We start from the raw sequence: 55,766 nt of genomic DNA on the forward strand, positions 1-55,766 counted from the left end.
CGATCCGCTCCACGTCCAGGGCCGGGGCACGCTTCACGGATTCGCGGATCACGTGCGCGGCGAGGTCATCCGGGCGGATCCCGGCGAGGCCGGAACCGAACTTCCCGAACGGCGTCCTCACAGCGTCATAGATAAATGCCTGATTCATGATTTCCTCTAAGTTCTGTGGAGCCCAACTACGCAGCAGCAGAGGTGGGTTGAGGGCGCAAACGATCCCTGCTGCTGCCTTGGGCTGGCTGGCCGCCCTCGGGGACTTGGCTGTGATTCGAGCGGGCCTACGCTGCCGGGATCCGGATCAGCTTCTTGTTGGCGAACTCATTGATTCCGTATTGCGCCAGTTCACGTCCGACGCCGGAACGCTTCACCCCGCCAAACGGAAGGTCAGCGGCGCTGCGGCTGATGCTGTTGATCCAGACCATTCCGGTCTCCAGCTGTTCGGCAAGCTGCCGGGCGGCCTCAACATCCGCGGTGTAGATGGAGCTTGAGAGGCCGAAAGGCGAATCGTTGGCCAGGTCAACAGCGGCTTCGGCAGAGTCCACCCGGTAAACCACGGCGGCCGGGCCGAAGATCTCTTCCGAGTAAGCCCGCATGTCCGGCGTCACACCGGTCAGGACGGTCGCGGGGTAGTAGGCGCCCGAGTCGTTGGGGGCGCCTCCACCCGTGACTGCGGTCGCGCCCTTGGAGACGGCGTCCTGGACCAGCTCGGCGATGTCATCGACGGAGGCCCGGGATGACAGCGGCCCGAAGGTCGTCTGCCCATCGGTCGGGTCGCCCGGGGCGATCTTGGACATGGCCTCGGTGTAGCGGCGCAGGAACTCGTCGTAGATGTCGCCGACGATGATGAAGCGCTTGGACGCAGTGCAGGCTTGGCCGCCGTTGTACATGCGGCCAGCCACGGCGCCGGCTACGGCTTTGTCCAGATCGGCATCGGGCAGCACGATGAACGGATCGGAGCCGCCGAGCTCCAGCACATACTTCTTCAGATGGCGTCCGGCAATTTCTGCCACGGCGGATCCGGCCTTCTCGGAGCCTGTCAGGGAAACACCCTGCACCCGGGGGTCGGCGATCATGGTGGCGATCTGGCCGCTGGTGGCAAACGCGTTGATGTAGACATCGGCCGGCAGCCCGGCGTCGCGGAAGACCGCCTCGATGGCCAGCGCCGACTGCGGGCAGTTGCGTGAGTGCTTGAGGATCACGGTGTTGCCCAGCACTATGTTGGGTGCGGCGAAGCGGGCGACCTGGTAGTAGGGGAAGTTCCAGGGCATGATCCCGACCAGCGGTCCGATGGGTTCGGTGCGGACCACGGCCGAGCCGGGTCCCCGGAACTCCAAGGGTTCATCGCGGAGGAAGCGCTCGGCGTTGTCCGCATAGTAGGCGTAGATCGAGGCCACGAGGGCAACCTCGCCGCGTGCTTCGGCGATCGGCTTGCCCATCTCCAGGGTCAGCAAGGCGGCGAGTTCTTCGGAACGTTCGCGGTGCAGCTCGGCCACGCGGGTCAGCACTGCGGCCCGTTCCGCCAGCGGAGTGGAGCGCCAGGTGCGGTATTCCGTGAAGGAGCGCTTGAGCGCATCCTGCACTTCCTCGTCGGTGAGTGTCGGGAACTCGGCAACGCGCTCTCCGGTTGCCGGGTTGATGGTCGCGTAGTTGCTCATGATCCGGAACTCTTTCTGCAGGTACGTCTTTGTCTTAGCAATCACGATCCCAGCTTCCGGCTATGCAGTCCAATACTTATTAGCCTCAAGATCAATGAGGATTTTGGATCAATGACGGCGTCGTGAGTGACTGCCCTCGGGCCTGATCTATCCAATTCCGACAATAACGGCCGGTCCATTAGGTATTGGACGCTGTGTAATAAACGATGCCATGGTGGGCTGGTGAAGACGATCAAAATCCACGACGCCGACGCGACCGTCCATGTCGAACTCAACAGGCCAGAAGTCCGCAACGCCATAGACCAGCTCATGGTGGACGAATTGCACACTGTATGCGCGGATTTGGAGCGCAATCCCAAAATACTCATCCTCTCCGGGGCGCAGCTTCCCTCCGGCGGCGTCTTCGCCTCCGGAGCCGACATCGCCCAACTCCGCGAACGCCGCCGTGATGATGCCCTGGCCGGCATCAATTCCGGCCTCTTCCAGCGAATCTCCAGGCTGCCGATGCCAGTGATCGCAGCCATTGACGGGTTTGCGCTCGGCGGCGGCGCTGAGCTGGCCTATGCGGCGGATTTCCGGATTGCGACGCCACGGGCAAAGATCGGCAACCCCGAAACCGGTCTGGGCATCCTCGCCGCCGCCGGCGCAGGCTGGCGCCTCGTGGAGCTCGTCGGCGAGCCTTTGGCCAAGGAAATCCTGCTCACCGGAAAAGTGCTCGACGGCGCTGAGGCAATGGCTGTTCGGCTGGTCACGGAGTTGCATCAACCAGACCAGCTGATCCCCGCGGCCTTCGCACTCGCGGCCCGGATCGCATCCCAGGATCCACTCGCGGTCCGCCTCACCAAGAGCGTCCTCCACGCCCCAAGGTCAGCACACCCGGCCATTGACGAACTCGCCCAAGGGATCCTCTTTGAATCAGAGGCAAAATTTGAGCGGATGCAGGCGTTTCTGGACCGAAAACAACGCAAAGGAACCAACTAATGACCCCTTCCACTCCCCCACTTGAAACCCAGGGCGTCCCCACGAGGGTAGGCGTTCTCGGCGGAGGCCGGATGGGCGCGGGCATCGCCCACGCTTTCCTTGTCTCCGGAGCTGCGGTGACAATAGTCGAACGGGACGAGGCCGCAGCCGCAGCGGCCCGCGACCGCGTGAGAGTGACGCTGGCCAAGGCCCTGGAGAAGGCCGCCGTTCTCGAGGATCTGGAGTCGCTCTTGGGCCGGTTTGCGGTCTCCACGGACGCCGTCGACTTCGGCGGGGCGGGCCTTGTTGTCGAAGCCGTGCCGGAGGACTTCAAGCTTAAGCAGGATGCCCTGCTCAACGTGGAGCGCCACCTGGGCACGGATGCCTGGATTGCCACCAACACGTCCTCGCTCTCCGTCACCGACCTGGCTGGCTCGCTCGGCCGGCCGGAACGGCTGTGCGGGTTGCACTTCTTCAATCCGGTCCCGGCCTCGACGCTGGTGGAAGTCGTTCTTGGCCCCCGGTCCGCCCCTGAACTCTCCGACGCCGCCACCGGCTGGGTCCGCGGGCTCGGTAAGACTCCCATCGTGGTCAATGACGCGCCCGGCTTCGCGAGTTCGCGCCTTGGCGTGGCAATTGCGCTGGAGGCCATGAGGATGCTGGAAGAGGGCGTGGCCAGCGCCCAGGACATCGACGCCGCCATGGAACTCGGCTACCGGCACGCATCCGGACCACTGCGCACCACGGACATCGTCGGGCTGGACGTGCGCCTCGGAATCGCCGAGTACCTGCATGAAACCCTCGGCGAACGCTTCGCCCCGCCCCGCATCCTCCGCGACATGGTGGAGCGCGGCGAGCTGGGACGGAAGTCCGGCAAAGGGTTCTACGACTACTCCTGAGCTGTCAGAACCGATAGCCCGATGGCGGCAAGCGTTCTCGCTGGCCGCCATCGTGTCCAGCTGAGCTTCGTTGAGCAAAGCTGGGTTCTTCAACGCCGTCGTGGCGGCGGCGTCGCGCCGATCCCTCCGACCCAAAGAACCGGAAGGCACACGACCAGCGGCTCACGCACATTGGAGCGGGCGGTCCTTCGCGGAAGAGCTGCCCAGAAGTGCCGGCCAGCCCGGGTCGTCCGTGTCCGCGGCGGGGAACCAGCGCTCGGCCGTGAATTGATGCCAGTCCGGGAACGGGTCCGGGGGCAGTTCAATGTCGGGCTCCGGGATGGGATCCTGGCCGGGATGGTAGTCCGGGAGCAGTTCCAGCTCGCAACGATGTCCTGGATACGCGGGCAAGCCTTGATCCGGGCCCGTGTCGGGGTCGGGTACCGGGCGTGTTTCCGTGGCCTGGATGTGGGGCAGCCAGTCTTCGGGCCAGTGGGGTGGGTCCCAGTCTTGGTGTTCGCTGGGATAGTAGCGTCCGGACGGTGAGGTCCAGCCGGGCGGGTGGTCTTTGCTGGCCCGGTCCGGTGTCCAGGCGGAGGCGTGTTTAAGCCGGTGGTGTTTCGGGCAGGGCTGGCCCAGGTTCGAGATGCCGGTGGTGCCGCCGTCGGCCCAGGCCAGGAGGTGGTCTGCCTCGTTGTCCAGGGAATGGTTGGCGCAGCCGGGGAACGGACACCGGCCGTCGCGGAGCCGGAGCCAGTGGCGCTGGGCCGTCGTGAGCCGGTAGCTGGTCCGGCCGATTTCGAGCGGGGCGCCGTCGCGGGGGTCGGTCAGGACCCGGTGGAAGGAGCTGGCGCCGTCGGCGATGAGGCGGCGGGCCATCGAGGGCGGGATCGGCCCGTGCCCGTCGAGGACGGCCGGTTCGTCGGTGGCGCCGAGCAGGGCCAGGACCGGGACGGTGACCAGAACCTGCGCACGCGGGACCGGAACACCCGCGCCGGTACCGGTGCCGCCGTCGTCCGATCCAGCACCCGTGCCGGTGCCGGTGGTGAGGAGCCAGGTGGCGGTGATGTCGGCGCGGAGCTGGGTCAGGGTCCGGGGCTCGTCCGGGCCCTGGAGGGCGCGGGCCGCCGCGGTGGCCCGGTCCCAGATCCCCGCGGCGGTGTCGGCCGGGAAATAGGCCGAGAGCCAGGCCATGCCGTCCCGGTCCGGGGTGTACTCGACCCGCCGGTCCGCGGCGCTCGTGGCGTGGCGTTCCTCGATGCCGGCCGGGTGGTGGCGTTCGCGCCAGGCGCGGGCCTTGGCCCGGAACCGGGACGGAACGAGCTCCCCGGCCGGACAGCCGCGGGCCGGGTTCGGTGCTTCGGGGTCCAGGAAGTGCGCTTCGAGCCCGGCCGCCCCGGCCGCATCCAGGCTGCTGGTTTCGTCCACGATGATCCGGGCGTGGGCCCAGGAGATCGTGCCGGACTCAAGGGCGGCCAGGGTCAGCGGCAGCGCCGTCGTCAGGGCGTGGGCTTCGGCGAGGAGGGCCGCTGCGGTGCGTTCGCTGACGGTCAGGACACAGGCAACCTCAGCCACCAGGGCCATCTCCTGAACGGCACGGTCCCGCGGGGACGGCGCCGGCGGCGCCAGGAACCTGGTTGCCTGCGCGTAGTCGGCGGCCAGCCGCACCCTCAACGCCGCGGTCCGGGCCTCCATCCGCGCGACCTCGGCCAGCCCGTCCAGACAGGCATCCGCCCGCCGCCGCAGCGGATCGCCGTCTCCCAACGGGTCGGCAGCAGGCGCACCGGCGTCGTCAGCCCCAACGCCGGCGCCGGCCAAGGCAGCCAGCGCGGCAACAGAGGCGGCGACGGCCTCCACGGCCGCCCCGCTCTCCGCACTCAACTCCGCACTCCACGCTGTCCCGCGATCCATACGCCAAGCAAATCACGAGCCACCGACAATATTGATGCGACCGAAACGGTGCCCGCACGAAGCCGGCACGTTTGTGAACCGCAGCGGTAGGTGGCGGTCTTTTCGCCGCGTTGTGTGGCGCCCCCGGTGCCCGTAGTCCAATCATGCACCGGGTGGTCTGGCGGGGGCAGCAGCAGAATTCGAGGAAAGGACGTCTTTGCGGACCGCCCAACGGCCGATCGCTGCCGCTGCGCCAACTGTGGCCCATGGGATCAGCAGCCAGGGCTGCCGGCCGAGACCCAGGACGCTTCCCAGCAGCCAGAACGCGAGGGTGGGCACCGCGAAAAGAGCTCTGATGTGGATCCATTGTTGCCGGACCGGGCGCAGTAGGTAGGCCAACACACAGGCCAGTGGCGCCGCGAATACCAGGGCAACTCGAAGCCATAAAGAACCACCATGCCCAAAAAGCCCCACACGTGGCCGGCATCGGTTCCGTCCAGCGCGGCGGCTACGCCATAGTGTGCTGCAACCAGGAGCAGCAGAAAGCCAACCCAGAGCGAGGTGGCGATCAGCCAGCCCTTGATGAACGCATACGCATCCAGGACCACTCGGCATGGACGCCCGCAAACCCCTGACTGTCACCCGCTACCCAGCCACCAAAGACTACGTCGCGAAACGAACAAGCCAAGGACGCACCAAGAAGGAGATCATCCGCAGCCTCAAGCGATACATCACCCGGCAGATCTACCGAACCCTCAACCACCGGTTAGTGCTGGCTAGCAGCACCTGAACCAGTGGGGGTAGTAACCGAAAACTCTCGGTCATTGAGGATGCGAGCCAAGGTGCTCCGCCCGAGCGCGCTCATCCCTGGAACCGTTTCCCGGTAGTACCAGACCAGGCCCATTGCCTGCTGGAACGCCCAGGCGGCTCCACGCCTCCACTCGAGGTCACTAGACGCCAGCTCCCGGCGTAAGAGTGCCCGCCTTTCGTTATCGAGCATGTGCCAGGCTGCGACAAGGTCAAGGGAAGGATCGGCAGGAGCAAAACCCCCACCATCCAAGACGCCAAGAAGTCGGTCGCCTCCGACGAGGAGATTGCCGGGAATCAAATCCCCGTGCGTCATCACCGCCGGGCCAGCAGAGGGCAGGCTCCGGAATTCTGACCAGAGCGCACGGAGCCGGTCTACCGGAAGCAGGCCATCGCTCTTAAGAAAACAGACTTCCATCCACTCGTCAGAGTTCTTTAAGTCGCCGCCACGACCGGATCCCGTAAAAGGGCGGCCTCTCGCATCGGCGGCTCGAAGCGAATGAACGAGGGTGGCGAGGTCACGGGTGAACACTTCCGAGTGCGCCAAGCCATCGGGTGTTGCAACGACGCCGGGTAACCACGTTTGCACAGACCACGGCAACGGATAGCCGTGACCAGGACGGCCCAAAGCCACTGGCTCCGGTGTGGGGACGGGACAGCATGTTGCCAATTCACGCATTGCGGCTGCCTCCCGGACGAGCTCAGCGCTTATGTCAGTTGGGTCAGCGGATCGGAGCGGGAAACGGGCCGTGAGATCGGCGCCGATTCTGAATATGGCGTTGACCGTGCCGTCCGTCATGACGCGGCTGATGCGCTCGTGACCCCAACCTGGGAATTGTTCGACTACCAGTCGGCAAGCGAGGTCCTCGTCAATGTGCAACTGGTCGTCGTGCATAGTCATGCAGCTGACGTTAGCCCACTTACTAGTGCGTGGTCAGGACGAGATGGGAGATGCTTTCTCCCACGTCAGGACCTGGAACACTGCTTGACGAATATAGAAGCGTCCAAGCCTACCAATGGGCAAATGCTTCGCCATGGGATCGCAGAACGGCGACTACCACTCCCCCAAGGTGTGGCAGCCGCCGTCGCTGTCGTTTGATTGTGGTTACTCCGCCGGGGCGAGTACCTTCAGGTCGAAGCCCTCGTAGCCCGATTCGCGAACTTCGGCGAGCTTGTTCCGGTAGTTGCCGAGGCCGCCGAGGTAGAACATGACCGTCCTCTTCTTGCCGGGGATATTGGCACCGAAGATCCAGGAATCGGCCTTCGGGAAGAGCGTCATGTCGGCGATCTCCTGGCAGGTCTCGGTCCAGGCTTCTTCGGCCTCGGCCGTCGGTTCCACGGAGGTCACCTGGCCGGCTTCTGCGTCCTTGACCAGTTGGGAGATCCACTCGACCTGGGTCTCAATGCTCGGCGGCAGGTTCGTGAAGGGACCGTTCGGTCCGAGGATCATGAACATGTTCGGGAATCCGGCGGTGGTGATGCCGAGGTAGCTTGTGGGGCCTTCCTTCCAGTGGTCCTGGATGGTTTCGCCGCCGCGGCCACGAATGTCCATCCGCGTGTAGTTACCGTCCACGGCGTCGAAGCCGGTGGCGAAGATCAACACATCGAGCTCGTGCTCAACGCCGTCGGACGTCCTGATGCCCTTTGGTGTCAGCTCGAGAATCGGCGTCTCCTTCACGGATACCAGCTCAACGTTGTCCCGGTTGAAGGTGGCGTAGTAGCCGCTGTCGCAGAGGGGGCGCTTGGCGTAAAGGTCGGTCGGGGTGAGCTTGCGGGCCGTCTCCGGGTCCTTGACGATCTCGGCGATCTTGCCCCGGACAAAGGATGCGGCAGCTTCGTTGGCGTCCCGGTCCGTGGCGATGTCGCCGAAAGTGTTGAACATGAAGCGGAATCCGCCGCCTTCTTCCCAGGCCTTCTGGAAGACCGCCTGACGGTCCGTTTCAGACACACTCATGGCCGGAACGGTGCTCTCCTCGAATCCGAAGGCGACGCCGGAGGCCCGGACCTGTTCCCAGATTTTGGGGTAGTCCTTCTTGACGGATGCGACGTACTCCGGCGTGACAGTGGTGTTGCCGACCGGGACGCTGTATTGCGGCGAGCGCTGGAAGACGGTGAGGTGCCCCACCTTGGGCGCGATGGCGGTGATGATCTGCAGGCCGGTGGAACCGGTGCCCATGACGCCGACGCGCTTGCCGGTAAGGTCCACGCCTTCGGGCCAGGCGCCGGAATGGTAGATCTTGCCCTCGAACGAGTCGATGCCCGGGATGTCGGGGATATTGGTGGCCGAGAGCAGACCGAGGCCGTTGACGATGTACTTCGCCGTGATGGTTTCCCCGGCGTCCGTTCCGATGACCCAGCGGTCGGCGGACTCGTCGTAGCGGGCCGAGGTGATCCCGGTGTTGAGCTGGATATCCTTGCGCAGCTCGTACCGGTCAACCACGTGTTCGAGGTAGCTGAGGATTTCGGGCTGCGTCACGTACTTGTGCGTCCAGTTCCATTCCTTCAGCAGTTCGTCGTCGAAGGAGTAGCGGTACACGAAGCTCTCGGTGTCCGACAACGCACCCGGGTAACGGTTCCAGTACCAGGTGCCGCCCACACCCCCGGCGCGGTCGAAGGCGCGGACGTTGAGGCCCAGTTCGTTGCGCAACTTGTGCAGCATGTAGATGCCGCCAAATCCAGCGCCCACGACGACGGCGTCGAATTCGGCGGTGGGGGTGGTGGAGGCAGTCTGCCCCTGTTCTTCAGCCATGATGAAATACTCCTTTGTGCTTCAGGTCTTTGTAGTGAAGTGGCCGGGGCTCAGTACTTGTACCAGCCGGCAATACGGGCGAGTTCGGCGTCGGCAACCTCGGAGTCGCCGGCCAGGAACGGGTACACGTGCTGCTGTCCTTCGCCGATGGAGAGCGTCACGTCGACGCCGGCGGCTTCCGCCAGTGCGTTCAGGCGGGTGGCATTGTCCAGGAGGGATTCGGACGAGCCCGCGGTGATGTACAGGCGCGGGAACCCGGCGAAATCGGCGTAGAGCGGGTTGGCCAGCGGGTTCTGCGGGCTGACGGACTCGCCCAGCACGCCGGCGATCATGCCCTCGAGCAGGGGCACGGAGATGAGTGCGTCCGATGCGTCGTTGGTGATCAGCGTTTCGCCCTTGTTCTCCATGTCCAGCCAGGGTGAGAAGGCGATGACCTGGCCGGGCAGCGGCTCTCCCTGTTCTTTGAGGGCCAGGGGAATGGCAACCGCAAGGTTGCCACCGGCGGAGTCGCCGATGGTGGTGATGTCCTGCGGGTGGATGCCGCTCTCGACGAGGGCCTTGAAGGCGGCCACGCCGTCTTCGACCTGGGCCGGGTGCGGGTGCTCGGGCGCCCTGCGGTAGTCAAGGACAAAGGTGACGACGCCGATTGCCTTGGCAACGTGGCCGGCAAGCTTGCGGTGGCTTGACGCGGAGCCGACGGCGAAGCCGCCGCCGTGGGTGTAGAGCAGCACCTTTGTGCGGTCGGCACCTTCCGGGAAGGCCCAGATGCCGGGGACACCGCCGACGACGTCTTCCTTGTAGGTGACTGCCTCAGGCTCCCGCGTGGGCTGGTGCCACTCGTCGAAGATGCTGCGGAACAGGCGCATCGTCAGGTTGGGCGTGGTGGCGATGATTCCCGACCAGTCCGCGTACAGGTCGCGGAGGGGGTCGGTCGCCTGAGATGTTTCAGTCACTGCTGCTTCGGTCGAGATAGTCATCTCATACTCCTTCGTATGGAGAGCGCCCCCGCGTTGCCCGGGAACGGATGGATCGGTTGTTGGCTGCGTTTGCCGCTACATATAGCGTGGGTCACATTTCTGCCGGCTCAGTGTTCCACTTTGGAACACTCACGCGGCTCCTGATTGTTGCGCTCAGGACATCAAAGGGGCCGCGATTTAGTATTGGATACCTATCAGAACTGGTGTCATTCTTGAATCAATACAGTCTGCGCAACGATGCGAGGTCACCATGCACGCTTTTGCCGTTTTCCAAGACAGCCCAGAGATCCAGGACATCGAACTGCCGGATCCGCTGCCGACAGGAACCGAGGTCCTCTTGAGGGTCATCCGTTCCGGTGTGTGCCACACGGACACCCATCTTCGTGAAGGTTCGTACGATCTGGGCAGCCGCGGCGCGTTGAAGCTGGTGGACCGGGGCGTCACTTACCCGCTGGTCATGGGGCACGAAGTCGTCGGTGTCGTCGAGAAGGTCGGCGACCGTGTGCACGGGACCAAACCCGGGGACATCCGGCTGGTCTATCCCTGGATCGGCTGCGGCACGTGCCGGGATTGCCTTGCCGGCCGCGACAATGTCTGCGCCAACGGACGCAACCTCGGAGTAGCGGAGCCCGGAGGCTACGCCGAGCAGATCCTGGTCCGTGACGAAAAGTACCTGGTGGATATCGAGGGCCTGGACCTCAGCTGGGCGGCGACACTGGCCTGCTCCGGGCTGACGGCATTCAGCGCCGTGAACAAGGTCCTTCCGCTCGGACCCGACGAACCCGTCGTGGTGATCGGCGCCGGCGGAGTGGGACTCACCGCCATCGCCACCCTGAGCGCGCTCGGGCACCAGGCCATTTGCGCCGTCGACATTTCCGAACGCAACCTGGAGCTCGCGCGGCAGGTTGGCGCAGCCACCACCGTCCAGTCCACAGACGAAGGCCTCAGCGCAAAAATCGTTGCAGCCAGCGGCGGGCCCGTGGCGGCCGTCATTGACTTCGTGAACAACAGCCAAACAGCGCCGGTAGCCTTCGATTCCCTGCGCAAGGGCGGCCGGTTGATCCAGGTCGGGCTCTTCGGCGGCGAACTGACGGTACCCACCGCGCTCATGGCCCTCAAGATGCTCACTATCCAAGGCAGCTTCGTGGGGACCCCGGACGAGCTGAACCAGCTCATCGCCTTGGCCAAGCGGGACGCCATTCCCCACATCCCCATCATCGACGCCGAGCTCTCCGCCGCCTCTGTTGGCGAGAGCCTGGACAAGCTGACGCACGGCGGCGTGCCCGGACGCGTCGTCCTGCGCGCGGCAGACGGAGCCCAGGGCTGACCAGCCATGCAAAACCCCAGGAAGGTGCCCGATGATGCGCTCCGCGCTGCCCGGGAACAGCTCATCCGCCGCGGCCTGCTGAATGGGACCCAACTGACGGAAATCGTCTCCCCGGATATCGAGCACAGCTGGCGCCGCTCTATCGGCGTGGAGGCGTCGGCAGGGCCCGAGGCATTCCTCTTCGTCAACGACTTCGATCCGGACGGAATCCTCATCCGGGCCGCCAAGAGCGTGATGGACCACTGGCTGGAAAGCCTCAACGGCATGGGCATATCCCTGTTCCTCAGTGACCAGTCCGGTCAGATCATCGCCCGCAGACTCGGGGACAGGACGCACGGCAATCGGTTCGATGAGGCAAATGCCGCCGAAGGATTCAGTTTCTCGGAGCGCTCCGTGGGAACGAACGGGCTGGGCACCCCCATCGAAGGACGCCAGGCCGTTTTTGTCCGCGGAGCCGAGCATTTCAACGAGGCACTGGCACCCCTGTCGTGTTCAGGGGCCCCGATTCTGCACCCGGTCACCCGCCGGGTGCTCGGATCCATTTCCTTCGCCTGCGACACCGCTTTGGACAACCCGCTCATGCTGGCCATGGCCCGCGAAGCCGGCGGCCAGATCGAACGCCGACTGCTCGATCTCGGCAGCGCGACGGGACTCGCCCTGGGGATGTCGCAACTGCGTTTGAGCTCCTCCAAGGCCCCGGTCATCATGCTCGACGCCCAGGCTGTCATGACCAACGTCTCCGGACTGGCCGTCATGAGCAGCGAACTGCACACCACCCTGTGGGAACAATTGCGCGGCCTCGTGTGGACCGGCGCCAAGCAAACCATCGAGATTCCCTCCCTGAACGTCGATGCCACGGTCCAGCGAATTGACGATTCCGGCGGGAGCTCGGCCTTCGCCCTGGAGCTTTCCCGCGTTCCGGAGGCCGCAAGCAGTCCGGGCAGGGCCGAGCCTGGGGTGGCCGACGGCGGCTCTTGGGGCGTCGGGGCGGCGTTTGGGCACATCATGCGGAATGCTTTCGATCGCGCAGGTCAGGGGCCCGGGGCGATTGCTGTTTGCGGGCAGGGCGGCTCCGGCAAGCTTCACCACACACTCGCCTGGCTCAATGGGCAGGACTCCGGCCCGAATCCGCTGATCCTCGACGCCTGCCTGCTGCCAGGGGAACAGGATGCCACCTGGTTCTCTGACTGCCGCGAGGCGATCGCGGCAGGCCGGAGCGTCGTCCTGCGGCATCTGGAGGATCTTCCCCGGAGCGAGCTTAACAGGCTGAAGGCGCTGGATGTGGCGGTGCGGCAACAGCCGGCCGGGCCGTCGGCAGGCGCCACACACGCAGGTACACCGCCGTACAGCGACACGGCCGGCCCCTCTCCAGCCCGGCTCGTCTTGACGATGAATCCGGACGCATGCCCGGACTTCGTATCCGAAGTGGTTTCCCAGATCGCTGCACGTGTGAATGTGCCGAGCCTCTCCGCCACCAAAGAACGCATCCCGGTACTGGCGGCACATTTTCTGGACGCAGCAGCTCCGGCCGACAGATCCACGCTCTCCGCAGCGGCGCTGCAAGGGCTCATGCGCTGGCATTGGCCAGGCAATGTCGCCGAGCTGCGCGCCACCCTCGAATCACTCGGGCGGGCACATCCCGGACGCGTGGTGCAGGCCAATGACCTCCCGGAACATCTCAGAAGCACGGGCAGGCGGAAACTCTCCAAACTGGAATCCCTCGAGCGCGATGCGATCGTGGCCGCACTCGAACAGAGCGACGGGAACCGTTCGGTCGCCGCGGAATCCTTGGGCATGGGCCGGACCACGCTCTACCGGAAGCTGCGCGCACTGGGGATCGAAACACCCGAGTCCATGGCGACCTGACCCAGTCATCCGGCGCCTGTCATCCGGCGCCGGGCAGGATCCTCTCAGCCAACTCCAGGACCGCCCGCAAGGCGGGGCTGGAGTTGTCCCGTCGCCAGGCCATGCGCAGCTCCACCGGAAGGGTCTCGTCCACCAGCTGCACAAAACGCACATGGGGATCCGTGACCGACTCGGCCACCGAGGACAGCGTGAGGGTACAGCCCACCTCCGCCGCCACCAGCGAGAGAGCCGTCCAGGAATCCGGGACAATCTGGACGACGTCGAGCTCGAACCCGGCGGCGTGCGTGAGCCGGCGGAGCCGGTCGTTCAGTACGGCCCCTGCATGCGGCGGCAGCGAAACAAATACGTCGCCCTGGAAGTCTGCCATCCGGGCCTCGGCGGCATCGGCCAGACGGTGGCTTGCCGGTACGGCCACGACGAGGTCCTCCGCCGCAAGCAGCCGCGTTTCGATGCCGGCGGCAATGTAGTCCCAGCGACCGAGGGCGATGTCCATGTCCCCGCTGAGGACACGGTCCATGGCAGGTTGCGCAAAATTCTGGCTGAAGAGTTCGATCTGGATACCCGGGTGGTCGCGCCGGACCTCCCGGGCGAGCCGGCCCACCAGGGTATGGGTGGAAGCGCCCGCGTAGGCCACCCGAACGCGCCCGACTTCGCCCTTGTCCGCGGCACGGACCGCGATGCTCGCCCGGCGCGTGGCATCGATGATCTCCGTCGCCGGCCCGATGAACGCCTCTCCGGCGCCTGTCAGCTTGACGCTGCGGGTGCTTCGGTCGAACAGCCGGGTTCCCAGCTCACGTTCCAGCTGCTGGATACTGCGGCTGACCGGAGGCTGCGCCATGTGAAGTTTTTCTGCCGCGCGGCCGAAGTGCAGCTCTTCTGCCACCGCCAGGAAGGCTCGGATCTGTTGGATCTCCATGCATGTGATTATTACACCTGACGCAACAAAAGGGCCATCAATAAGTATTGGACGGATAGCAATGTCCTCCGTCATGGTGGAGGGAGAGAACACTATTCGAGGAGCCCATCGATGGACAGCCAACACTCCGCCACCCCTGAGACGTCGGCATTCGGCCGCAGTCCGGATGGCCCGCTCAGCGGCATCGTCATCGCAGATTTCGGCAGGGTGCTGGCCGGACCATACTGCACCATGCTGCTGGCCGATCTCGGGGCGACCGTCATCAAGATTGAGAGCCCGGCCGGCGACGAGACCCGGGCATGGCGCCCGCCCACCCGCGGGGATGACTCGACGTATTTCCTCTCGATCAACCGCAACAAGACCTCGATCAAGCTCGATCTGCGCGATCCGGAAGACCGCCGGACGGCCCAGCGCATCGCGGAACGGGCCGACGTCGTCGTCGAAAACTTCAAACCGGGTGACCTGGTGCGCTACGGACTGGACTACGACACCGTCGCGGCCACGAACAAGGACGTTGTCTACGCCTCGATCACGGGTTTCGGGACCGCCGGCGGCGCCCAGCTGCCCGGCTATGACCTGCTGATCCAGGCCCTGTCCGGACTGATGGACATCACCGGAGCGCCGGACACCGGGCCGTTCCGTTCCGGGGTTGCTGTATTCGACGTCATCACCGGCCTTCATGCCTGCATCGGCATCCTCGCAGCCCTCCGGCACCGGGACCGCATCGGGGAAGGCCAGCTGGTGGAAATGAACCTGATGTCCTCCGCGCTCTCCGGCATGGTGAACCAGACGGCGGCCGTCGTGCTGGGCGGGACCGTTCCGGCCAGGCTGGGCAACGAGCACCCCAGCATCTACCCCTACGAGCCATTCGAGACCGGCGAGGGGCAGCTTGTCATTGCGATCGGCAACGACTCCCAGTACCGCACCCTCTGCGCCACCATCGGCCGGCCGGAGCTGGCCACGGATCCGCGCTTCGAGAAGGCGCCGCTGCGCAGCGCCAACCGCACGGAACTGCGGCCGCTCCTGCTGGAGCGCCTCTCGACCCGGACCGCCTCCGAATGGTTCGACATCCTCACCGAAGCCAAACTCCCGTGCGCGCCGATCCAGGACCTGAGGGCCGGGATCGACTTCGCGGAACGGATCGGCTTGGAACCCGTCGTGACCGTGGGGCACGGCGGGAACACGCAGCCCGGCGTGCGCAACCCCATCCGGCTCTCCAGGACCCCGGTGAGCTACGACCTCACACCGCCCGGCCTGGACAGCGGCGCTGAGCTCGTGCGCGCGTGGCTCGGCGAAGATACAGCAGTTTCGGCCGGCAGCCTTGCCGGTACTCCCACACGATCCCCCGAGGAGCACTGATGACCAGCACAACGGACATGTCCGTCAATTCCGACTTCTATGGATTGGACGACTACCTCAACGACGCCGACCGTGCCTTGATCGCCCGGGTGCGTTCCTTCGTCGAGCAGGACGTCACTCCCATCATCAACGAATACTGGGAGAAGGCGGACTTCCCCTATCAGCTGGTACCAAAGTTCGCTGAACTGGGCATCATCGGCACCGCGATCAAAGGCTACGGCTGCCCTGGCCTGACCCGGCTGCAGACCGGACTCGTCGCCATGGAACTCTCCCGCGGTGACGGCAGCATCAACACCTTCAACGCGGTCCACTCCGGACTGGCGATGGGCAGTATCAACCTCCTCGGCAGCGACGAGCAGAAGCAGCGCTGGCTGCCGCCGATGGCCAGACTGGAAAAGCTGGGCGCCTTCGCGTTGACCGAACCGGCGCACGGCTCAGACTCTGTGGCACTGGAGACTTCCGCGCGGCTGGACGGTGACAACTACGTCATCAACGGATCCAAGCGCTGGATCGGGCTGGGCCATGTGGCGGACCTCGTCATCATCTGGGCCCGGGACACCGCGGACCAAAAGGTGAAGGCGTTCGTACTGGAGAAGAACGACGACGGCACCTACCCCGCCGGGTACCACGCCGAGGCCATCACGGGAAAGATGGCAAAGCGGGCCATCCAGCAGGCACAGATCGAGATCGAGGGCCTGCGGATCCCCGCTGAAAACCTGCTGGCAAAATCGACGTCCTTCCGCGACGTCGGAGCGGTGCTCAACACAACCCGCAGCACCGTGGCCTGGGAGTCCCTTGGCCACGCCACCGCCGCCTACGAGATGGCGGTCAAGTACGCCCGGGAACGCGTCCAGTTCGGCCACCCAATTGCCAGCTACCAGCTGGTGCAGAACAAACTCGCCAACATGCTCGCGGACCTGACGGCCATGCAGCTGATCTGCTTCCGCACGGCGGCGCTTCAGGACGAGGGCCGGCTCAGCAACGAGCAGGCCTCCCTGGCCAAGATGTTCACCGGGGACAAGGCACGAACGCTCTGCCGGGATGCCCGGGACATGTTCGGCGGCAACGGCATCCTGCTGGAACACCATGTAGCCCGCCACCTCACCGACATGGAAGTCGTCCACACCTACGAAGGCACCGACTCCATCCAGTCCCTGATCCTGGGACGGGAAATCACAGGTCTCTCAGCCTTCTCCTGAGCGGTTCCGATTCCCAAAAGACACTGCATTCCTCAAGACAAAGCACGGCCATCCGCACTGGATGGCCGTGCTTTCGCATTGCGGACTCTCAGCGCCACTCACCCTGCTCCCTGCCTCGGTCATGGCCGCTCCCCCACCGGCGCAGCTTCCGTCGACTGTTCCACATCGAAACACCTGTGACGCAGCGCACACCCCTACGGTGGAAGCAGGCACACGGACGCAACGCCGCCAGACGTTGCGCACTAATCTCGTCCCATTTCTTGTCGCATCATCACCGTCGCTTGCGAAGACCGGAGACAGCGTTGCGCCGACCCACAGTCCTGCTTCAGACCCACAGTCCTGTTTCAAACCCACAGTCCTGTTTCAAAGGAGAAACAAATGACACACCCAATGACTTCGCGGCCCGCGATGACACCGCGGCGGGCGGCCACAGCTGCGCTGCTCGGCAGCGCCCTGGAGTACTACGACTTTTTCGTGTACGGCGCCGCGGCCGCCCTCGTTTTCAACGTGCTGTTCTTTCCCTCCGGCGATCCCACCGTTGCGCTGATCGCATCGTTCGCCACCTTCGCAGTGGGCTACGTGGCACGGCCCGTCGGTGCGGTGGTGATGGGACACTTCGGCGATCGAATCGGCCGCAAACGCGTCATGCTGGCCACGGTCGTCATGATGGGCATCGCCTCCTTCGCCATCGGCTGTCTTCCGACGTACGAGCAGGTGGGCCTGTTGGCCCCGGCACTGCTGGTGGTCCTGCGCGTCGTGCAAGGCTTCTCCGCGGGGGCCGAGTCGGCGGGAGCCTCGACATTGACCGTCGAGCACTCACCCGTCGGGCGCCGTGGATTCTTCACCAGTTTCGTTATGGTCGGCTACGCAGTCGGCTGCTCGCTGGCCACCATCGTGTTCCTGCCGGTGGCGCTCCTGCCCGCCGGGGAACTCTACAGCTGGGGCTGGAGGATTCCCTTTTGGCTCAGCGCCGTCGTCGTCGTCATTACTTACTACGTGCGGAGCCACCTGGACGAAACGCCGGTGTTCGCCGAGGCGAAGGAAGAAAGCGCAGTTCGCAGGCTGCCGCTGAACGACGTGTTCAAGTACCACTGGCGGAAGGTCATCCGCGTCGCCGGGGCATCACTGATGGCAGCGATGCAGACCCTGTTCGCCGTGTTCAGCCTTTCGTACGCAACCTCAGTCGGGGTGGACCGGAGCGCGATGCTCGCCATCATCTCCGGCGCAATTGCGCTGTCGATTGTCGGCATCCCGGCGGCCGGCTACCTCTCCGACGTCATCGGCCGCAAGAAGACGATGCTGATCGCCTCTGCCGGCTGTTCGCTCACGATCTTCGGATACCTTTGGGCGATCTCGACGACGGATATCGTGCTGATCGCGATTTTCGCGTTCCTCAACATGACGCTGTTCTTCAGCTGCTACAACGGCGTGTGGACATCGTTCTTCGCCGAGCAATTCCCGGCACCCGTCCGGTTCACCGGCATGGCCGTCAGCAACCAGCTCGGCAATCTCCTTGCCGGCTTCGCGCCGATGGTCGCGGCGATTCTCCTCAAGCCGGGCCCGTCGGGCTGGCTTCCGGTGGCAATCTTTGGCGCGGTTGCCGCCGGCATTGCCGCGGTCGCGGTGATCGGGCTGCGCGAGACGTCCAAGACTCCGACGGAACTGCTCGGTGGTCCACGGGCGGCGGACCAGGTGCGTCAACTGGACACCGTCACGACCGCCTGACTCCGCTCCCAGGTGAGCCAGCCTCGGCTGGCTCACCTGGGCTCACTCGTTTCCGGGATCGGCGCCCAGCAGGGCACGCGCCTGAAGGATCGCTTGTTCGACGTCGTCGTTGAGGTCTCCGGTGGGGAGTGAGCCGAGTTCACCGCGGAGCAGGCCGACGTCCTTGAGGAGCAGGTCATACTGGACGTCGACGAGGTTGTCGCTCATCCAGCTCTGCCCAGTGGAGACGCCGATGACCTCGAAGAGGTCCCCGGCGGGTACTCCGTGTTCGGCTGCGAGGTTGAGCATCCGTGCTGTGGCGGCCAGGTTGTAGGTAGCCAGGGCGTTGTTGAGGAGTTTCACCAAGGCCGGCTGGCCATAGGACTGCATCCGGAAGACGCGGCCGCAGATGTCAGCCAGCAGCGTGCCCTCGGCATCGGTGGGGGCGGGGCCGGCGAGGAAGATGGTCATCGAACCGTGGCGTGCACCCTGGGGGCCGCCTGAGACCGGGGCTTCGAACGCGCGCCAGGACTCCGGAGCCGACGCAAAGATCCTCCGGGCGTCCGCGGGTGCGAGCGTGGTGTGGACGAAGACGGTCAGTGGCCGTTCGGTATGGTCTTTGAGGGCCTCGAACACGGAGGTGACCTGGTCGGCCAACCGCACCGCGATGTGGACGCTGTCGACCGACGACCAGTCAACCGCGGCGAGGTCGTTGCCGGCAGGTGATTTGTTCTCGTCCGACCACTCGCGGATGCGGTCCTGGTTGAAGTCGTAGCCATAGACCGCTTGTCCCAGCTCGGCGAGGTGTGCGCCGATGTTTCCGCCGATGGGTCCGAGTCCTATTACCAAATGCATGAGCGTTCCTTGAGGGTGAGGGAGGAGATTGTGGAGGGCGAGGGGCGGAGGAGCACCTCAGTGCGTGGGTGAATCCGGGGTCAGACCGCGCTCTGCCATGACCTCCTTGACGAGGGTCAGTGCGTTGAGTACGCGCGGGAACCCGATGTAGGGGATGCAGTGGATCAGGGCACCGACGATCTTCTCTTTGGTCAGGCCCACGTTGAAACCTGTGTTGATGTGCAACTTCAACTGGGGCTCGGTGCCCAGGGCAACCAGCGTGGAGATGGTCACCATTGTCTGCTCCTGCTGGGTCAGGGCAGTCCGGGAGTAGATGTCCCCGAAGGCGAAGGAGACGATGTAGTCGGACAGGTCCTCGTCCAGGCTCTTGTAGGACTCGACGAGCTTGACGTGGTCGAACGTGTTGGCGTGTTCCGTGGAGACGAGTTCCATCATGCGGTCGAGTCCGCGCTGGTAACGATCTGTGGCCATGTCGGCGCTCCTAAAAGTGCGTAGGGTGGTTGTGGGTTTGTCGGGTGGGTTGCTTCAACCACCCGCGAAACGCTACGTTGCGTAGCGTTATTAACATTAGCGCTTCTGGCGCGGAACGGGAAGGGGCGTGGATGTGGCTAACCCCACAGTGACGGGCGAGGACGGGACAGCCGCGGCCCCTCAACCCGCGGACACGGGTCGGCGCGCGCGGACGGAGAAGTTGATTCTTGCCGCCACGAGGGAAATGCTCGCGGAGTCTGGGGTCAACGGCCTGACTGTCGAGGGCGTGGCGAACCGTTCCGGCGTGGCCAAGACGACCATCTACCGCCGGTATCGGTCGAAGACCGACCTCGCACTGGCCGTCCTGCTGGACTCGGTCGAGTACCTGGGGACGACGCCGGATGTCGGGGATACGTACGCCGAACTGGCGGCAGTGGTTGACCGCACCATCGAGCTCCTTAGCTCCACCCTGATAGGCCGCATCATGCAGGGCCTCGTATCGGAGGTCGCTGCGGACCCGGAACTTGCGCGTGCTTACCGGGAGCGGGTGGTGAACCGCCGGGTGGCAGATGTACGCCTCCTGGTGGAGCGGGGCATCTCCCGAGGAGACCTGAGCCCGGACGTCGACGCCGAGATGCTCACCGACCTCCTGCTGGGGCCGATCTACTACCGGTTCTTCCTGAGTGGCTCGCCGCTGGATGAAGGCTTTGGGGTCCGGCTGGTCAGCACGCTGTTTTCGCGCCGACCCGCCCACGGGGGCACGCCGTAGAAGCGATGACGGCGCGGGGGCCCGTGCCGACGTCGGTCCCCGGACTGTCATTCGAAAACGACGGTCAGCGTCCCTTACATGGGCGCGGGCATGTATAGCCCGGGCAGCAGCTCCGGGTGTGCCGGGACGAAGAGCGCGAAAACGATCAGCGAGACACCGGTTATCCGGCTGAAGGCGGGCCCGTATTTCCATGTCTTCTCCAGGAAGATAACTACCGTGAGCACGGCCATCCACGCCAGGTTCATCACGCCCACGGCAATCAGCACCACCATGAGCCCCCAACAGCAGCCGACGCAGTACACGCCGTGGTACATGCCGACGCGGACGTCCCGCAAGCGGCCCTTGTACCCGGACACGTGCAACAGGAAGGCTATGGGCGACCGGCAGTGCCTGAGGCAAAAGTCCTTCAGCGGGGTGAGCTGGTAGGCGCCGGCCGCCACCAGCACGGCACCTCCCACCCAGGGCGCGATATCCGGCGCGTCCTCAGCCAGCAGCGCAGACATCGCCGCGGCCGCGTAGGCCATGACGCCGAATCCGATCCATGTCAGAAGGTAGCCGCCTACCAGGGCCGTTGTCCGGATGGCCCTGACCCGGCTGCTGCGCACGGCGCGGATGGATCTGAGATACGTCGAAGTCAGGGGCGCCAGCGCCGGCAACATCATGGCTGCCATCATCAGCGTCCACACCGCCAGGAAACCCCAGAGCCTCAATCCCATCGTTCCCGGGCCCGTGGACATGTCGGAAAGACCTTGGAACGTCAGGTACCAGGCCAGCGCGGCGCACCCGATCAGCGCCAATTCTCCGGCATGGTGGCCAGCTGTCAGGCGGCTCCTGCCCGGCACCTAAGCGGACCAGGCGAAGGGGGCCGAGAATGAGTTCTTCCCGGCGTTATCCCAGGTCATCCCGAACACGTCGACGCGGGCGGTGCTGGATGTGCCGGCTGCCAGAGTGTCGGCCGGGAATCCGACCCCGCTAATTTTCACTCCCCGCCCTGTGGAATCAAATGGATTCATGAAGTCCTCGACCGCCATCTCGACTGCACTGCCAATACGCACCTGGTGGACACGCCCGTCGTCGGCGTAGGCCATTTCCAGGGACTCCATGCCCGCCATTTCACCGATCAAGGGAGCGAGGCCCTCCATCGGTCCGCCGAGCTGGCCGCCGAAGACGGCACCGAGCGCTTCGGCCTGCTCGGCGGAGGCGGCGGCGTCCATCAGGAGACCGACCTTCCAGCCCCCCTCACTCATCAGGGCCGGGGTATCGGCGAGGACGCAGACTGTCAGACCGCCGACGTCGACACCGTTGACTTCACCGGTTTCCACGTGGAAGGCCAAGGCCACGTTGCAGCGGTCATTGTCCGCCGGTGCCGTCTGTCCTGTCGCCGTACACGGGCAGACCATATCGCAATTGCAATTCTCAAAATATGTACCCTCGACATGCCACGGCATTTAGGGCTCCTTTCGAAGAGGCCCCCCAAAACAAATCCTCCTCGCGGCCCTGAACAGTGTCAACGCCATGCGGACACCCATGCGAAGGACACTCTCGGGCGGCCCCGCGCATCGAATAAAGGGGCGCGGGTCGTCCGGCCGGAATGGGCGCCAGGGCGACTTTTTACGTCTGCCCAGCGGTGCAACACCGCTGTTAGCTGGCCGGCGTCACGACGTCCTCCAGCATTGACCTGTCGAAGAATCGGACCTCACCCGTTGCCTGGAAAAACACCGGGACGACCGAGGTGCTCGGGTCCTTCGAGGTTTCGTAGATCTCAGGCGCGCCCCCGTGTTTGCGCGCGATGGTTCCAACCAGGTCAGTGCCGCGAACCCGGACGGTTCGATATTTGTAGCTCATGTGGACCCCTTCGTCTGCCGGCCCCTTCGTCTGCCAAGCCAAACCCTACTCCTGAAAAAGTGTCAGCCACGCCGTTGCACGCGTGCCAGAATCCTCATATGACCAAGGAACGAAGTGAACTGAAGAGCACCGGATACGAGATCTTCATCGGTATCCTTTCGATCCTGTCGATTGTCAATCTCGTGCTCTTGTATGTCGTGCAGGACCAATACCTCGACACGGTGCTCACCGTGATGAACGCCATTTTCAGTGTGATCTTCCTTGCGGACTTCCTCTACCGGATCGTCACCGCGCCATCGGCCGGCGCCTATTTCTTCAAACACTTCGGCTGGGCCGACCTGCTGGCCAGCGTGCCTGTCGCGCAATTCAAGATCCTGCGCATCTTCCGGCTGATCCGGGTGTACCGCCTGCTCCGCGATGTCGGCGTCCGCACGATCAGCCGCGCGCTGATCAAGGATCGGGCCGGCAGCTCCCTGTACATCCTGCTGCTCATGGGCATTCTCGTGCTCGAATTCGGCAGCCTCGCCATGCTCCGCGTCGAGCAGTACGCCCCAGGGGCCAACATTACGAACGCCTCCGACGCCATCTGGTACACCATCGTCACGATCTCGACAGTCGGATATGGTGACCAGTATCCGGTCACCGACCCGGGCCGTATGATCGGGGCAGGCATCATTGTCCTCGGTGTCGGCATCTTCGGCACATTCACCGGCTACCTGGCCAACTTCTTTCTGTCTCCCAAGAATCCCGCACCGCCGGTCGATGCCGCCGGGACGGGAACCGCGACGGTCGAAGGACTCCGCCAGCGCCTCGAAGAGTCCGAAGCCAAGCTCACCGAGATCAGAAAGCTGCTTGCCGGGCCAACCGGGTGAACGTTCGTCCCATAGCTGCCGCCATCTGACCCGGCGCCTCTATTGAAGAGCGCTCATGGCGACGGGGGCGTGAACTGGCTGGCGGTAAACTCAGCTCCCTGGGGGTCCCGGATCAGTGCCGTGCGCGTCCACTCGGTCTCGCTTTGGCTAAGGACTTGGGCGCCGAGTCGCTTCGCCTCAACCACCGTCTGGTCCCGGTCGGCAACGGTGAACGAGACGTGCCAGTGCGGCAGTTCGTCGGGGGCCGTGGTCGCGATCCAGGCGATCGCATCCTCGAAGCCAGGTGGAGGGGCCAGCGCTGACTGCCTTTCCCTGATGCCCGGATCGATTGTCGCCTCAAGGTGATCACCGTAACCGGGCCTGCGGATCATCATCGCGAAGCCGAGGTCGTCGACTTGCCAGCCAAACACGTCCTCATAAAACTTGCTGGCCGCGCCGGGGTTAGGCGTGTGGAGATCGCTGAAATTCCAGGACCCCGGCTGATTGGCCACCTGTGCCCCCAAGCGTCGCTTGGCTTGCCAGATGCGGATCCCGACGCCCCCTGGATCGGTCAACGCCGCACTGCGGCCGCCTTCTCCAGCGTCTGCGGCTGCCGACCGTACCGTAGCGCCGGCAGCAACCAGACGCTGCACTGCGGTATCCGCGTCCTCGACGGATACGTAGGTATACCATGTCGCGGCACCCCGGGTGTCCGCCATCCCGGCGACGTCCTGGCCATCGAGCTTGGCAATCAAGTATCGGCCCGGCGCGCCCGCCGGCACGGCGTCCTCGAACGTCCAGCCAAAGAGGCCGGCATAGAACCCGGCGGCCGCCTCGACGTCGGGCTGCTCGGTGTCGATCCAACACGGTACGCCCTCAGGGTAGGTTCGCTGGGTCATGTCTCGCTCCCGCAGTCCCTTTCGTAGTACCGCCTGGCGTGATCAGTCCTCGGCCGGGGCATCGGCTTCAGCCTCAAGCTCGGCTTCGAGCTCGGCTTCGGCCACTGCGATGACAAAGCCGAGCGCAATGGCGAGGTTTGCTGCCTGCCGCCACGATCCGGGGAGTGCCGACAATGGGCGCAACTGCGATGACGATGCCCTGGACATCATCTGCCGTGACGCCGGCGTCGACCACCGTACCGGCGTTGAGCAGGTAGGAGGCGGGTGGAGCGTCGACGGAGACGAGGGCCGCGATACGGGCCAGCATCAACTCGCGGGGAACAAGTGTGGAGCGTTCGAGCGACACGGCGGTGATGTCGGCGAGGGCGTCGACGACGGGGGTTTCTTCTTCGGCCATGATCATGTCTCCATCTGGATTCGGTGTTGGGTGCCGAGCCGACGGCACGGGCGAGGGGCCCGGCCCGTCTGCAAAGTAACCCTGTACGTCCCAGGGAGACATCACCCCCGCGGGATGAACCGATCGCCGGCCATCGGACTCCGTAACAGACGGGCCCCGACGGCGAAAGGATCACTTCTCGGTAGCCGCCAAGTAGTGAGGTCGCCTTTGACGCACAATTGATGACCCGCCCAAAAGGATTTGAGCCCGATGTATCCGTCGGCCCGAATGCCGAGCGATATACCCCGTTACGGTGTCGGCTGGAAGAAGGTCTGGATGAAACGTAGGAGTCGGTGAGTCCGTCATATGTGGGGCCGAAATCGGCCATGGGGCGTGGCTGACCCGCGGGCAGCGCATCAAGTAGATCGTTCGTTGCGGATGAGCCGGATGTCAAGAAGCGGCTGCCATGCTTGTCCCATGGATGACCAGGTTGGTGCCGCGCAGCCGCAACCCCGGCCGTCTGCCTATCGGACCGGGCGGATGGAAGCATTCAGCGACGGCGTGTTCGCCATCGCGATAACGCTCCTCATTTTGGAGATTTCGGTCCCTGCCGGCTCCCACGAGAACCTCGTCGGCGCGCTGGTCGACCTGTGGCCGTCGTACTTAGCATACTTGGTCAGCTTCTCGACGATTGGGGCGGTCTGGTTTGCCCACACGGTCATCACCGAATACCTCGACCATGCCGACTCGGTGTTCGTACGGCTGAACCTGTTACTGCTCCTGGTTGTCTCGTTCCTGCCGTTTCCGACGAAGTTGCTGGCCGAATTCATCCACGAAGCCGGGCCCGAGCGGATCGCGGCGACCGTCTACGGCATCAACCTGCTCCTATCGATGATCATGATTTCGGTGACCTGGCGATATGCTGTCCGCGCGCGTCTCGTGCGCCCGGATCTGGCTGATGAGGATGTGAAGACCCTCACCAAACGGCTAACGCCGACGCTGGGCGTGTACGTCGCCATGATCCTGATTGGGCTGGTCCAGCCAGTCATCGCCGTCTTCGGCTATCTGGCACTCGCCCTGTTTATCCTCCTGCCGTTCAGCGCCGTCCGGCGCCGTTCCCGTTCCGCTTGACCGGCGGGTAGGCAGAATCGGGGGCTTTGCATTCAAGATTCCTGTCGATGCGCTGCGGCCGCCACGGCGGGCTGAGCATCGGTTCATCCCATGGGGGTGATGTCGTCCTCCGCTTTCGAGGGTTACGTTGATGTCGAGTCGCAGCGACCGGCCCCGGTCGCGCCACTCGCCATACAATCACCGCAACCAGATGGAGACATGGCCATGGCCGAAGAAGAAACCCCGATCCTGGACGCCCTCGCCGACCTCACCGCCGTATCGGTTGAACGCTCGACGCTTGATCCCCGCGAGTTGATGCTGGCCCGGATCGCTGCCCTCGCCGCCGTCGACGCCCCGGCCGCGTCCTACTTTTTCAATGCCAGTACCGCGATGGATGTCGGCATCACCAGTGAGGACATCCAGGGCATCCTGATCGCTGTTGCCCCAATCGTCGGCACCCCCCGGATCGTGGCGGCAACCGGCAACCTAGCCAGCGCCCTGGGCTTCGCCCTCGAATTGACCGAGGCTATGGCCGAGGCAGAAGCGGAAGCCGAGGGCTAATCCCGTCCGGACCACGGCGCCGTGGCGCGCGGGCTCGTGGAGGGGAACCTGCACGGGCGGCATATCGCCTTCGGGCTACGCCGGAATGATCCTCGTCCCGGTCTGTGCAGACGACGTCGTGGGGTCCGGTGCTGACGTTCTCCTCTCCGGTCCACGCATTCCGGCTCAATGTGGCAGGGGACGCGTAGATTTGCCCCGGGTGGTTATGACCGGTTTGGATCGCACGGATAGGCAGTTATTTCTGGCCCCACCTCGTGACTCGCCGGCACCCTGGTGGATGGAGCCGAGAGTGGAGTTGGTCGCGCGGATCCGAAGCGAGGCCCGGGCATGTCGGTTCGTGGCCTTGCGGTCCTCCGCAGGGTTCACTGGGGTCGTGTCGGCCGATCAGGACGAAGCGGCTTCGATGAACTTCTCGTCACCCACCTTCACGGCCTTGACACCGGACGCTGTCTCCGGACGGTGTGGGGCAGGACCGACCCGTCAAAGGCAAGCGGCCTTTCGCACCCGGACCGGGGCGCTGGCCAAACCGGTAGCGAAGGTCCAACTCCTGCCCCGGCAGGCACACACGGGCAGTGCCAAAAGTCATTGGTTCGGCGAAGAACCCTGGCAGGCAGCCGGGCCGGGGAGGCCCAGCTAGGTTGGCTCGGTGAGCAGCTTTCTGATCTCGGTGAGCTTGGCTTCGGACTCTTCGAGGCGCAGGCGGAGTGCTTCGACCGTCGCGCTGGTGTTGGCCGCATCGACGGGCGGTGCGGGTTCCTTCTTCCGGGGAGCCAGGAAGAAGTTGGCCAGGTAGCCGGTGAAGGTGCCGAAGATGCCGACACCGACGACGATGATGCCCGTACCGAGAATACGGCCGGCACCGGTGACCGGATACTGGTCACCGTATCCCACTGTCGAGATCGTGACGATCGTGTACCAGATGGCGTCCGAGGCCGTCGTGATATTGGCCCCCGGCGCATACTGCTCGATGCGGAGCATCGTGAGGCTTCCGAATTCCAGTACGAAAATGCCCATGAGCAGCAGGATGTACAGGGAGCTGCCGGCCCGGTCTTTGCTCAGTGCGCGGCCGATTGTCCGGATGCCGACGTCGCGGAGCAGGCGGTACACCCGGATCAGCCGGAAGATGCGCAGGAACTTGAGTTGCGCGAAGGGCATGCTGGCCAGCAGGTCGGCCCAGCCGAAGTGCCTGAAGAAATAGGCGCCCGCCGATGGCGCGGTGAGGATCCGGTAGAGGAAGTCGGCGAGGAAGATCACGCTGAAAAGGGCGTTCATCACCTCGAGCACGGTGTCGAGCGACTGCTCCCGCGCGGCATACACGAGCACGAGATTGACGATCGACAGGAGCGAAAGTATTCCGATGAAGATCTCATATCCGATGCTCTTCAGTTCACTGCGTTCCCTGGTCATGTGAGGATTCTGGCACGAAAGCACTCAAGTACCCGACACTTTTTGCCCTTCTCTGACCGGACCGCAGTGCCGCTGTTCAACAGCCTGGCGCGCAAGTACCCGGCCTGGGGCCTCGCCGGGATCGAGGCAGGCGCATGGTCTAAATGTCGTTAGCCGCTCCCCCACGGCGACGACCGCTGCATGCACGCCGCCACGAAAATTCCCCTGCATTAAGTAGTCTTACTATGCAAGCTTCCAGCAGAGTCGAGGAGGTTAAAGTGGCCGGACATTTGGAGTTGGAGCACTCGCTGCAGAGTGGTGGCGGCGTTCTGATCGTGGACGCTGAGAAGTCTTTGACAGGTACTTCGGACGCCGGTCTGGAAAGATCCGTTATGGGCCGAGCCGTTGCCTGGTCAGGCACATGCGGCCGCCCTCAACCAAAGGTGGGGTAGCAATGGTGCCAGGTTCAAAATCCGAAAAGAAACGCGGGGTCCTTTTCGACGTCGACGGGACCTTGATTGACTCCAGCTATTTCCATGCCCTTGCCTGGTGGCAGGCGTTCCGGCGGGAGGGGCTGGACATCCAGATCTCGGCTATCCACCGCTGCGTCGGCATGGGCGGCGACAAGCTCATCGAACACTTGGTCCCCGGGTGCACCACGGACATGCAGGAAGACCTCAAATCCGCGCACGGCGCCGTGTTCTCCACGTTTTGGCCTTCCCTGCGCCCCTTCGACTCTGCCCGGGACCTCCTGGCCGCCTGCTCCGGCGCCGGGCTGGCCGTGGGTTTGGCATCATCAGCGCAGGAGCGCGACCTGGACGTCGCCCGGCGCCTCCTGGACGCCGGCACGTCCATCGATGCGTGGACCAGTTCCAACGACGCCGACGAGAGCAAGCCCGCTCCCGACATTCTGCTGGCGTGCCTGGACAAGCTTGAGCTCAGCCCGGCGGACGTCGTGTTTGTTGGCGACGCCGTCTGGGACGTGCTGGCCGCGGCGGCAATTGGAGTTCCCGCCATTGCCCTGACCTGTGGCGGAATCAGCGAAGCCGAGCTGCGGGAGGCCGGTGCCGCCGAGGTTTACGACAATCCGCGGCACCTGTTGGAGAACCTTGAAAGCAGCGCGATTGGAAAGCTGAGCGCCTGAAGCCTTCCGCCCAGGCGGCTTCCAAAGCCTGAACGGCCGCCCAAGCAGCACGGTCTGGAATTCTCAGTCCGTGCTGCCCGGCGGGTGTCCGGCCTGTCTTACTTGGACGCCGCGGCTGTCAGTTCGCCCCGGCGCCGACGCCTGCCTCGACGGCCGGGCCGGCTGTGGCGCCGGCAAGGCGCAGCCAGGTGTCCACCACGGTGTCGGGGTTCAAGGAAACCGAATCGATGCCTTCCTCGACCAGCCACTCGGCGAAGTCCGCGTGGTCGCTCGGACCCTGGCCGCAGATGCCGACATATTTGCCGCGCGCCTTGCAGGCCGCGATGGCCATGCTCAGGAGCTTCTTGACGGCCGGATCGCGTTCATCGAAGCCGCCGGAGACAATCGCGGAGTCCCGGTCCAGGCCCAGGGCCAGCTGGGTCATGTCGTTGGAGCCGATGGAGAACCCGTCGAAGTAGTCCAGGAACTCATCGGCGAGCAGCGCGTTGGATGGGATCTCGCACATCATGATCACCTCGAGGCCGTTCTCGCCGCGGGTGAGGCCGTTCTCCCCCAGCAGTTCGATAACGCCGCGGGCCTCGTCCAGGGTCCGTACGAACGGGATCATCAGCTTGACGTTGGTCAGGCCCATCTCGTTGCGGACAAAGGACAGGGCCTCACACTCGAGGTCGAAGCAGTCCCGGAAGGACGGCTCGAGGTACCGTGAGGCGCCGCGGAAGCCGATCATCGGGTTCTCTTCGTGCGGCTCGTAGGCGGGCCCGCCGATCAGGTTGGCGTACTCGTTGGACTTGAAGTCGGACATGCGCACAATCACGGGTTCCGGCGCGAACGCCGCCGCGATGGTGGACACGCCCTCGGCCAGGCGCTTGATGTAGTAGTCGCGCGGGCTCTCGTACGCGGCGATGCGCTCACGGATTTCCGTGGCGACGTCCGCCGGCTGCTCGTCGAGGTTCAGCAGTGCCTTGGGGTGGATGCCGATCTGGCGGTTGATGATGAATTCGAGCCGGGCCAGGCCCACTCCGTGGTTGGGCAGTTGCGCGAACGTGAAAGCCTGCTCCGGGGTGCCGACGTTCATCATGACCTTGACGGGGGCCTCGGGCAGCTGGGTAATCTCGGTTTCCTCGACGCTGAAGTCCAGGAGCCCTTCGTAGATCACGCCGGTTTCACCGTCGGCGCAGGACACGGTCACGTCGAGGCCGTCGGAGAGGGCATCGGTGGCGTCCCCGGTGCCGACGACGGCGGGAATCCCCAGTTCCCGGGCAATGATGGCCGCGTGGCACGTGCGCCCGCCGCGGTTGGTCACGATGGCGGAGGCACGCTTCATGATCGGTTCCCAGTCCGGGTCGGTCATGTCGGCGACGAGGACATCACCGGTTTTGAAGGCGGCCATCTGGTCGATCGCGGTGAGGATGCGGACGCTGCCCGCGCCGATGCGCTGGCCAATGGCGCGGCCCTCGACCAGCACCCGGCCGGTCCCGTTGAGCCGGAACCGGCTCAGGCTGCCGGAGGCCCGGCGGGACTGCACGGTCTCCGGGCGCGCCTGCAGGATGTACAGGCCGCCGTCGATCCCGTCCTTGCCCCATTCGATGTCCATGGGGCGGCCATAGTGGTTCTCGATGGCGACGGCGTGCCGGGCGAGCTGCTCGACGTCGTCGTCAGTGAGGCTGAAGCGGTTCCGCAGGGACGCCTCGACCGGCACGAAGTCGATGGTGCGGCCGATTTCGCGGCTGCTCGTGTAGGTCATCTGCAGGGCCTTCTCGCCCAGTCCGCGCTTGAGGATGGCCGGCCGGCCGGCCTGCAGCGCGGGCTTGTAAACGTAGAACTCGTCGGGGTTGACGGCGCCCTGGACGACAGCCTCGCCGAGGCCGTAGGAGGACGTGACGAACACGGCGTCCTGGAACCCGGACTCTGTGTCCATGGTGAACATGACGCCGGAGGCGCCGACGTCGGAGCGCACCATGCGCTGGATGCCGGCCGAGAGCGCCACCTCGGCGTGCTCGAACTTGTGGTGCACCCGGTAGGCGATCGCCCGGTCGTTGTAGAGGGATGCGAACACGTCCTTGATGGCGAGCAGGATGTTCTCGATGCCGCGGACGTTCAGGAAGGTTTCCTGCTGCCCGGCGAAGGAGGCATCGGGGAGGTCTTCCGCCGTGGCGCTGGAACGGACGGCCCAGGACAGGTCCTCCGAGCCGCCGTGCTTGTCCACCAGCTGCTGGTAGGAGTTCCGGATCTGCGCTTCGAAGTCAGGCAGGAAGGGCGTCTCGCGCATGAGGGCCCGGATCTCCTGCCCGGCGGCTGCCAGGGCGGTGACGTCATCGGTGTCCAGGCCGACCAGCCGGTCGGCGATCTTCTGGTCGAGGCCCGAATCCGCCAGGAAGTTGCGGTAGGCATCCGCGGTGGTGGCGAAGCCGTCGGGAACCTGGACGCCGGCGGAGGTCAGGTTCTGCACCATCTCACCGAGGGAGGCGTTCTTTCCGCCCACCCGGTCCAGGTCCTTGAGTCCGAGTTCTGAGAACCACAGGATGTCTGTCGTCATAGTTACTGCTCCTTTGCAGATGATGGCATGCAAGTGCGCCGCCCCGCTTGCGGCGATGGCCGGTTGATGGGCGCAAGTCCTGTCCACAGTGACAGGTCTCCAGCGCACTTTCCACATGACGTGCGCCACACCAAGTTTGTGAAACTTTTCCCTAATGCTTGAGGTTCATCCGCTGCAGGATGGTTGCCGCCATTTCCTCGACGGACACCGTGGCCGAATTCAGGTACGGAATCCTATGGGAGACGTACAGCTGCTCGGCGCTGCGCAGCTCGAAGCCGCACTGCCGCAGCGACGCGTAGGGTGAGCCCCGGCGCCGTTCGGTGCGGATCTGGCTCAGGCGCAGGGGGTTGGAGGAGAGCCCGAAACACTTCTCAACGAAAGGCCTCAGCGGCTTGGGGAGCCCTTCCCGTTCAAAGTCTTCGTCCACCAGCGGGAAGTTGGCGGCGAAAATGCCGTGCTGCAGGGCCAAGTACATGGTGGTGGGCGTTTTTCCGCAGCGGGACGGCGCCACCAGGATGACTTGGGCCTTTTCGAGCGCCCGCAGGCTTTGGCCGTCGTCGTGTTCCATGGCGTATTCGACGGCGGCCATCCGGGATTGATACCGCTCCGCATTGCCCAGGCCATGGGCCCTGCCGGGTTCGCCGCTGGCCGGCGAACCGAGGGCCTGCTCCAGCTGTCCGACATGTGTCCCGATGAGATCCACGATGATCCCCTGGCACGTACCCAGGACCTGGCGGATATCGCTGCTTACCGCGGTGGAAAACACGATCGGCTGCAGGCCCGTGGCGGCCAGTTTGTCGATAGTGCCGACCACCGTCCTGGCCTGTTCGACCGTGGTGATGAAGGGGACCGTGATGCGGTCAAAGTGGTTCGCGGGGAACTGCGTCAGCAAGGTGTTGCCGAGCGTTTCCGCGGTGATGCCGGTGCTGTCCGAAAGGAAGTAGACAGGCCGAAGATCGTCTTTGGTCATGAACGCATTCTCCCCCACGCCGGGACCGGTCCGGTATCGGGCAGCCGGCGGGTCCCTACCCCGCCTCCGGTCCCGGACGTAGACTGCTCGCTTACAACGCCACCAGCTAACCGGGAGATCGACATGAACTATGCAGGGACCGGGAACGAGAAGGCCGTCACGGCAAGTGACCTTAACCGGACACATGTCGGACTGACCCTGAGCTTCCAGCCGGACGAATTTACCGTGGTCTTCGGCCGGATTGGCGCCATTGCGCGCAAGGAGGGTGGTGTGAACATCGCGCTGGCAGGGGTGGACGGTGCGGGTGGCCTGGCGTCCCATTACAGCCTGCCTCCCGCCCAACAGGTCTACGTCCAGCCGGACATGCTCACCAATACGGAGACGACCATCAAGGATTTGTTCGGCAAGGTGCAGGAGAATCTGCGGAGCCACAAGGGAGATCAGCGGCCGGACACCGTGTAGGGCTCACTGATCCCTGACACGGTCACAGTGCTACGTGTTGAGGTCCCAGTGGACACGGATCGCTTCTGCAACCGGTCCAGCGGTGACATCAATCCGGAAAGCAACGGGCGCGGTCCCAGTCTCTTCGATGACAGCGTCATGGTAAACGCGGCCGCAAGAGGAGCACAGGGTGTAGAGATCCTCGTCCTCAGGCCAGGTAGCCAGCCCCGCGGGCACGGGAACGTTTCCGCCAATGTGAACGGGCATGCCCTGTGAGTTGGCCTGAATCAATCCCTCGCTGCTTACGGTATTGCCGCAAACGCAGGTGATGGTGGTGACGTCATGATCGATGACCTCGGCGAATTCGGTATCCATGATCAGCTCCCTCAGGTTCCGCAGAAGGTCCGGTACGGGCCAAAGCTTTCCGGGGCGGCAGCGGCGTAGCGCTCGAGGCCGGACCGCTCGTCGAAAGGTGAGGCGACTGCGTCCAGCAGCCGTGCCAGCGGATCCAGGTTTCCGATGGTAGCGGCCGCCAGGGCCTCCTCCACCAGGTGGTTCCGCGGGATGTAGACCGGGTTGACCCGGTCCATGGCGTCAGCATCCGGCGCCAAGGCGCGCCATCGCCCCACCCAGGCATCGAAAGCTGTCGTGTCCTGGACCTGGCCCCGCGCGGCTTCGGCACGGCCGCGGGCGGCATTGCCGAGGTGCCGGAAAAACGAGGTGAAGTCGGCCCGTGACACCTGCATTAAAGCCACAAGTTCGTCCACGAGAGGCGAGGCCAAGTCGTCGTCGAGCCCGTCACGGAACCCCAGCTTGGCCTTCATGCCTGCCGACCAGGCGTCACTGTACTGCCGGCGGAACTCGCAGAGTGCTCCCACCGCGAGCTCGACCGCCTGCTCCTCGTCGTCGTGGAGCAGGGGCAGAAGCGACTCCGCGAGCCGGGCAAGATTCCACTCCGCCACCACCGGCTGGTTGCGGTAGGCGTAGCGCCCGCTCTCGTCGATCGAACTGTAGACGGCGGCCGGGTCGAAGCCTTCCATGAAGGCACACGGCCCGTAGTCGATCGTTTCGCCCGAAATTGTCATGTTGTCGGTGTTCATGACCCCGTGAACGAATCCGACGAGCATCCACTGGGCCACCAGCGAAGCCTGGGCGGATATGACCCCTTGGAAGAGTGCGAGATATCGGTTCCCGGCTTCCGCGGCGTCGGGGTGGTGACGGGTCAAGGCGTAGTCGGCGAGGCGGCGAAGGAGGCCGATGTCGCCCGTGGACCGGGCGTACTGGAAGCTGCCCACGCGCAGGTGGCTGCTGGCTATCCGGGTCAGAATGGCGCCGGGCAGGAGCGTCTCGCGCTGCACCGAACGTCCCGTCGCGACGACGGCGAGGGACCGGGTCGTGGGGATGTGCAGCGCGTGCATCGACTCGCTCACGATGTATTCGCGCAGCATGGGACCGACCACCGCCTGGCCGTCCCCGTTGCGGGCAAACGGCGTGCGTCCTGATCCCTTGAGGTGGACGTCGCGGAGCTGCCCGTCCGCGTGCCCGATCTCGCCCAGCAGGAGTGCGCGCCCGTCGCCGAGGCGGGGCGCGTACCAGCCAAACTGGTGGCCGGCGTAGGCCTGCGCCACCGGACTGGCATGGGCGGGGACGGCGTTGCCGGTCAACAGACGCAGACCCTCCGGACTCCGGAGGAAGGCCGGATCGAGGCCCAGCTCAGCGCCGAGGTGCTCGTTGAGCACCAGAAGGTGCGGCTCGGGCGCCTCCTCCGCGCGCCAGGGAATGGCCATCTCCTGGAACTCCCGGGCGAAGCGGCCATCAAATGTGACGGTTGAATGCGCTGTGCCACTCATCTTTCAAGGATACCGGCCACAGCGTCAGCAATGCCGCTGGTCGCGGCGGAGCAGAATCGGGCCGGTGCCATGACGTGGCGCGGAGCTGGTGGCAGGATGGGCGCATGGAACTGCACATCACGGGCGACGCCGCAGCCGACCAACTGCTCAGCAATGACGCGTTCGCACTCCTCGTTGGCATGCTGCTTGACCAGCAGGTGACCATGGAGTCTGCGTTTGCCGGACCCGAAAAGATCCGGACGCGCATCGGGTCCATGACCCCTGCCGCAATCGCCGAATACGACCCGGCCGGCTTCGTTGAGATCTTCAAGGAGCGTCCATCCATCCACCGCTTCCCCAGCTCCATGGCCGGCCGCGTCCAGGACCTCGCTGCGACCGTCCAAGGCGATTGGAATGGGGACGCAACTGCCATCTGGAACCAGGACGACCCGGACGGTGAGGAAGTGCTGCGCAGGTTGAAGGGCTTGCCCGGCTTCGGAGAGCAAAAGGCCAGGATCTTCCTTGCACTGCTCGGCAAGCAGTGCGGCCTGCAGGCGCCAGGCTGGCGTGAGGCCGCCGGCCCCTATGGCCAGGAGAACGCATTTCTTTCTGTCGCCGACATCGTGGACCCCGAGTCGCTGAAAAGAGTGCGCGCCAGCAAGCAGGCTGCCAAGGCCGCCATCAAAGCCGCGAAGGCATCCGAGCGCTGATACGGAGGGCCTGGATCAGAGGCTTCCAACGGCTTCGCCGGGGATCACGATTCCGAGCTGGTTCCTGATGGCGTCGGCGACGGCCATGGTCCGGATGGATTCGGCGAGCGGCCGCTGCGGAACCTCCAGCTGCCCTGCCGCAATGGCGCGGGCGACGGCGGCAGCCTCGAAGTGCAGGCCTTCGAAGTGTGCTCCGGCCGGCTCCTCGTAGGCCAGCCGGGTACCGTCCGGGAAGTGGACGCTGAAGTTGCCTGGCATGTTGAAGGGCCCGTCAATTGACAGTGAAGCCTCGGTGCCCACAATGGTGGCGGACGTCGGCGTGAAGTTGTGCAATTGGGTGTTCATCATGGCCTGGCGTCCGCCGGCAAAGGACATGACGGCCGAAAGCTGGGCATTGACTCCGGATTCGTGCGGTTCACCGAGTGCCAGCAGGCGGTCCGGTTCGCCCAGGACGGACGTGATGAGCGAGAGCGGATAGGTCCCCAGGTCCAGCAACGGGCCGCCCGCCAGAGCCGGGTCGAAGATCCGGTGGCTGGGGTCAAAGTGCTCACCGTATTCGGCGAAGACCGTAGTAAGGTCCCCGAGCATTCCGGAGTCGAGCACTTGCCGGATGACGTCGAACTTGGGCAGGAAAAATGTCCACATGGCTTCGGCGGCGAACAGGCCGGCGTCGGCGGCCCGGCTGGCGATGCCGGCCGCCTGTGCACGGTTGATGCCTATCGGCTTTTCGACCAGAACGTGCTTGCCGGCGTCGAGCGCCATGAGGGCGGCCTCGTAGTGGAAGTTGTGCGGCGTGGCCACGTAGACGATGTCGACGTCGGCGGCCGCCAGCTCCTCATAGCTGCCGAAGGCAGCGGGGATGCCGTGCCGTCCAGCAAAGGCTTCGGAACGGTCCAGCGAGCGGGACCCGATTGCGGCGATAATCTGCGAGGTGTGCGCCTGGACGGATTCCGTAAAGCGCTCCGCAATCCAGCCGGGACCCATGATCCCCCAGCGGAGTGGTGGTGCGGCTCGGGAATCCGGGACCCGGGACACCGGGAGTGAGGAGTTCCCGGTCATATGCCGGCCTCCCTTGTGTTGACATCGATTCGCATGAGACGCATAACCCCTTCCCTGAATTTGTCCTGACATAGTAACAAACCGCTTCATCCGGGAAAAGCCCCTGAAGAGGTAACCGCTCCACCGCGGCGCCACACACTCGGCCTCCGGCACCCTTCCCGCCGCCCCGCCCGCGGACTTGCCCCTGACCGTGCGCCTCCAGGATGCCCGTCGATACTTTGAGCGCATGTCAAGACAAAGTCTTGACCGTCTCGTTAGAGCGCTCTAACGTAGAAGGTGCGTGATCCAGCACACTCCCGGGAACGCTCCCAATTCAAAGTCCGCCCTCCAGGTCGGCCGAATCGAGGAAGTCAACAATGTCGTTGCACACAGCAAGCTCGCCCGCATCGGGCTCAAAACACCGCGGGTATCTCGCCCGTCTCACTGTTATCTCCACACTCGGCGGACTCCTGTTCGGCTACGACACCGGCGTGATCTCCGGTGCGTTGCTCTACATGCAGGACTCCTTGAGCATGAGCCCGGTCGAAGAGGCCACCGTCGTCAGCGCACTGCTCTTCCCTGGTGCCGCGGTGGGCGCACTGAGCGGCGGCAGGCTCGCCGATAAGCTTGGGCGGCGCGGCACGCTGCTTGTGTGCGCGCTGCTCTTCCTTCTCGGCGCGATAGGCTGCGCCATCGCACCGACCGTCGGGTTCATGGTCGTTGCCCGCGTCATCCTCGGTCTTGGCGTCGGCGCCGCTGCCGTAACGTGCCCTCTTTACCTGGCAGAAATGGCGCCCGCACATCTGCGCGGGCGCATGGTCACCATCAACGAACTGATGATCGTTACCGGACAGATGCTTGCTTTTGCCATCAACGCACTCCTCGACGCCGTCATCCACGACGCGGAGGTCTGGCGCATCATGCTTGGCATTGCCTCCATCCCCGCCATCGCACTCCTGATCGGCATGCTCGCCCTGCCCGAATCGCCGCGCTGGTTCGCTATCCGCGACAGGCTCGAGGACAGTCGCCGCATCCTCAACCTCAGTCGCAGCCCGGAGGAAGCCGATTTCGAATACAAAGAAATCGTTGAGTCCGCGAATACGGCCCGGAATGAGCGCTCCAGCGCCTGGCGCGATCTGAAGAACAATCCCTGGATGCGCCGGCTCCTCTGGGTCGGCATCGGGCTCGCCGCAGCCCAGCAGGCAACGGGCATCAATACCGTGAACTACTACGCCCCCACCATCCTCGAGCGCAGCGGCCTCGGCGTGAGCGCATCGCTCGTGGCGACCATCGCCGTCGGCGTCACGTCGGTGCTGATGACCGTCCTGGGTATCTGGCTGCTGGGCTTCATCGGGCGCCGCCGCATGCTGGTCATTGGCTTCTCCGGGGTCGTAGCTTCGCAGGCACTCCTCGCCGTCGTCTTCACACTCCCCCAGTCGGACCTCGTCAGTTACACCATTCTGGCGGCGATGATGCTGTTCGTGGCCTTCGTGCAGTGCTTCATCGGCACGTGCGTGTGGCTACTGCTCTCCGAGATCTTCCCGCTGGCCATCCGCGGCTTCGCGATGGGCATCGCGGTGTTCGCCCTCTGGACCGTGAACGCGGCGATCTCCTTCCTGTTCCCGATCCTGGTCGCCGCCCTGGGCTCAACCGGCACGTTCACCCTGTTCGTGCTGGTGAACATTGTTTCCCTCATCTTCGTGGCGAAATTCGTCCCGGAGACAAAGGGACAGTCGCTGGAAGAGCTGGAGGTGCATTTCCGCACCGGAGGCATACCAATCATCGTGCCCCCCACGGTACCGGGCGAGAAGGCGGTATCTCTCTGAGAATCGAACGTCCGTAGCCATTGCCGCCGGGGCCTCCCCCACGGGACAGGCATGCGGCCGGCGTCAGGCAGCAGTGGAACCGGCGCGGTTGCCCATGGGGCGGCGGCCGGAACCGCTGTGTTTCCCGCGATACGCTTGCCGGCAGGAGGCCATTTGTCCAGGAGCGAACTGAACCGGCATGGAGCGGCCAAACGCGCCACCATTGAGGATGTGGCGCGCGAAGCCGGCGTATCTCGCGCACTCGTATCCCTGGTGCTGAGGGGTTCACCAAAGGTGAGTGAACAAAAAAAGGAAGCTGTCGCCACCGCCATAGCCGCACTCGACTACCGGCCCAGCAATGCGGCCCGCTCGCTCGCCAGCGGACGGACGCAAACAGTAGGAGTGCTGCTGGACGACCTCTCCAATCCCTGGTTCGTGGAGCTGCTCGACGGCATGCAGAACATCTTCCGGGAGCAGAACCTCCGGATGGTCCTCGGCGATCCACGCTATCTGGCCCGCCCAGGGGAAAGCCCGGTGTCCGCCTTCATGGAATTGCGCGTCGACGGCCTCGTCATCGCCGGAGACTTCAACACCGATGAAGACCTCACCCGCGCCACACTGCTCACGCCAGCCGTCGTCGCCGGCACCCGCGCCTTCGACCTCCCGGCAGCGGACCGCGTCACCAACGACGACGCCGCCGGCGCCCGGATGGCCGTCGAACACCTGATTGCTCTCGGCCACAGCGACATTGCCTTCCTCACCGCTCCCACCGGCTCTGCTACCGTGCGGGCCGACGCCTACCGGGACACCATGACCCGCCACGGCTTCCAGAACTACATCCGAGTGATACCAACGGACTTGAGCGAACATTCCGGCTTTGAGGCAATGAGCCGCCTTATCGACGGCGGCCAGCCCCCCTCAGCTGTCTTTGCCGCCAACGACATCCTCGCCGTCGGTGCGCTCTCGGCCGCCGACGAGCACGGCATCAGCGTGCCGGCACAACTCTCACTGGTCGGATACGACAACACCTATCTCGCCGGGATCCGCCACGTCTCCCTGACCACCGTCGACCCCGTCAGCCTGGACGTAGGCATCCGCGCCGCGGAGCTTCTCCTCGCCCGCATCGCCGACCCCTCCCTGCCGCCACGTACCGAAGTGCTGGCCCCGCGCCTCGTCGTTCGAAGCACCACCGCTCCCGCCGCCCACACCTGACACTCTTGGCCACCCAAGGCGGGCGGCCGGAGGCCACTGCGCTCTGTCATGGTGCAGTGGCCCTGACTAGACTTGAATTGCGCCGGATTAGACGCATGGATTCGTCTCTGGAGGGCAGGATCATGACAGACCGCAGCGACTCCGAATTGCCCGCGGACCAGGCGCCCGCGGACGTGAAACCAGAAGATATGGAGCTCCGGGGCCGGTACGTCGAAGGAGCGTACGGTAAGGCTGGCGTGCAGAGAGGCCGGCACGCCGAGGACGAGGAAGGCCAATACGTCCAAGGTGACTACGGTGCGGCCGGCAAGGAGGGCGGCCTGCCCGAACCCTTGGGAGACCGAGCCAAGGAATCCGGGCGCTACGTAGCAGCCGACTACGGCGGCGCTGGCACGGCTCCGGGACGCACGGCCGGGTCGGAAATCGGCCAGTACACCGAAGGTGACTACGGCGCGGAAGGTACTGTAGATCCGCTGCGCAAGGCCGGAACAGGTACGCCTGGCGAAAAGCCGCCGGCCACGGACAAGCCCTTCGACACCGGCACCCAGGAGGGCACCTAAAAGCGCCTGCCCGGGGGCAGGCAAGGACGCATCACGAGACTATTCCGGGCTGGTAGGTGCCGGCGCTCCATTCCTGTCCTTGCGGATCGAGCACCCGGCAGCGCCGGGCGCCCCATTGGGTGGCTTCGGGCTCGATCACTGAGGTTCCGCCCGCGGCGAGGGCCTTCTGATGAAAGGCGTCGACGTCTTCGACCAGAAGATATAGTCCCTGGCCGGTTGACTGGCCGATAAGTGGCGGCCGCTGGTAGGCGGCATCGCTACTTGCCACCATTAGCACCGCCTCCCCCATGGAAATCTCGGCGTGCAGCACTGACCCTGCGGGTCCGTCGTGCCGCTGAATAACGCCAAATCCCACGGCCTGGAGCCAGTCCAGGGCTGCGGGTGCGTCACTGTAGCTGAGATAGGCGAATAACTTGGCGTCCATGCCGGAATGCTATTCCCAAGCGCAGCCGTCCGGAACTAGCGTGGCGGAATGAACTCGTCGAAGACCCCCGCCGAGATCCTCAACATAGCCGGCAACGAGGTTCGCATCTCGAGTCCGGACAAGGTGGTGTTCCCCGAACCCGGGCTGACCAAGCTCGACCTGGTCCGCTACTACCTCGCCGTCGCCGACGGTGCGCTGCGGGGCGCAGGCGGCCGGCCCATGGTACTCAAGCGCTTCCCGAAGGGGATCGGCGCTGAGCCGTTCTTTCAGAAACGCGTGCCTGAAAACCACCCCGACTTTATCGACACGGCAACGCTGCACTACGCGTCCGGAACATCAGCCGAAGAGGCCGTCATCCGGGATGCTGCAGGCTTGGCGTGGGTCGTGAATCTCGGATGCCTGGACCTCAACCCGCACCCCGTGCGTGCCGAGGACCTCGAGCACCCGGACGAGCTCCGGGTCGACCTCGACCCGATGCCGGGGGTCGACTGGGCGCAGATCGTCGACGTCGCCTATGTCGCGCGGGAGGTGCTCGACGACGTCGGACTGGTGGGGTGGCCGAAGACGAGCGGTTCGCGGGGACTTCACATCCTCGTGCGCATCGCGCCTCAGTGGTCGTACCGCGACGTGCGGCTCGCCGCAGAGACCCTCGCCCGCGAGGTCGAGAACCGCGCTCCGGGCCTCGCCACCGCACGGTGGTGGAAGGAGGAGCGCGGCGAGAGTGTGTTCGTCGACTTCAACCAGAACGCCAAGGACCGCACCGTGGCATCGGCGTACTCGATCCGGCCCCTGCCCGACGCCCGGGTCTCGACTCCACTCACGTGGGACGAGGTTACCTCCACCCGGCCGGAACAATTCACGGTGCCCACGGTGCTTGAGCGCTTCGCGGCGATGGGCGACCCCCACGCCGGGATCGACGACGCGGCAGGGACACTCGACAGGCTCATCAGTCTGGCTGCCGGGCTCGGCCCCGCCGAGAAGCCGCCGCGCGGCGGCGACGGCTTGGGCCGCCGGCAATCGGTAATGCCGCTCATCGAGGTGGCAAGGACCAAGACCAAGCCCGAGGCGCTCGCGGCGCTCGAGGAATGGAAGACCCGGCATACGGACCTCTTATCAGCCCTGCACCCCGCAGACGTACTCGTCGACGGAATGCGGGGATCGAGTTCGCTCTGGTACCGGGTCCGGGTGAACCTGCAGCACGTCCCGGAAAAGGAGCGTCCGCCGCAGGAGGAACTCATCGCCGACTACGACCCCTGGGCGGGCAAAGAGTGGCCGGGGCGCCCTGGATCCTGACCGCCGGATCCTGACACCAAGGACGGGGCTCAGGCGTCCTGAGGCTTGTCCAGCTGCGCCAGGGTGTCTGCGTGGCGGTGGGCGACCTTCCATTCGCCATCCTCGCGCCGGTAGATCTGGGTCACGCGCAGTGTGTAGTCCCTCGGCTCTCCGTTTACCGAGGTGCTCGTATGCTCGTACCCAACGGTGTAGGCCATGTCCCCGATCACGTCGGCAGCAATCACCTCGTGCGTGTATGACTTGCAATCCGAGAAGGATGCTTCCAGCTGACGGAAGATGCGCCCCACGTCCTCGGAACCGCTGCCGGACATCCACGCGCCAAGCACGGTAACGGGCTCTCTTCGGGACCAGATGGCGAACCGCGGCGCGGCGTCGCCGTTATGCAGGGCGGTCTCGGCGTCCTTGAGGCGCGACCCAACCCAGGCCATGAAGTCATCCCGCTCACTCACGTCGGACCTCCAAAGGGCTCACTGTCCGTCAACGGCAGGATAGGTCTATCGCCGTCCAGGCCGTCCCGGCCCCGCCATCCTAAGCGTGCCTCGTGGTGGCTGCAAGGGTGGGGGGTTACCTCTGCCCCAGGCAGCTGCGGGCTAGAGGCCTCGCCTCGATTCCAAGCTTTCCGCAAGGGGGTTCAGGCAAGATTCGGTCCGAGGTATGCCAATTGATTGCGGGGTGGTTGTTATGGATGAGAAGCCGAGGCCGAAACTCTCGGCCCTATTTTGGGTGGTTTCCGTTGCCGTTCTGGGTGCACTTGGGGCATTGGGCTGGTATGCGGTGAACGTCATAGCCGCCCTGCTGTCCCCGTCGGTGCGTTGAATATGTATCGACGCTCCTGACACCCAATTCGACGCACACCCGGATTGCGGGATCCATTTTGCGGCCGCCATCGCGGCCAGCGCACATCACCGCCGTCCAACATGGCCAAAGACGCGGCGGGGTGGACGGGCCTGAACGCCAGATGTTCGCGTTAGAAAGTTGATAGCGGCATCGGCTTCCCGACGACGCCGGGCACGCTTACGGTGGGCAAGAGGAGCAGGACACAAGGCCTTCGAAGGGACCCGCCATGCTGATCTGCGCAACTTGCGCCGTGGAACGCGACGAACCTGCCCCGGACATTTGCCCGATCTGCACCGACGAGCGGCAGTATGTACCCGAGGACGGACAAAAGTGGCTCACACTGGACGGGCTCGCGCAGGAGGGCCAGCAAACGGTGTTGACGGAGAACGAGCCGGGCCTTGTCGGGATCCGGACAGAGCCAAGAGTCGGGATCGGCCAGACCGCCCAGCTTGTGGCGACACACAAGGGTTCGCTGTTGTGGGATCCGGTCGGATATGTCGACGACAGCGCTGCGAAGGCAGTGCTCAAGCGGGGCCCGGTCCTGGCGATCGCCGCCAGCCATCCACACATGTTCGGTGTGCAGGTCGAGTGGGCGCATCGGCTCGGCGGCGTCCCCGTACTTGTGGCGGATGCAGACCGGCGATGGCTGGGGCGCAATGATCCGCTCATTAAATACTGGTCCGGCAGTCAACCTATCGCCGAAGGGTTGACCCTGCACCAGACCGGGGGCCATTTCCCGGGCAGCGCGGTGGCGCACTGGGCTGCAGGAGCCGGCGGCAAAGGAGTTCTGCTGACCGGTGACAGCGTGTATCCGAATCCGGACCGTCGCTCCATCGCTTTCATGCGCAGCTACCCGAACCACGTGCCGCTATCCGGCGCGGTGGCGGTGCGAATCGCCGCGCAGCTGGGAGAGCTCAACTTCGACCGGATCTACGGCAACTTCAACAATGTCATCGCGTCCGGCGCCAAGGCCATTCTGCACGATTCTGCACAACGGCACGCTGCTTGGGCGCGCGGCGACTTCGACCATTTGACCTGAGCCGCCCATTTCCCTTTTGCGTTAGCGTGGGATCAAGCGCCTCAATTGACGTCAGAGGTATCCGAGCCATCATGGCGACCAGGAGAACCCCAGGTTCTCACGGCGCTCTCATCCCTTCCCCCTATGGAATCCGAAGAAGCGGAGTAACAGTGAAGGCCATCGTGTACGAAAAGACAGGGCCATCGTCCGCGATGACCCTCCAGGACAGGCCACTGCCGGCACCCGGACCGGGCCAGGTCAGAGTCCGGGTGGTGGTCTCCGGGGTCAATCCCACCGACTGGAAGTCCCGGGCCGCCGGCGGGAGCGGAAGCAGGCTGGAGGCACCAAAAGTGCCCAACCAGGATGGTGCCGGCGTTATCGACGAGGTTGGATCCGGCGTGCCGGGGCTGTCCGTCGGCGATCGTGTTTGGCTCTGGGACGTCGCCTGGGGCGGCACCGAGGGCACAGCCCAGGAGTACGTGGTGGTGCCGGCCGCGCAGGCCGTTGCCCTTCCAGACATGGAGTCCTTCGACACGGGCGCATCCCTGGGGATCCCGGCACTGACGGCACATCGTGCACTGACCTCCAGCCAGGACGGCCCGGCCAGGCTTTCGCCGGGCGCCCTGGAAGGGCGGGTGGTGCTGGTCACCGGTGGCGCGGGTGCGGTCGGGCACGCGGCCATTCAGCTCGCCCGCTGGGCCGGGGCAACCGTCATCGCGACCGTGAGCGGGGAGCGGAAAGGTGAACTTGCCCGCCGGGCCGGCGCGCACAGTGTGATCAACTACCGCACTGCCGACGTCCCACAGGCCGTGCGCGAGGCAGCCCCTGGAGGCGTTGATACGATCGTCGACGTCAATGCTCCGGCGAACATCGGCAATGACCTCAAGGTGGTGAAGCCGGGCGGAACCATTTCCATTTATGCTGCCAACCCCGGTGAATCCTTGGGCATTCCCATTCGCGAGAGCATGGGCAAGAACGTCCAATTCCAGTTCATCCTCACGTACACCGTGACGGAGCAGCAGAAGGCGGCGGCCGTTGCCGCAGTCGCGGATGCGCTGAAAGCGGGGGCATTGCGGGTCGGCGATGAGCACGGACTGCCCCTCACCCGCTTTCGGCTCGAGGAAACCGCGGCAGCGCACGACGCCGTAGAACAAGGCTTCGTCGGGAAGGTCCTGGTCGACGTGTCCGCGGCCTGACCACCTTCTGCGTGTCCGGCGAGGAGCCCGCGACCAGACAATGCGTTCGGCATACTGGTTCCATGCAGGCGACGACGGTGTTGGTCGAAGGTGAGAGTGACCGGCTTGCGGTTGAGGCGCTTTCCTTCCGCCGTGGCCATGACCTGGCAGCCTTGCGGGTGTCGGTCGTACCGATGGGAGGCGCGACCAGCATCGTCCACTTCCTCGACCGCTACGGACCGAATGGCGCAGGCCACCGGTTGTTAGGCCTGTGTGATGCAGGGGAATCCCGTGGCATCGCCCGCGCGCTCGGCCGGGCAGGTATCGGGCCCGGTTCGCTGGCCGAGCTTGGGTTCCACGTCTGCCACGCCGATCTGGAGGACGAACTCATCCGCTGCCTGGGGATCGGTGCCGTGCTCAAAGTCAACGCCGCTCAAGGCGAGCTCGCGTCGTTCCGGCTCCTGCAACGCCAGCCGTCACTGCGAGAGCGGCCAATAACGGCGCAGTTGCGCCGGTTCTTCGGTGGACGCAGCGGCAACAAGGTCCGATACGCGCCACTGCTGGTCGACGCCTTGCCGGCCGGACAGGCGCCTCCGCCGCTCGCCCGCCTCGTTGCATCATTCCCGCTTTGATCCTGCCGCCCAAAGGATCGAATGCCTTCACCGTGTCACGGGCATCCCGCTATCTACGTGCGGCGGTGGATGGACTTGTAGCTCAGGTACGCGTTCAGGCCTTCAATCCCGTACTCGGTGCCAAGGCCGGAATCGTGCCGGCCGCCAAAGGGGGCTGCATGGTTGGATGCGAAGAAGTTGATGCCCACGGAGCCCGTGTCCATCCGGTCGGCCGCGTTCAGAGCGGCCGCCGCGTCCTGCCCGAACACCAGACCGCCGAGCCCGAACTCGGTGTTGTTAGCCAGCGCCACGGCCTCGTCAACACGGCCATCGGCGTCGTCGTATTTTAGGATGCACAGGACCGGGCCGAAGATCTCCTCACGGGAGATCCGCATCTCCGGAGTGACGTCGGCGAAGACTGTGGGCTGCACGAAATAGCCGCCCTCAAGGCCACCGCCTAACGACGCCGCTCGCCCCCCGGTGGTGACCCGCGCGCCGTCGGCCACGCCCGACTCCACGTACTCCAGCACGGTCCGGTACTGGGACTTCGTTGCGCAAGGGCCGAACACAGTGTCCGCCTCGAGCGGATCACCCTGCTTTCCGGCCGCAATCGTGGCCGTGACCATCTCCACCACTTCGTCATAACGGCTCGCAGGCGCCAGGATCCGGGTCGAGATGTAGCAGGTCTGGCCGGTGTTGCGCATCGACGACCGGATCAGCACCTTGGACATCGCGTCCAGATCCGCATCAGGGAGCACAATGGCGCTGGACTTCCCGCCCAGTTCCAGCGTGACCGGACGCAGCAGTTCCCCGCAGGCCGCGGCAATTTTCCGGCCCACCGGCGTCGATCCCGTGAACGCCACCTTATCGACGCCCGGGTGCTTCACCAGCTGATCCCCCATCCGGCCGGAGCCGGTTACCAGGTTGACCACGCCCGCCGGAACCCCGGCCGCGGCGACGGCCTCGACAATCACCCGGATGGACAGCGGCGTGGGCGACGCCGGCTTGATCACCACGGTGCAGCCTGCCAGCAGAGCCGGCGCCAGTTTGATGACCACCAGGTTGATGGGGAAGTTCCACGGCGCGATCAGCGCGCAGACTCCCAGCGGGTCGCGCCGCACTACTGACTCGCCGCCGCCGCGCGGGAAGGGGCGGACATCCTCATGCTCAAGGTACTCGGCGAGGGTGGCGAAGTACCGGAAGATACCGGCCGCGTTGGCTGCCGCCCCGGCGGATTCGGACACCGGTGAGCCGTTTTCCCGCGAGTTCGTCAGGGCAAGCTCCTGAGCCCGATTCTCCACCTCCTCAGCGATCCGGAGAAGGTAGCTGGCGCGCTCAGACGGGGTAAGCCGGGGCCACTCGCCCTGAAAGGCACGCTGGGCAGAGCCGACGGCGGCGTCCAGGTCTTCCGGCGTTCCGTCCGGCACCGAGCCCCACACTTCGCCCGTAGCGGGGTCGGTCACCGGGTTGCGGCCGGTGCCCCGCGAAGGCTGCCACGCGCCGTCGACAAAGATCGTATCCACATGCGTATGCGGCAGGGACAGCTCCGTCCGGGCTACCAGGGCAGGAGCATCATGCGTGGCGGAGGTCATCGGATCACCGCCGTCTTAAGAAGGGCGTTGGATCGGTTTAGGTCCGCGGCGGCCATATCGTGGGCGGCCTGGGTGATGAGTTCGGGCACGATCTCGGTGGCCAGCCTGTCGGTGTACGTGGCCGGGTCCATGGCGAACCACGAGGAGGCGAGGGCGATCCCGGCGCGGTCGAAGCGCCATAGCCTGTCGGCATCGCGCATCAGGGCGTCTTCCAGGGACCGGGCCACCGGCCGGGTGTCGTGGCCGTCGATGATCTCGCAGACGCGCTCAATGAATTCGGTGGAGTATCCCAGGGCGGGGAGAACCCGGCGGGCCACGTCGCAGCCCTGCTGCTCGTGTTCGTAGCGGATGGCAGCCTTCCGCCAGTCACCGGTGAAGCCCTCGGATATGATGCGGGATTCATCAACGTGGGCCCAGCCAGTGTCGTGCAGCACGGTGGCCACGCGCACCAGTTCAGCGTCGGCGCCGGGATAGGCCCGGCACAGCCGTTCGGCGTAGGCCAAGGAAATCGGCAAGTGGATGTCGTTTCCGCGCGTCCGCGTCTCATGGACCACGGCCCTCCACAGCGCGTCGAGTTCCTGAACGGCAGCCGGGGTATTGCAGATCGCGGTGGTGTCTACCGGACCAGCCGCGGGAACAGGCCGGACGCTGTACTCCGCGGCAAAGGCCTGGGCCGGCACGTCCACCGGTTCAGCGGCGGGGCTGGCTGCGACCGGAGTCTTGGGGGTGCTCATAATGCTCCTTCGGGTGGGCCGGCGTACTGTCTGAGTGCAGTTAGCTGTCCGTGGTGATGGTCTTGAGTTGCGTGGCGGGGTCCGCCGCGGCGTCGGCAGGGATGTTCTGGCCCTTTGCCAGTGCGTTCTTGACGGCCATGAAGTCCAGCGGGGCGTTGACGCAGTCCGCGGCGATGACCTGGCCCTGGCGGTAGTACAGGACGCTGAACTTCCCGCGGTCCTCGTCCCGCCGGAGTACCGTCTGGTCGTAGCCGTTGCACAGTCCGGCGATCTGCAACTTGAGGTCCGCCTGATTGGACCAGAACCACGGGATCCCGGCGTATTCCTCGCGCCGCCCGGTCAGCGAGTAGGCGGCCACCTTCGCGTGTTCGATGGCGTTGTTGACGCTTTCCAGCCGGATCCGCTCCCCCGGCTCCGACCCTGGCACCGGGTTGGGCATGTTGGCGCAGTCGCCGATCGCCACCGTTGTGCCGTCCGAGGCCAGCGCGAAGCGGTCCACCACAATCCCGTTGTCCACCGTCAGCCCGAGCTGTTCGGCCAGCTGTGTGTTGGGAATGACGCCGATCCCCACGAGCACAATCTGCGCGGAGAGCTCTGTGCCGTCCTGGAGTTCGACGCCGGCGACCGCGCTACCGCCCTCGCTGGCTGTGAAGCGCTTGGCGCTGGTGTTGAGCCGGATGTCCAGGCCGCGGGAACGGTGCGCCTGCAGGAAGTACCCGGCCGTCTCATCTCCCACGGCCCGGCCGACGAGCCTCGGACCGAATTCCAGAACCGTGACGTTCTTGCCCATCTTCCGCAGGCTGGACGCGGCCTCCAGTCCGATGAATCCGCCGCCGATCACCACCACATCCGTGGCATCCCCCACCCGCGCCTTGAGTGCCAGCGCGTCGTCGGCGTTGCGGAGGTACAGCACGCCGTCGAGGTTCCCGCCCTCAATCTCCAGCTTGCGGGCCCGGGCGCCGACCGTGAGCGCCAGCCGCTTGAAAGGGAACTGTTTTCCGGCGGAAGAATGCGCGACCCCGGAGCCGTCGGGTTCCTTGTCGATCCGGACGATGTATTCGCCCTTGACCAGGGCCACGTTGTGTCCGGCCCAGTAATCGTTGGAGCGGAAGATCAGTGATTCGCTCTCTACCGTGCCCTGCAGGAACTCCTTGGACAGGGCCGGGCGCTGGTAGGGTCGGTGGTCCTCGTCGCCGAGCAGGGTGATGTGTTCGTCGAAGCCGAGTGCCCGCAGCGATACAGCAAGCTGGACCCCGGACTGGCTGGCGCCGATGATCAGGAGCCCCGTGCGCGTTGGAGTGTTTTGCTCCGCGACGAGGGCGTCAGTTGCCTGCTCCACTGCTTCCGCGCCCACGGCTACACCTGGGTTTCCGGGGTGGTGACGAACAGCTCCACCGTGTCCGTGAGCCGGAGCTGGCAGGACAGCCGCGAGTTGTCCTCACGGTCGACGGCGGTGCCGTAGAGCATTTCGTCTTCCATGTCCTCCATCGGCGGAAGCTGCGAAAGGCAGTCCTCGCGGACGAAGACATGGCAGGTAGCGCAGGACAATGAGCCGCCGCATTCGGCGACGATCCCGGGGACGCCGTTGCGGACGGCCGTTTCCATGACTGAATCGCCGGGGTTTCCCTGGACGTCGCGGACAGCGCCCCCGGCGTCGGTGAAATGAACCGTTGGCATGTGGTTCTCCTTAGGTTGAATCGGATGATGGCAGGCAAGGGAGCGCCTCAGATGAACTGGCGGCCGCCGTCCACCACCATGGTCTGGCCCGTGTAGTAGGAACTGTCCGGCCCAGCCAGGAAGAGGGCCGCGCCCACGATGTCCTCGGGCTGGCTGGCCCGCTTGATGGCCCCGCGCTCCACACCGTAGTTCTCGGCGTTCTCCATCAGGCCGTAGCTGGCTTCGGTGAGCGTGAAGCCGGGGGCGATCGCGTTGACCGTGATCCCCCGGCGCCCCAGTTCCTTGGCCATCACCCGGGTCATGGCCACCACGCCCCCCTTGGACGCGACGTAGTGGAGCCACTGTTCCGAGCCGCTGAAGATGGTGGCGCTGGAGAGGTTGATGACGCGCCCGCCCTCGGGCAGGTACGGGCTCGCCGCGCGGGTCACGAGCCAGGGGCCCTTGAGGTTGACGTTCATCACCAGGTCCCATTCGGCCGGGTCGATGTCCTCGAACGGGCTGCGGGTCACCCCCGCGTACACCGCCGCGTTGTTGAGGACGACGTCGATGCTTCCGTTCCCGAAGTCCGCGCAGTCCCGTGCGAGGATCTCAGTGGAGTCTACGCTGGTGACGTCCGCCGGGAAGGCTGCGGCCTCGGCGCCGAGTTCGCGGACCAGTTTGGCCGTCTGCTCAGCGCCCTCGAGGTTGATGTCGGCGACCGCCACGCGGTAGCCGCGGCCGGCAAAGCCGAGCGCAAACGCCCGGCCCAGCCCGCCGGCGGCACCGGTGATCAGGACGGTCCTTGCAGCCGGCGCGTTCAGCTCAGACATGACTGTGGGTGTGGGCGTGGGCGCCGGGTCCGGTCGCCAGGAGCTCCGGTTGGTCGGCATCGAGGATCTGCACGGTGCCCTTGGTGCCGTCCACCCGCAGCCGCTGGCCGGTCTTGATGGTGGTGGAGGCGGAACCCGTTCCGGTCACCGCCGGAAGACCGTACTCCCGGCAGACGATCGCCGCGTGGCTCATCATGCCGCCGATGTCCGTGACCGTGGCCTTGATCTTGCCGAAGATCGGGCCCCAGGACGGTGCGGTGACGGTGGCCACCAGGATCTCGCCCTGCTGCACCTCGGAGAGCTGGTCCGCGTCGGTGATGACGCGGGCCAGGCCCTCCACCACGCCCGGCGAGGCAGCCATGCCGCGCAGGCCCCCGCCCTCCACTTTCTCGCCGGCGCCCAGCCACTGCTGGACTTGCTCGGTGGTGATGCCCCACAGCATCCGGGTGAAGGGTTCGGTGATGGATTCCGGCGGGGTGTTCAGCGCCGGGGCAGGCCGGGCGGTCTTGAGCGCGTCCACGATTCCGCGGCGGCGCTCGATCTCTGCCGGCCAGTAGTCGGGACCGATCGGCTTGGCACCGACGCCCCAGCCCGTGACCAGGTCGAACAGCGCGTCGCGGACCTCGTTGCGGCCCAGGTAGAGGAGGTCGTCCGGTTCAGTCCAGAAGCCCTCGGCCTGCATCATGCGGGACAGCTCGCGGATCTTGCGCCAGAAGACGCCCATGGTCCAGTGCTCGATGTAGAAGTTGTGGTTCTCCACGTAGGGGTAGGCAGTGGCGGCGAGCCCGCGCTTGGCGTCGAAGAGGGCCTGGTTTTCCCCTTCCAGCAGCTCGCGGTATTCCTCGATGATGCGGTCGCGTTCGGCGATGAGCGCTTCCACCGGCCGCATGATCTCCTGGCCCTCGTCCACGCGGCGGATGTAGTCCGCGATGTAGCCGAGCGGGATTTCCTGGTGTTCGTTCCAGTACTTGTCGTGGCCGTAGAAGCCGTTGCCCACGGTGAAGTTGAACCACGGGTCCCTGGCGGCATCGTACTGGGACGTCCAGCGGTCACCGCCGGGGGCCGCGGCGATGGCAGCCAGGGTGGCCTCGACGTCGTCGGTGTTGCTGAAGTGGGCCTGGATCCCAAGTTCCACGGCAAGCTTGGCGAGCTGCTTGAGCTCGTCATCCGGGCGGAAGAGCTCCATGTCCACGCCCTGCACCATGGTGGCGATGGACTGGTCCGGGATGTTGGGGAACACCTGCTTGCAGAAGTTGAAGAAGTCCAGGTAGGCGATGTAGCCGAGGTTGAGGAACTCGAAGTGGTACTGCCAGTTCTGGTAGGCCAGCTGGATGAGCCGGTCGTAGCTCTCCAGGAGCTTCTCGGAGCCGTCCTTGCCCTTGCCGGAGAGGATGTCCTCCATGGGGACCAGGTCCGGGAGCCTGGGGAAGGAAATGGTTTCCATCTCGTCGATGGTGCCCTTGACCTTGACGTGCCACTGCTTGAGCAGCTGGTCCCAGTTCTGGAAGTAGTGGCCAACGCGCTGTTCGAACAGGGGCACGCGGGCGGCGATCTGGTCCGCCGGGACCGGGATGGGCGACATGTAGAGGTAGCCCAGGTGGACGCGGAACTCGATGCCGTTGGCGTTGGGGATCATCAGGTGCCGTGCGTTGTACTGGCCCAGGCACTTGACCGCGAACTCGCCGCCGATGGTCTCGAAGGGCTTGAACACGGTGGGCCAATGCTGGCTGTCGCAGAACCAGAACTTGGCGTCCTCCTGCTCCTTGAGCTTGTCCTGGAAGACCAGATAGTACGGGTAGATCTTTTCCCAGCCCTCGGCCCCGGCGGGGACCGCGAGCTCGGAGGGTTTGGGGAAGGACTTCAGGGACATGGCGGTCCTTTCAATACGGGCTCGGCGTTGAGCCTGGGTGACGTAGCGGACTAGCGGGTCGGAACGTTCTAGAAGGACGGCTTCAGCAGTGAGGCGGTGATGCTGCCGAGGCTAAAGCCGGTGGCGGACGACGGCGCCGGGCCGGCCGGCGTCGTGATGGCTGGCGCCGTCGGGGAAGCGGGCGCTGCCGCAGAAGTGGCGGGGCTGAGTCCGCTGAAGTAGCCGCCGGCGGCTGCCGAGGATGGGACAACAGGCTTCGAGGAGTGCACGGTTTCCGGGCGGGACTGCAGCAGGAGCAGGTTCTCCCCGTCCGGCAAGTCCGCATCGAGGGCCCACTCGATGTCCTGCGGGCACTTGTAGTGCTTCTCCGCGCGCTTGGCCATCTGCGCGACGGCGGTGAGCTCGGCGCCGGTGAGGCTGCGGCGGCCGCGGCGTTCGGCGTCGACCTCCCGCTCCACCAGGCGGCCGGCAACGGCGTCCGGGACGAGTTCGGCGTGCTTGTCGCCGAGGTGTTCGGAGACGACCGCCAGCGTGACCTTGTCCAGCATGATGTTGTCCGGCGTGACCTGGCCGGAGACCACCATCTCCCCCACCCCGTAGGAGGAGTCGATAGTGATCTTGGAACGATCGCCGTTGGTGGGGTCCATGGTGATGGCGACGCCGGAGACCCGTGCGTTGACCATCTTCTGCACCACGACCGCCATCGAGAGGCCCTCGTTGGGGATGTTGTTCTTGAGCCGGTAGATGATGGCGCGGGATGTGAAGAGCGAGGCCCAGCACTGGCGGATGTGCTCGGTGACGGCCTTGACGCCGTCGAGCCAGAGGTAAGTGTCCTGCTGGCCGGCGAAGGAGGCGTCCGGCAGGTCCTCGGCGGTGGCGCTGGAGCGAACGGCCACCGGGACCGGCGACTCAAAGCGGGACATCAGGGACTCGTAGGCGGCGACGGTGAGCTCGCGCAGGGCCTGAGGCACCGCGCGGGAGCGGATGTCCGCCCGGATCGCGGCGGACACCCTATCCACCTGGCCCATGTCTTCGGGGTCCAGTCCTGCAAGGAGCTGGTGGATGTCCCGGGTGATCCCGGCTTCCTCCATGAAGGCATCGAACTGCGCGGTGGTGACCACGAAGCCGGGCGGGACGGGCATGCCGGCGAAGGTCATGGTGACCAGGGAGGCGCCCTTGCCGCCAAGGTTTTCGAGCTTCGGTTCGATGCCGCCGTCGAAGAACTGGACGTATTCGTTGCTCTGCATATTTCTCAGGCCTTCCAGGTGACGGGGACGGTCTCGGGGACGCGGAAGGAGAGGTTCTCCCGGAAGGAGATGGTTTCCGGATGCTCCAGCTGCAGCTCCGGGACGAGCCGGACCACTTCCTCGAGGGCGATCTTGGCCTGAAGCTTGGCGAGCATGTTGCCCAGGCAGTAGTGGATGCCAAACCCGAAGGACAGGTGCTCGCGGGCGTTGGGGCGGGTGATGTCGAAGTCCTCGCCGGCGTCGAACTTGGTGTCATCCCGGTTGGCTGAGCCCATGAGGAGCAGCAACTGTGCGCCTTCTTCGATGGCGACGCCGCCAACTTCAGCGTCCTTGAGGGCCTTGCGGCGCCAGCCGACGATCGAGCCGGCGTAGCGCAGGACTTCGTCGATGGCGGCGGGAATTTTCTTCGGGTCCTCCACCAGCTGCTTCCACTGATCGGGGCGGGCCAGGAGTTCGCGGAGGGCGTTGGAGATCAGCGTGGTGGTGGTCTCGTGGCCGGCGAAGAGCAGGCTATAGAGGACGGAAGCGACCTCGTGGTCGGAGATTTCGGCGCCGTCCTGCTGCGCTTTGACCAGGTCCGCGGTGAGGTTGTCGCCGCCTTCCTCGTGAGCCACCCTGACCAGCCGGAGGCATTCCTGCCAGTACTCCACCAGGCTGTGGGCGTGCGGGATCTGTTCGTCGTCAGTGAGGTCGCCCCACGTCATGGCGGCGCGGGAATCGCTCCAGCGCTTGAAGGTGTCGACCTGGGCTACGTCTGCGCCGATCAGGGTGAGGATGGTGATGGTGGGGACGTCGTAAGCAAGGTCCTTGACCATGTCGCCGCGGCCTTCCGGCCGGGCCAGCATTTCTTCAAGCAGTCCGACGACGTTTTGCCGGATGAACGGTTCCAGGGCCTTGTACCGGCGGGGGGTGAAGGCCTTCTGCACCACGGCGCGGATGCGGGTGTGCTCCGGCGGGCGGCGGGCGGAGAGGCCCGAGTAGGCGGTGAAGCCGCCGTCGTCCATGATCTTCTTGGCCGCGGCACCGCGTTCGCGGACAGGCGCCTGGGCGTTTTCGCTGGAGAAAGTCTCCCAGTCTTCAAAGACGGCCTTGATGTCGTCATAGCGGGAGACGACATAGAGGCCGATCCGCTCGTCGAACATCACGGGCTGCTCAGCCCGGAGTTCGGCGTAGGCGGGGAAGGGATCCTTCATCTGGAACGGCTCGTAGCCGTGGTGCCCCGTAGGGGCTTCGGCGCCGTGTCCGAAGGGACAGCGGCCGGCCGTTTCAGTCGACGATGACATCTGGGCTCCTTGGTTTTCCGGTCCCGCTGACAGCAGCAGTGCATGCCGGGGGTTCTTCCTCCAGTGTGGCCCCCGTCACCTCGGGATGGCAGGAAAGGCTTCCACTGAGCGGAAGTCACTTTGCCGCGGGCCTGCAGCTGCAGGGTTCGGCCTAGTGCGATGCCGCAGTGTGGCTGCCCAGCAGCGTTTCCAGCGGGATCCGCGCGGTGGCGCGTTCGATCTGCGCCGAGATGCCCCTCAGGACGGGAAGGTGGCGGCTCATCGTGGCGGCCTGGCTCGTGGGAAGCACCAGGCCGATCGCGGCGCCGATTCTGCCGGTGTGGAAGACCGGGACGGCGATGGAGCACGAGCCCAGCCGGACTTCCTCGAGCGTAGTGGCGTAGCCCTGCTCCCGGATCTGGGTCAGTTCGGCGGCCAGCTTTCTCGGGTCAACGTGGGTGTGCGCGGTGTGCCGCTCGAGCTGCCGGTTCAGGTAGGCGTCGCGGACCCAATCCTCCTCGAAGGCCAGGAGGACCTTCCCGACGGCGGTCGCGTGCATGGGCAGGCGTCCGCCGACGCGGGAAGCTCGGGGCAGGCGCTTGGAGCCGTAGACGCGGTCGATGTACAGCACCTCGTGGCCGGACCGGACGGCCAGGTGCGCGGTTTCGCCCGTGAGGGAGAAAAGATCCTGGATGTATGGGCGCGCCGCGTCGCGGAGCTGCCGCCCGGTGTTCTGGGCAAGCTCCCAGAGGCGGATGCCCAGCTGATAGCGGCCGTTGGGCTCGCGGGAAAGTAATCCCCAGTCCGTGAGCTCGTTAACAAGCCGGTGGGCGGTGCTCAGGGGCAGCCCGGATTTTTCCGCGATTTCCGTCAGGCTGAGGGCACCCCGGGACTTTTCGAAGGCTTCCAGGATGGAGAGCACCTTCGAGGTCACAGTCCTACCGGGCTCACTGCTGCCGCCAGCCATCAAGGCTCCTCTGAAATATTCGCCCATCGTCGATGGTCGCCGGGACGTCCGATCAGAGTCTAGCCCTCGAGCAGGAGCACACGAGTCCGCCAAAGAGCTGCAGCCGGCCGGTAAGTAGAATCCGGGGAAGTATCTTCCATGGAATCCAAATGCTAATCTTGATCCATGGACACCAGAACTGGCCAGACTGACTTCTATCCCCTCTTCAGCGCACTGACCCGGCTGGAAACCGAGCTGTGGGATGCGGTCGACGCCCGCCTGCGCCAGGAATGCGGACTTCCCCTCGGCAGGTTCGAGGCGATGGTCGTTGTCTCCTCCCTTGGCACGTGCAGGGTGTTCGACATCGCGTCGGCGCTGGCCATAACCGTGGGCGGCGCCAGCAAGCTGGTTGACCGTGTTGAGGCGGCCGGGTACTGCTCGCGGAAGATGAACCCGGACGACCGGCGCTCCTCCCTCCTTGACCTCACGGAAGCGGGGGCCGCGGTGGTCGCTCGGGGACGCGCAGTGATCGAGGCCGAACTCGCGCGCTGGTTCACCCCGGCCCTGAGTCCGCAGGAGACCACCACCCTGCTGGACCTCCTGACACGGGTCCGCAGCGCCC

Annotated in this window: 53 protein-coding genes and 1 pseudogene (1 of these 54 running past the window's edge); 23 read left to right on the forward strand and 31 right to left on the reverse strand. The window is 65.2% G+C overall.

From position 1 onward, the window contains the following. Both AC1DN2_RS16050 and AC1DN2_RS16055 read right to left on the reverse strand, forming a co-directional pair. Positions 1-148 (reverse strand): annotated as a pseudogene (locus tag AC1DN2_RS16050) (3-oxoadipyl-CoA thiolase); the annotation flags it as partial. Positions 149-275: 127 nt separating this feature from the next. After that, positions 276-1,697 (reverse strand): NAD-dependent succinate-semialdehyde dehydrogenase, encoded by a 1,422-nt coding sequence (locus AC1DN2_RS16055; RefSeq protein ID WP_476851113.1) that lies wholly within the window; start codon positions 1,695-1,697, stop codon positions 276-278. Between the two features lie 177 nt (positions 1,698-1,874). Here AC1DN2_RS16055 and AC1DN2_RS16060 point away from each other — a divergent pair, with 177 nt between their 5' ends. After that, a complete protein-coding gene (locus AC1DN2_RS16060) occupies positions 1,875-2,633 on the forward strand; it encodes an enoyl-CoA hydratase/isomerase family protein (protein ID WP_476851114.1) in 759 nt (252 codons plus the stop codon). Next, the gene (locus AC1DN2_RS16065) at positions 2,633-3,511 is read left to right on the forward strand and encodes a 3-hydroxyacyl-CoA dehydrogenase family protein (RefSeq protein WP_476851115.1); all 879 of its coding nucleotides are present in this window, start codon (positions 2,633-2,635) and stop codon (positions 3,509-3,511) included. Before AC1DN2_RS16060 ends, AC1DN2_RS16065 begins: the two co-directional genes overlap by 1 nt. 162 nt (positions 3,512-3,673) lie before the next feature. Here the strand turns inward: AC1DN2_RS16065 and AC1DN2_RS16070 are convergent, their stop codons facing one another. Continuing rightward, complete coding sequence (locus AC1DN2_RS16070) at positions 3,674-5,401, reverse strand: HNH endonuclease signature motif containing protein (protein ID WP_476851116.1); 1,728 nt, start codon at positions 5,399-5,401, stop codon at positions 3,674-3,676. A gap of 592 nt (positions 5,402-5,993) precedes the next feature. Between AC1DN2_RS16070 and AC1DN2_RS16075 the strand changes: the two genes are divergently transcribed. Continuing rightward, on the forward strand, positions 5,994-6,170 hold the full coding sequence (locus tag AC1DN2_RS16075) for a hypothetical protein (protein ID WP_476851117.1): 177 nt from the start codon (positions 5,994-5,996) through the stop codon (positions 6,168-6,170). On the opposite strand, the gene AC1DN2_RS16080 is transcribed toward AC1DN2_RS16075, so the two are convergent. The 3 genes from AC1DN2_RS16080 to AC1DN2_RS16090 form a co-directional block, all read right to left on the reverse strand. Beyond that, on the reverse strand, positions 6,147-7,088 hold the full coding sequence (locus AC1DN2_RS16080; RefSeq protein ID WP_476851118.1) for an aminoglycoside phosphotransferase family protein: 942 nt from the start codon (positions 7,086-7,088) through the stop codon (positions 6,147-6,149). The genes AC1DN2_RS16075 and AC1DN2_RS16080 overlap by 24 nt on opposite strands. Before the next feature lie 204 nt (positions 7,089-7,292). Continuing rightward, positions 7,293-8,936 carry a flavin-containing monooxygenase gene (locus tag AC1DN2_RS16085; RefSeq protein ID WP_476851119.1) on the reverse strand — a complete coding sequence of 548 codons (1,644 nt, stop codon included), beginning with the start codon at positions 8,934-8,936 and terminating at the stop codon, positions 7,293-7,295. A 50-nt stretch (positions 8,937-8,986) separates the two neighbouring features. Continuing rightward, on the reverse strand, positions 8,987-9,913 hold the full coding sequence (locus AC1DN2_RS16090; protein WP_476851120.1) for an alpha/beta hydrolase: 927 nt from the start codon (positions 9,911-9,913) through the stop codon (positions 8,987-8,989). Between the two features lie 250 nt (positions 9,914-10,163). Here AC1DN2_RS16090 and AC1DN2_RS16095 point away from each other — a divergent pair, with 250 nt between their 5' ends. Together AC1DN2_RS16095 and AC1DN2_RS16100 are read left to right on the forward strand one after the other, a co-directional pair. Further along, positions 10,164-11,240 (forward strand): alcohol dehydrogenase, encoded by a 1,077-nt coding sequence (locus AC1DN2_RS16095; RefSeq protein WP_476851121.1) that lies wholly within the window; start codon positions 10,164-10,166, stop codon positions 11,238-11,240. A 6-nt stretch (positions 11,241-11,246) separates the two neighbouring features. Beyond that, positions 11,247-13,106 carry a sigma-54-dependent Fis family transcriptional regulator gene (locus AC1DN2_RS16100; RefSeq protein ID WP_476851122.1) on the forward strand — a complete coding sequence of 620 codons (1,860 nt, stop codon included), beginning with the start codon at positions 11,247-11,249 and terminating at the stop codon, positions 13,104-13,106. A 19-nt stretch (positions 13,107-13,125) separates the two neighbouring features. Here AC1DN2_RS16100 and AC1DN2_RS16105 read toward each other — a convergent pair whose 3' ends face one another. Next, positions 13,126-14,022: a LysR family transcriptional regulator gene (locus tag AC1DN2_RS16105; RefSeq protein WP_476851123.1), complete on the reverse strand. Its 897-nt coding sequence runs from the start codon at positions 14,020-14,022 to the stop codon at positions 13,126-13,128. Positions 14,023-14,133: 111 nt separating this feature from the next. On the opposite strand from AC1DN2_RS16105, the gene AC1DN2_RS16110 reads away from it, so the two are divergent. The 3 genes from AC1DN2_RS16110 to AC1DN2_RS16120 all read left to right on the forward strand — a co-directional run bounded on the left by AC1DN2_RS16110 (position 14,134) and on the right by AC1DN2_RS16120 (position 18,305). Next, positions 14,134-15,381 carry a CaiB/BaiF CoA transferase family protein gene (locus AC1DN2_RS16110; RefSeq protein ID WP_476851124.1) on the forward strand — a complete coding sequence of 416 codons (1,248 nt, stop codon included), beginning with the start codon at positions 14,134-14,136 and terminating at the stop codon, positions 15,379-15,381. Then, a complete protein-coding gene (locus AC1DN2_RS16115) occupies positions 15,381-16,580 on the forward strand; it encodes an acyl-CoA dehydrogenase family protein (protein ID WP_476851125.1) in 1,200 nt (399 codons plus the stop codon). Before AC1DN2_RS16110 ends, AC1DN2_RS16115 begins: the two co-directional genes overlap by 1 nt. 378 nt (positions 16,581-16,958) lie before the next feature. Further along, complete coding sequence (locus AC1DN2_RS16120) at positions 16,959-18,305, forward strand: MFS transporter (protein WP_476851126.1); 1,347 nt, start codon at positions 16,959-16,961, stop codon at positions 18,303-18,305. 42 nt (positions 18,306-18,347) lie between these two features. Here AC1DN2_RS16120 and AC1DN2_RS16125 read toward each other — a convergent pair whose 3' ends face one another. Together AC1DN2_RS16125 and AC1DN2_RS16130 are read right to left on the reverse strand one after the other, a co-directional pair. After that, the gene (locus tag AC1DN2_RS16125; protein WP_476851127.1) at positions 18,348-19,139 is read right to left on the reverse strand and encodes an NAD(P)-binding domain-containing protein; all 792 of its coding nucleotides are present in this window, start codon (positions 19,137-19,139) and stop codon (positions 18,348-18,350) included. 57 nt (positions 19,140-19,196) lie between these two features. Beyond that, the gene (locus AC1DN2_RS16130) at positions 19,197-19,610 is read right to left on the reverse strand and encodes a carboxymuconolactone decarboxylase family protein (RefSeq protein ID WP_476851128.1); all 414 of its coding nucleotides are present in this window, start codon (positions 19,608-19,610) and stop codon (positions 19,197-19,199) included. 133 nt (positions 19,611-19,743) lie between these two features. On the opposite strand from AC1DN2_RS16130, the gene AC1DN2_RS16135 reads away from it, so the two are divergent. Next, positions 19,744-20,379: a TetR/AcrR family transcriptional regulator gene (locus AC1DN2_RS16135; protein WP_476851129.1), complete on the forward strand. Its 636-nt coding sequence runs from the start codon at positions 19,744-19,746 to the stop codon at positions 20,377-20,379. A gap of 74 nt (positions 20,380-20,453) precedes the next feature. Here AC1DN2_RS16135 and AC1DN2_RS16140 read toward each other — a convergent pair whose 3' ends face one another. The 3 genes from AC1DN2_RS16140 to AC1DN2_RS16150 all read right to left on the reverse strand — a co-directional run bounded on the left by AC1DN2_RS16140 (position 20,454) and on the right by AC1DN2_RS16150 (position 22,224). Further along, entirely contained in the window at positions 20,454-21,176 is a 723-nt protein-coding gene (locus AC1DN2_RS16140; RefSeq protein ID WP_476851130.1) for a DUF2182 domain-containing protein, read from the reverse strand. 45 nt (positions 21,177-21,221) lie between these two features. Next, positions 21,222-21,827, reverse strand: a complete 606-nt coding sequence (locus tag AC1DN2_RS16145) for a DUF1326 domain-containing protein (protein ID WP_476851131.1) — start codon at positions 21,825-21,827, stop codon at positions 21,222-21,224. 193 nt (positions 21,828-22,020) lie between these two features. Next, positions 22,021-22,224, reverse strand: coding sequence for a hypothetical protein (locus AC1DN2_RS16150; protein WP_043435465.1), 204 nt, complete (start codon positions 22,222-22,224; stop codon positions 22,021-22,023). Between the two features lie 98 nt (positions 22,225-22,322). Between AC1DN2_RS16150 and AC1DN2_RS16155 the strand changes: the two genes are divergently transcribed. Then, positions 22,323-23,096: an ion transporter gene (locus AC1DN2_RS16155; protein WP_476851132.1), complete on the forward strand. Its 774-nt coding sequence runs from the start codon at positions 22,323-22,325 to the stop codon at positions 23,094-23,096. Positions 23,097-23,149: 53 nt separating this feature from the next. On the opposite strand, the gene AC1DN2_RS16160 is transcribed toward AC1DN2_RS16155, so the two are convergent. Together AC1DN2_RS16160 and AC1DN2_RS16165 are read right to left on the reverse strand one after the other, a co-directional pair. Continuing rightward, positions 23,150-23,974: a VOC family protein gene (locus AC1DN2_RS16160; protein ID WP_476851133.1), complete on the reverse strand. Its 825-nt coding sequence runs from the start codon at positions 23,972-23,974 to the stop codon at positions 23,150-23,152. A 73-nt stretch (positions 23,975-24,047) separates the two neighbouring features. Continuing rightward, entirely contained in the window at positions 24,048-24,377 is a 330-nt protein-coding gene (locus AC1DN2_RS16165) for a carboxymuconolactone decarboxylase (protein WP_476851134.1), read from the reverse strand. A 450-nt stretch (positions 24,378-24,827) separates the two neighbouring features. Between AC1DN2_RS16165 and AC1DN2_RS16170 the strand changes: the two genes are divergently transcribed. Then, the gene (locus tag AC1DN2_RS16170; protein ID WP_476851135.1) at positions 24,828-25,481 is read left to right on the forward strand and encodes a TMEM175 family protein; all 654 of its coding nucleotides are present in this window, start codon (positions 24,828-24,830) and stop codon (positions 25,479-25,481) included. A gap of 204 nt (positions 25,482-25,685) precedes the next feature. Beyond that, positions 25,686-26,021, forward strand: coding sequence for a carboxymuconolactone decarboxylase family protein (locus AC1DN2_RS16175; protein WP_476851136.1), 336 nt, complete (start codon positions 25,686-25,688; stop codon positions 26,019-26,021). Positions 26,022-26,654: 633 nt separating this feature from the next. Here AC1DN2_RS16175 and AC1DN2_RS16180 read toward each other — a convergent pair. Continuing rightward, positions 26,655-27,428, reverse strand: coding sequence for an ion transporter (locus AC1DN2_RS16180; protein ID WP_476851137.1), 774 nt, complete (start codon positions 27,426-27,428; stop codon positions 26,655-26,657). A 433-nt stretch (positions 27,429-27,861) separates the two neighbouring features. Here AC1DN2_RS16180 and AC1DN2_RS16185 point away from each other — a divergent pair, with 433 nt between their 5' ends. Beyond that, on the forward strand, positions 27,862-28,551 hold the full coding sequence (locus tag AC1DN2_RS16185; protein WP_476851138.1) for an HAD family hydrolase: 690 nt from the start codon (positions 27,862-27,864) through the stop codon (positions 28,549-28,551). Positions 28,552-28,669: 118 nt separating this feature from the next. On the opposite strand, the gene ppsA is transcribed toward AC1DN2_RS16185, so the two are convergent. Further along, positions 28,670-31,087 carry a phosphoenolpyruvate synthase gene (ppsA, locus tag AC1DN2_RS16190; RefSeq protein WP_476851139.1) on the reverse strand — a complete coding sequence of 806 codons (2,418 nt, stop codon included), beginning with the start codon at positions 31,085-31,087 and terminating at the stop codon, positions 28,670-28,672. A 151-nt stretch (positions 31,088-31,238) separates the two neighbouring features. Beyond that, positions 31,239-32,057, reverse strand: coding sequence for a pyruvate, water dikinase regulatory protein (locus tag AC1DN2_RS16195; protein WP_028276194.1), 819 nt, complete (start codon positions 32,055-32,057; stop codon positions 31,239-31,241). 123 nt (positions 32,058-32,180) lie between these two features. Between AC1DN2_RS16195 and AC1DN2_RS16200 the strand changes: the two genes are divergently transcribed. After that, positions 32,181-32,519, forward strand: a complete 339-nt coding sequence (locus AC1DN2_RS16200; protein WP_476851140.1) for a hypothetical protein — start codon at positions 32,181-32,183, stop codon at positions 32,517-32,519. 30 nt (positions 32,520-32,549) lie between these two features. Here the strand turns inward: AC1DN2_RS16200 and AC1DN2_RS16205 are convergent, their stop codons facing one another. Both AC1DN2_RS16205 and AC1DN2_RS16210 read right to left on the reverse strand, forming a co-directional pair. Next, positions 32,550-32,873 carry a hypothetical protein gene (locus AC1DN2_RS16205; RefSeq protein WP_476851141.1) on the reverse strand — a complete coding sequence of 108 codons (324 nt, stop codon included), beginning with the start codon at positions 32,871-32,873 and terminating at the stop codon, positions 32,550-32,552. A gap of 11 nt (positions 32,874-32,884) precedes the next feature. Further along, positions 32,885-34,348 (reverse strand): protein adenylyltransferase SelO, encoded by a 1,464-nt coding sequence (locus tag AC1DN2_RS16210; protein ID WP_476851142.1) that lies wholly within the window; start codon positions 34,346-34,348, stop codon positions 32,885-32,887. 104 nt (positions 34,349-34,452) lie between these two features. Between AC1DN2_RS16210 and AC1DN2_RS16215 the strand changes: the two genes are divergently transcribed. Continuing rightward, positions 34,453-35,037 carry an HhH-GPD-type base excision DNA repair protein gene (locus AC1DN2_RS16215; protein ID WP_230010261.1) on the forward strand — a complete coding sequence of 195 codons (585 nt, stop codon included), beginning with the start codon at positions 34,453-34,455 and terminating at the stop codon, positions 35,035-35,037. A 15-nt stretch (positions 35,038-35,052) separates the two neighbouring features. Here AC1DN2_RS16215 and AC1DN2_RS16220 read toward each other — a convergent pair whose 3' ends face one another. Continuing rightward, entirely contained in the window at positions 35,053-36,096 is a 1,044-nt protein-coding gene (locus AC1DN2_RS16220) for a Gfo/Idh/MocA family protein (RefSeq protein WP_476851143.1), read from the reverse strand. Between the two features lie 356 nt (positions 36,097-36,452). On the opposite strand from AC1DN2_RS16220, the gene AC1DN2_RS16225 reads away from it, so the two are divergent. The 3 genes from AC1DN2_RS16225 to AC1DN2_RS16235 all read left to right on the forward strand — a co-directional run bounded on the left by AC1DN2_RS16225 (position 36,453) and on the right by AC1DN2_RS16235 (position 39,649). Next, positions 36,453-37,901, forward strand: a complete 1,449-nt coding sequence (locus AC1DN2_RS16225) for a sugar porter family MFS transporter (RefSeq protein ID WP_476851144.1) — start codon at positions 36,453-36,455, stop codon at positions 37,899-37,901. 51 nt (positions 37,902-37,952) lie between these two features. Further along, positions 37,953-39,092: a LacI family DNA-binding transcriptional regulator gene (locus AC1DN2_RS16230; RefSeq protein WP_476851145.1), complete on the forward strand. Its 1,140-nt coding sequence runs from the start codon at positions 37,953-37,955 to the stop codon at positions 39,090-39,092. Between the two features lie 95 nt (positions 39,093-39,187). Next, positions 39,188-39,649: a hypothetical protein gene (locus AC1DN2_RS16235; RefSeq protein WP_476851146.1), complete on the forward strand. Its 462-nt coding sequence runs from the start codon at positions 39,188-39,190 to the stop codon at positions 39,647-39,649. A gap of 31 nt (positions 39,650-39,680) precedes the next feature. Here the strand turns inward: AC1DN2_RS16235 and AC1DN2_RS16240 are convergent, their stop codons facing one another. Then, a complete protein-coding gene (locus tag AC1DN2_RS16240) occupies positions 39,681-40,073 on the reverse strand; it encodes a VOC family protein (RefSeq protein ID WP_230009733.1) in 393 nt (130 codons plus the stop codon). Positions 40,074-40,121: 48 nt separating this feature from the next. Between AC1DN2_RS16240 and ligD the strand changes: the two genes are divergently transcribed. After that, a complete protein-coding gene (ligD, locus tag AC1DN2_RS16245; protein WP_476851147.1) occupies positions 40,122-41,366 on the forward strand; it encodes a non-homologous end-joining DNA ligase in 1,245 nt (414 codons plus the stop codon). 29 nt (positions 41,367-41,395) lie between these two features. On the opposite strand, the gene AC1DN2_RS16250 is transcribed toward ligD, so the two are convergent. Then, positions 41,396-41,815: a nuclear transport factor 2 family protein gene (locus AC1DN2_RS16250; RefSeq protein WP_476851148.1), complete on the reverse strand. Its 420-nt coding sequence runs from the start codon at positions 41,813-41,815 to the stop codon at positions 41,396-41,398. Between the two features lie 614 nt (positions 41,816-42,429). On the opposite strand from AC1DN2_RS16250, the gene AC1DN2_RS16255 reads away from it, so the two are divergent. The 3 genes from AC1DN2_RS16255 (at position 42,430) to AC1DN2_RS16265 (ending at position 45,028) form a co-directional block, all read left to right on the forward strand. Beyond that, positions 42,430-43,242, forward strand: coding sequence for an MBL fold metallo-hydrolase (locus AC1DN2_RS16255; RefSeq protein ID WP_476851149.1), 813 nt, complete (start codon positions 42,430-42,432; stop codon positions 43,240-43,242). A 149-nt stretch (positions 43,243-43,391) separates the two neighbouring features. After that, complete coding sequence (locus AC1DN2_RS16260; RefSeq protein WP_476851150.1) at positions 43,392-44,417, forward strand: NADPH:quinone reductase; 1,026 nt, start codon at positions 43,392-43,394, stop codon at positions 44,415-44,417. A 62-nt stretch (positions 44,418-44,479) separates the two neighbouring features. Further along, positions 44,480-45,028 (forward strand): TOPRIM nucleotidyl transferase/hydrolase domain-containing protein, encoded by a 549-nt coding sequence (locus AC1DN2_RS16265; protein ID WP_476851151.1) that lies wholly within the window; start codon positions 44,480-44,482, stop codon positions 45,026-45,028. A 53-nt stretch (positions 45,029-45,081) separates the two neighbouring features. On the opposite strand, the gene AC1DN2_RS16270 is transcribed toward AC1DN2_RS16265, so the two are convergent. The 9 genes from AC1DN2_RS16270 to AC1DN2_RS16310 form a co-directional block, all read right to left on the reverse strand. Continuing rightward, a complete protein-coding gene (locus AC1DN2_RS16270; protein WP_476851152.1) occupies positions 45,082-46,530 on the reverse strand; it encodes an aldehyde dehydrogenase family protein in 1,449 nt (482 codons plus the stop codon). A gap of 65 nt (positions 46,531-46,595) precedes the next feature. Beyond that, positions 46,596-47,333, reverse strand: a complete 738-nt coding sequence (locus AC1DN2_RS16275; RefSeq protein WP_476851153.1) for an HD domain-containing protein — start codon at positions 47,331-47,333, stop codon at positions 46,596-46,598. 40 nt (positions 47,334-47,373) lie between these two features. After that, positions 47,374-48,687, reverse strand: a complete 1,314-nt coding sequence (locus AC1DN2_RS16280) for an NAD(P)/FAD-dependent oxidoreductase (protein ID WP_476851154.1) — start codon at positions 48,685-48,687, stop codon at positions 47,374-47,376. A 2-nt stretch (positions 48,688-48,689) separates the two neighbouring features. Further along, positions 48,690-49,010, reverse strand: coding sequence for a 2Fe-2S iron-sulfur cluster-binding protein (locus tag AC1DN2_RS16285; protein WP_476851155.1), 321 nt, complete (start codon positions 49,008-49,010; stop codon positions 48,690-48,692). A gap of 47 nt (positions 49,011-49,057) precedes the next feature. Next, complete coding sequence (locus AC1DN2_RS16290; RefSeq protein WP_476851156.1) at positions 49,058-49,819, reverse strand: SDR family NAD(P)-dependent oxidoreductase; 762 nt, start codon at positions 49,817-49,819, stop codon at positions 49,058-49,060. Beyond that, complete coding sequence (locus AC1DN2_RS16295; protein ID WP_476851157.1) at positions 49,812-51,689, reverse strand: PEP-utilizing enzyme; 1,878 nt, start codon at positions 51,687-51,689, stop codon at positions 49,812-49,814. The genes AC1DN2_RS16290 and AC1DN2_RS16295 overlap by 8 nt, the downstream gene beginning before the upstream one ends. 68 nt (positions 51,690-51,757) lie before the next feature. Next, a complete protein-coding gene (locus AC1DN2_RS16300; protein WP_476851158.1) occupies positions 51,758-52,936 on the reverse strand; it encodes a PEP/pyruvate-binding domain-containing protein in 1,179 nt (392 codons plus the stop codon). Positions 52,937-52,941: 5 nt separating this feature from the next. Then, a complete protein-coding gene (locus AC1DN2_RS16305) occupies positions 52,942-54,219 on the reverse strand; it encodes a cytochrome P450 (protein ID WP_476851159.1) in 1,278 nt (425 codons plus the stop codon). 151 nt (positions 54,220-54,370) lie between these two features. Further along, complete coding sequence (locus AC1DN2_RS16310; RefSeq protein WP_476851160.1) at positions 54,371-55,165, reverse strand: IclR family transcriptional regulator; 795 nt, start codon at positions 55,163-55,165, stop codon at positions 54,371-54,373. 165 nt (positions 55,166-55,330) lie between these two features. Here AC1DN2_RS16310 and AC1DN2_RS16315 point away from each other — a divergent pair, with 165 nt between their 5' ends. Then, on the forward strand, positions 55,331-55,766 hold the 5' portion of the coding sequence (locus tag AC1DN2_RS16315; protein ID WP_476851161.1) for a MarR family winged helix-turn-helix transcriptional regulator. It continues 38 nt past the right edge of the window; only the first 436 of its 474 coding nucleotides appear in the window; its start codon is at positions 55,331-55,333; its stop codon lies beyond the right edge, outside the window.

It is taken from the genome of Arthrobacter sp. 01L42 (assembly GCF_056400005.1).

Coding starts and splice junctions, on each gene's coding strand:
- AC1DN2_RS16065 (WP_476851115.1), top strand. CDS start 2,633: ATGACCCCTTCCACTCCCCCACTTGAAACCCAGGGCGTCCCCACGAGG.
- AC1DN2_RS16070 (WP_476851116.1), bottom strand. CDS start 5,401: ATGGATCGCGGGACAGCGTGGAGTGCGGAGTTGAGTGCGGAGAGCGGG.
- AC1DN2_RS16075 (WP_476851117.1), top strand. CDS start 5,994: ATGGACGCCCGCAAACCCCTGACTGTCACCCGCTACCCAGCCACCAAA.
- AC1DN2_RS16080 (WP_476851118.1), bottom strand. CDS start 7,088: ATGACTATGCACGACGACCAGTTGCACATTGACGAGGACCTCGCTTGC.
- AC1DN2_RS16085 (WP_476851119.1), bottom strand. CDS start 8,936: ATGGCTGAAGAACAGGGGCAGACTGCCTCCACCACCCCCACCGCCGAA.
- AC1DN2_RS16090 (WP_476851120.1), bottom strand. CDS start 9,913: ATGACTATCTCGACCGAAGCAGCAGTGACTGAAACATCTCAGGCGACC.
- AC1DN2_RS16095 (WP_476851121.1), top strand. CDS start 10,164: ATGCACGCTTTTGCCGTTTTCCAAGACAGCCCAGAGATCCAGGACATC.
- AC1DN2_RS16100 (WP_476851122.1), top strand. CDS start 11,247: ATGCAAAACCCCAGGAAGGTGCCCGATGATGCGCTCCGCGCTGCCCGG.
- AC1DN2_RS16105 (WP_476851123.1), bottom strand. CDS start 14,022: ATGGAGATCCAACAGATCCGAGCCTTCCTGGCGGTGGCAGAAGAGCTG.
- AC1DN2_RS16110 (WP_476851124.1), top strand. CDS start 14,134: ATGGACAGCCAACACTCCGCCACCCCTGAGACGTCGGCATTCGGCCGC.
- AC1DN2_RS16115 (WP_476851125.1), top strand. CDS start 15,381: ATGACCAGCACAACGGACATGTCCGTCAATTCCGACTTCTATGGATTG.
- AC1DN2_RS16120 (WP_476851126.1), top strand. CDS start 16,959: ATGACACACCCAATGACTTCGCGGCCCGCGATGACACCGCGGCGGGCG.
- AC1DN2_RS16125 (WP_476851127.1), bottom strand. CDS start 19,139: ATGCATTTGGTAATAGGACTCGGACCCATCGGCGGAAACATCGGCGCA.
- AC1DN2_RS16130 (WP_476851128.1), bottom strand. CDS start 19,610: ATGGCCACAGATCGTTACCAGCGCGGACTCGACCGCATGATGGAACTC.
- AC1DN2_RS16145 (WP_476851131.1), bottom strand. CDS start 21,827: ATGCCGTGGCATGTCGAGGGTACATATTTTGAGAATTGCAATTGCGAT.
- AC1DN2_RS16150 (WP_043435465.1), bottom strand. CDS start 22,224: ATGAGCTACAAATATCGAACCGTCCGGGTTCGCGGCACTGACCTGGTT.
- AC1DN2_RS16155 (WP_476851132.1), top strand. CDS start 22,323: ATGACCAAGGAACGAAGTGAACTGAAGAGCACCGGATACGAGATCTTC.
- AC1DN2_RS16160 (WP_476851133.1), bottom strand. CDS start 23,974: ATGACCCAGCGAACCTACCCTGAGGGCGTACCGTGTTGGATCGACACC.
- AC1DN2_RS16165 (WP_476851134.1), bottom strand. CDS start 24,377: ATGATCATGGCCGAAGAAGAAACCCCCGTCGTCGACGCCCTCGCCGAC.
- AC1DN2_RS16170 (WP_476851135.1), top strand. CDS start 24,828: ATGGATGACCAGGTTGGTGCCGCGCAGCCGCAACCCCGGCCGTCTGCC.
- AC1DN2_RS16175 (WP_476851136.1), top strand. CDS start 25,686: ATGGCCGAAGAAGAAACCCCGATCCTGGACGCCCTCGCCGACCTCACC.
- AC1DN2_RS16180 (WP_476851137.1), bottom strand. CDS start 27,428: ATGACCAGGGAACGCAGTGAACTGAAGAGCATCGGATATGAGATCTTC.
- AC1DN2_RS16185 (WP_476851138.1), top strand. CDS start 27,862: ATGGTGCCAGGTTCAAAATCCGAAAAGAAACGCGGGGTCCTTTTCGAC.
- ppsA (WP_476851139.1), bottom strand. CDS start 31,087: ATGACGACAGACATCCTGTGGTTCTCAGAACTCGGACTCAAGGACCTG.
- AC1DN2_RS16195 (WP_028276194.1), bottom strand. CDS start 32,057: ATGACCAAAGACGATCTTCGGCCTGTCTACTTCCTTTCGGACAGCACC.
- AC1DN2_RS16200 (WP_476851140.1), top strand. CDS start 32,181: ATGAACTATGCAGGGACCGGGAACGAGAAGGCCGTCACGGCAAGTGAC.
- AC1DN2_RS16205 (WP_476851141.1), bottom strand. CDS start 32,873: ATGGATACCGAATTCGCCGAGGTCATCGATCATGACGTCACCACCATC.
- AC1DN2_RS16210 (WP_476851142.1), bottom strand. CDS start 34,348: ATGAGTGGCACAGCGCATTCAACCGTCACATTTGATGGCCGCTTCGCC.
- AC1DN2_RS16215 (WP_230010261.1), top strand. CDS start 34,453: ATGGAACTGCACATCACGGGCGACGCCGCAGCCGACCAACTGCTCAGC.
- AC1DN2_RS16220 (WP_476851143.1), bottom strand. CDS start 36,096: ATGACCGGGAACTCCTCACTCCCGGTGTCCCGGGTCCCGGATTCCCGA.
- AC1DN2_RS16225 (WP_476851144.1), top strand. CDS start 36,453: ATGTCGTTGCACACAGCAAGCTCGCCCGCATCGGGCTCAAAACACCGC.
- AC1DN2_RS16230 (WP_476851145.1), top strand. CDS start 37,953: ATGCGGCCGGCGTCAGGCAGCAGTGGAACCGGCGCGGTTGCCCATGGG.
- AC1DN2_RS16235 (WP_476851146.1), top strand. CDS start 39,188: ATGGATTCGTCTCTGGAGGGCAGGATCATGACAGACCGCAGCGACTCC.
- AC1DN2_RS16240 (WP_230009733.1), bottom strand. CDS start 40,073: ATGGACGCCAAGTTATTCGCCTATCTCAGCTACAGTGACGCACCCGCA.
- ligD (WP_476851147.1), top strand. CDS start 40,122: ATGAACTCGTCGAAGACCCCCGCCGAGATCCTCAACATAGCCGGCAAC.
- AC1DN2_RS16255 (WP_476851149.1), top strand. CDS start 42,430: ATGCTGATCTGCGCAACTTGCGCCGTGGAACGCGACGAACCTGCCCCG.
- AC1DN2_RS16265 (WP_476851151.1), top strand. CDS start 44,480: ATGCAGGCGACGACGGTGTTGGTCGAAGGTGAGAGTGACCGGCTTGCG.
- AC1DN2_RS16275 (WP_476851153.1), bottom strand. CDS start 47,333: ATGAGCACCCCCAAGACTCCGGTCGCAGCCAGCCCCGCCGCTGAACCG.
- AC1DN2_RS16285 (WP_476851155.1), bottom strand. CDS start 49,010: ATGCCAACGGTTCATTTCACCGACGCCGGGGGCGCTGTCCGCGACGTC.
- AC1DN2_RS16290 (WP_476851156.1), bottom strand. CDS start 49,819: ATGTCTGAGCTGAACGCGCCGGCTGCAAGGACCGTCCTGATCACCGGT.
- AC1DN2_RS16295 (WP_476851157.1), bottom strand. CDS start 51,689: ATGTCCCTGAAGTCCTTCCCCAAACCCTCCGAGCTCGCGGTCCCCGCC.
- AC1DN2_RS16300 (WP_476851158.1), bottom strand. CDS start 52,936: ATGCAGAGCAACGAATACGTCCAGTTCTTCGACGGCGGCATCGAACCG.
- AC1DN2_RS16305 (WP_476851159.1), bottom strand. CDS start 54,219: ATGTCATCGTCGACTGAAACGGCCGGCCGCTGTCCCTTCGGACACGGC.
- AC1DN2_RS16310 (WP_476851160.1), bottom strand. CDS start 55,165: ATGGCTGGCGGCAGCAGTGAGCCCGGTAGGACTGTGACCTCGAAGGTG.